This is a genomic window from Aeromicrobium sp. MLTX1 (genome assembly GCF_046452335.1).
Lineage (GTDB): Bacteria > Actinomycetota > Actinomycetes > Propionibacteriales > Nocardioidaceae > Aeromicrobium.
Window position 1 is genome coordinate 1,127,050 of record NZ_JBKFDN010000001.1, and the last position, 56,107, is coordinate 1,183,156.

Annotated in this window: 53 protein-coding genes and 1 tRNA gene (2 of these 54 running past the window's edge); 32 read left to right on the forward strand and 22 right to left on the reverse strand. The window is 72.0% G+C overall.

Annotated elements, in window-relative coordinates; genetic code table 11:
• Positions 1–1,316: the 3' portion of an alpha/beta hydrolase gene (locus tag ACK99Q_RS05270; protein ID WP_410185163.1), read on the forward strand. 205 nt of this gene lie to the left of the window's left edge; 1,316 of the gene's 1,521 nt are visible here — the last part of the coding sequence; the start codon falls outside the window, past its left edge; the stop codon is at positions 1,314–1,316.
• Positions 1,317–1,390: 74 nt separating this feature from the next.
• Here ACK99Q_RS05270 and ACK99Q_RS05275 read toward each other — a convergent pair whose 3' ends face one another.
• Together ACK99Q_RS05275 and ACK99Q_RS05280 are read right to left on the reverse strand one after the other, a co-directional pair.
• Positions 1,391–1,690, reverse strand: coding sequence for a chorismate mutase (locus tag ACK99Q_RS05275; RefSeq protein ID WP_410185164.1), 300 nt, complete (start codon positions 1,688–1,690; stop codon positions 1,391–1,393).
• Positions 1,687–2,442 carry an NADPH-dependent F420 reductase gene (locus ACK99Q_RS05280; RefSeq protein ID WP_410185165.1) on the reverse strand — a complete coding sequence of 252 codons (756 nt, stop codon included), beginning with the start codon at positions 2,440–2,442 and terminating at the stop codon, positions 1,687–1,689. The genes ACK99Q_RS05275 and ACK99Q_RS05280 overlap by 4 nt, the downstream gene beginning before the upstream one ends.
• A 47-nt stretch (positions 2,443–2,489) precedes the next feature.
• Between ACK99Q_RS05280 and ACK99Q_RS05285 the strand changes: the two genes are divergently transcribed.
• Positions 2,490–2,565 (forward strand) — tRNA-Thr (locus ACK99Q_RS05285).
• 69 nt (positions 2,566–2,634) lie between these two features.
• On the opposite strand, the gene ACK99Q_RS05290 is transcribed toward ACK99Q_RS05285, so the two are convergent.
• Both ACK99Q_RS05290 and ACK99Q_RS05295 read right to left on the reverse strand, forming a co-directional pair.
• A complete protein-coding gene (locus tag ACK99Q_RS05290) occupies positions 2,635–3,156 on the reverse strand; it encodes a DUF1990 family protein (protein ID WP_410185166.1) in 522 nt (173 codons plus the stop codon).
• A gap of 34 nt (positions 3,157–3,190) precedes the next feature.
• A complete protein-coding gene (locus tag ACK99Q_RS05295) occupies positions 3,191–3,937 on the reverse strand; it encodes an IclR family transcriptional regulator (protein WP_410185167.1) in 747 nt (248 codons plus the stop codon).
• 80 nt (positions 3,938–4,017) lie between these two features.
• On the opposite strand from ACK99Q_RS05295, the gene hutH reads away from it, so the two are divergent.
• From hutH to hutI, 5 genes are read left to right on the forward strand one after another with little or no spacing between them, the layout of a single operon-like run.
• On the forward strand, positions 4,018–5,553 hold the full coding sequence (gene hutH / locus ACK99Q_RS05300) for a histidine ammonia-lyase (RefSeq protein WP_410185168.1): 1,536 nt from the start codon (positions 4,018–4,020) through the stop codon (positions 5,551–5,553).
• On the forward strand, positions 5,550–7,211 hold the full coding sequence (hutU, locus tag ACK99Q_RS05305) for a urocanate hydratase (RefSeq protein WP_410185169.1): 1,662 nt from the start codon (positions 5,550–5,552) through the stop codon (positions 7,209–7,211). The genes hutH and hutU overlap by 4 nt, the downstream gene beginning before the upstream one ends.
• A complete protein-coding gene (locus ACK99Q_RS05310; RefSeq protein WP_410185170.1) occupies positions 7,211–8,380 on the forward strand; it encodes an allantoate amidohydrolase in 1,170 nt (389 codons plus the stop codon). Before hutU ends, ACK99Q_RS05310 begins: the two co-directional genes overlap by 1 nt.
• Positions 8,377–9,510 carry a formimidoylglutamate deiminase gene (locus ACK99Q_RS05315; RefSeq protein ID WP_410185171.1) on the forward strand — a complete coding sequence of 378 codons (1,134 nt, stop codon included), beginning with the start codon at positions 8,377–8,379 and terminating at the stop codon, positions 9,508–9,510. Before ACK99Q_RS05310 ends, ACK99Q_RS05315 begins: the two co-directional genes overlap by 4 nt.
• Positions 9,507–10,643, forward strand: a complete 1,137-nt coding sequence (hutI, locus tag ACK99Q_RS05320; protein WP_410185172.1) for an imidazolonepropionase — start codon at positions 9,507–9,509, stop codon at positions 10,641–10,643. Before ACK99Q_RS05315 ends, hutI begins: the two co-directional genes overlap by 4 nt.
• Positions 10,644–10,782: 139 nt before the next feature.
• On the opposite strand, the gene ACK99Q_RS05325 is transcribed toward hutI, so the two are convergent.
• Together ACK99Q_RS05325 and ACK99Q_RS05330 are read right to left on the reverse strand one after the other, a co-directional pair.
• Positions 10,783–12,834: a discoidin domain-containing protein gene (locus tag ACK99Q_RS05325; RefSeq protein ID WP_410185173.1), complete on the reverse strand. Its 2,052-nt coding sequence runs from the start codon at positions 12,832–12,834 to the stop codon at positions 10,783–10,785.
• An 81-nt stretch (positions 12,835–12,915) separates the two neighbouring features.
• Positions 12,916–14,085: a pyridoxal phosphate-dependent aminotransferase gene (locus ACK99Q_RS05330; RefSeq protein WP_410185174.1), complete on the reverse strand. Its 1,170-nt coding sequence runs from the start codon at positions 14,083–14,085 to the stop codon at positions 12,916–12,918.
• A gap of 231 nt (positions 14,086–14,316) precedes the next feature.
• Here ACK99Q_RS05330 and ACK99Q_RS05335 point away from each other — a divergent pair, with 231 nt between their 5' ends.
• From ACK99Q_RS05335 to ACK99Q_RS05360, 6 genes are all read left to right on the forward strand, one after another.
• Positions 14,317–14,964 (forward strand): sortase, encoded by a 648-nt coding sequence (locus ACK99Q_RS05335; RefSeq protein WP_410185175.1) that lies wholly within the window; start codon positions 14,317–14,319, stop codon positions 14,962–14,964.
• A 111-nt stretch (positions 14,965–15,075) separates the two neighbouring features.
• Positions 15,076–15,720, forward strand: coding sequence for an orotate phosphoribosyltransferase (gene pyrE, locus ACK99Q_RS05340; RefSeq protein WP_410185176.1), 645 nt, complete (start codon positions 15,076–15,078; stop codon positions 15,718–15,720).
• A complete protein-coding gene (locus ACK99Q_RS05345) occupies positions 15,717–16,325 on the forward strand; it encodes a TrmH family RNA methyltransferase (RefSeq protein ID WP_410185177.1) in 609 nt (202 codons plus the stop codon). Before pyrE ends, ACK99Q_RS05345 begins: the two co-directional genes overlap by 4 nt.
• A gap of 29 nt (positions 16,326–16,354) precedes the next feature.
• Positions 16,355–17,371: a class II fructose-bisphosphate aldolase gene (gene fbaA / locus ACK99Q_RS05350; protein ID WP_410185178.1), complete on the forward strand. Its 1,017-nt coding sequence runs from the start codon at positions 16,355–16,357 to the stop codon at positions 17,369–17,371.
• Between the two features lie 168 nt (positions 17,372–17,539).
• On the forward strand, positions 17,540–17,977 hold the full coding sequence (locus ACK99Q_RS05355) for a universal stress protein (protein ID WP_179427729.1): 438 nt from the start codon (positions 17,540–17,542) through the stop codon (positions 17,975–17,977).
• 31 nt (positions 17,978–18,008) lie between these two features.
• Positions 18,009–18,413: a DUF3151 domain-containing protein gene (locus ACK99Q_RS05360; protein ID WP_410185179.1), complete on the forward strand. Its 405-nt coding sequence runs from the start codon at positions 18,009–18,011 to the stop codon at positions 18,411–18,413.
• A gap of 1 nt (position 18,414) precedes the next feature.
• Here ACK99Q_RS05360 and ACK99Q_RS05365 read toward each other — a convergent pair whose 3' ends face one another.
• The 3 genes from ACK99Q_RS05365 to ACK99Q_RS05375 are packed head-to-tail and all read right to left on the reverse strand — an operon-like array spanning position 18,415 to position 22,089.
• On the reverse strand, positions 18,415–19,290 hold the full coding sequence (locus tag ACK99Q_RS05365) for a diacylglycerol/lipid kinase family protein (protein WP_410185180.1): 876 nt from the start codon (positions 19,288–19,290) through the stop codon (positions 18,415–18,417).
• A 10-nt stretch (positions 19,291–19,300) separates the two neighbouring features.
• Positions 19,301–20,701: a condensation domain-containing protein gene (locus tag ACK99Q_RS05370; RefSeq protein ID WP_410185181.1), complete on the reverse strand. Its 1,401-nt coding sequence runs from the start codon at positions 20,699–20,701 to the stop codon at positions 19,301–19,303.
• Positions 20,698–22,089 (reverse strand): condensation domain-containing protein, encoded by a 1,392-nt coding sequence (locus ACK99Q_RS05375; RefSeq protein WP_410185182.1) that lies wholly within the window; start codon positions 22,087–22,089, stop codon positions 20,698–20,700. Before ACK99Q_RS05375 ends, ACK99Q_RS05370 begins: the two co-directional genes overlap by 4 nt.
• A gap of 258 nt (positions 22,090–22,347) precedes the next feature.
• Here ACK99Q_RS05375 and ACK99Q_RS05380 point away from each other — a divergent pair, with 258 nt between their 5' ends.
• The 8 genes from ACK99Q_RS05380 to purB all read left to right on the forward strand — a co-directional run bounded on the left by ACK99Q_RS05380 (position 22,348) and on the right by purB (position 30,259).
• Complete coding sequence (locus ACK99Q_RS05380; protein WP_410185183.1) at positions 22,348–23,631, forward strand: adenylosuccinate synthase; 1,284 nt, start codon at positions 22,348–22,350, stop codon at positions 23,629–23,631.
• A gap of 31 nt (positions 23,632–23,662) precedes the next feature.
• Positions 23,663–24,190, forward strand: coding sequence for a hypothetical protein (locus ACK99Q_RS05385; RefSeq protein WP_410185184.1), 528 nt, complete (start codon positions 23,663–23,665; stop codon positions 24,188–24,190).
• Positions 24,187–25,143, forward strand: a complete 957-nt coding sequence (locus ACK99Q_RS05390; protein WP_410185185.1) for a hypothetical protein — start codon at positions 24,187–24,189, stop codon at positions 25,141–25,143. The genes ACK99Q_RS05385 and ACK99Q_RS05390 overlap by 4 nt, the downstream gene beginning before the upstream one ends.
• 1 nt (position 25,144) lies before the next feature.
• On the forward strand, positions 25,145–25,891 hold the full coding sequence (locus tag ACK99Q_RS05395) for a hypothetical protein (RefSeq protein WP_410185186.1): 747 nt from the start codon (positions 25,145–25,147) through the stop codon (positions 25,889–25,891).
• Complete coding sequence (locus ACK99Q_RS05400) at positions 25,884–26,423, forward strand: hypothetical protein (protein WP_410185187.1); 540 nt, start codon at positions 25,884–25,886, stop codon at positions 26,421–26,423. Before ACK99Q_RS05395 ends, ACK99Q_RS05400 begins: the two co-directional genes overlap by 8 nt.
• A gap of 41 nt (positions 26,424–26,464) precedes the next feature.
• Entirely contained in the window at positions 26,465–27,709 is a 1,245-nt protein-coding gene (gene purD, locus ACK99Q_RS05405; RefSeq protein ID WP_410185188.1) for a phosphoribosylamine--glycine ligase, read from the forward strand.
• A gap of 103 nt (positions 27,710–27,812) precedes the next feature.
• Complete coding sequence (locus tag ACK99Q_RS05410; RefSeq protein ID WP_410185189.1) at positions 27,813–28,814, forward strand: Lrp/AsnC family transcriptional regulator; 1,002 nt, start codon at positions 27,813–27,815, stop codon at positions 28,812–28,814.
• A gap of 23 nt (positions 28,815–28,837) precedes the next feature.
• Positions 28,838–30,259 carry an adenylosuccinate lyase gene (purB, locus tag ACK99Q_RS05415; protein ID WP_410185190.1) on the forward strand — a complete coding sequence of 474 codons (1,422 nt, stop codon included), beginning with the start codon at positions 28,838–28,840 and terminating at the stop codon, positions 30,257–30,259.
• Positions 30,260–30,382: 123 nt separating this feature from the next.
• Here the strand turns inward: purB and ACK99Q_RS05420 are convergent, their stop codons facing one another.
• Together ACK99Q_RS05420 and ACK99Q_RS05425 are read right to left on the reverse strand one after the other, a co-directional pair.
• Positions 30,383–30,931, reverse strand: coding sequence for a maltokinase N-terminal cap-like domain-containing protein (locus ACK99Q_RS05420; RefSeq protein WP_410185191.1), 549 nt, complete (start codon positions 30,929–30,931; stop codon positions 30,383–30,385).
• A gap of 4 nt (positions 30,932–30,935) precedes the next feature.
• The gene (locus tag ACK99Q_RS05425; RefSeq protein WP_410185192.1) at positions 30,936–32,123 is read right to left on the reverse strand and encodes an MFS transporter; all 1,188 of its coding nucleotides are present in this window, start codon (positions 32,121–32,123) and stop codon (positions 30,936–30,938) included.
• A 53-nt stretch (positions 32,124–32,176) separates the two neighbouring features.
• Here ACK99Q_RS05425 and ACK99Q_RS05430 point away from each other — a divergent pair, with 53 nt between their 5' ends.
• Together ACK99Q_RS05430 and ACK99Q_RS05435 are read left to right on the forward strand one after the other, a co-directional pair.
• Entirely contained in the window at positions 32,177–33,037 is an 861-nt protein-coding gene (locus tag ACK99Q_RS05430; RefSeq protein WP_410185193.1) for a phosphoribosylaminoimidazolesuccinocarboxamide synthase, read from the forward strand.
• An 85-nt stretch (positions 33,038–33,122) separates the two neighbouring features.
• Positions 33,123–34,685 carry a long-chain-fatty-acid--CoA ligase gene (locus ACK99Q_RS05435; RefSeq protein WP_410185194.1) on the forward strand — a complete coding sequence of 521 codons (1,563 nt, stop codon included), beginning with the start codon at positions 33,123–33,125 and terminating at the stop codon, positions 34,683–34,685.
• Positions 34,686–34,739: 54 nt separating this feature from the next.
• Here ACK99Q_RS05435 and ACK99Q_RS05440 read toward each other — a convergent pair whose 3' ends face one another.
• The gene (locus ACK99Q_RS05440) at positions 34,740–36,056 is read right to left on the reverse strand and encodes a UDP-glucose dehydrogenase family protein (protein ID WP_410185195.1); all 1,317 of its coding nucleotides are present in this window, start codon (positions 36,054–36,056) and stop codon (positions 34,740–34,742) included.
• Between the two features lie 112 nt (positions 36,057–36,168).
• Between ACK99Q_RS05440 and ACK99Q_RS05445 the strand changes: the two genes are divergently transcribed.
• Genes ACK99Q_RS05445 through ACK99Q_RS05455 form a run of 3 tightly spaced genes read left to right on the forward strand, consistent with a single transcriptional unit; the run spans position 36,169 to position 38,538 of the window.
• Positions 36,169–36,450: a GNAT family N-acetyltransferase gene (locus ACK99Q_RS05445; protein WP_410185196.1), complete on the forward strand. Its 282-nt coding sequence runs from the start codon at positions 36,169–36,171 to the stop codon at positions 36,448–36,450.
• On the forward strand, positions 36,447–37,661 hold the full coding sequence (locus ACK99Q_RS05450; protein WP_410185197.1) for an Nramp family divalent metal transporter: 1,215 nt from the start codon (positions 36,447–36,449) through the stop codon (positions 37,659–37,661). Before ACK99Q_RS05445 ends, ACK99Q_RS05450 begins: the two co-directional genes overlap by 4 nt.
• A 19-nt stretch (positions 37,662–37,680) precedes the next feature.
• Positions 37,681–38,538: an Fpg/Nei family DNA glycosylase gene (locus tag ACK99Q_RS05455; protein WP_410185198.1), complete on the forward strand. Its 858-nt coding sequence runs from the start codon at positions 37,681–37,683 to the stop codon at positions 38,536–38,538.
• Between the two features lie 63 nt (positions 38,539–38,601).
• On the opposite strand, the gene ACK99Q_RS05460 is transcribed toward ACK99Q_RS05455, so the two are convergent.
• Complete coding sequence (locus ACK99Q_RS05460; protein WP_410185199.1) at positions 38,602–39,519, reverse strand: DUF6801 domain-containing protein; 918 nt, start codon at positions 39,517–39,519, stop codon at positions 38,602–38,604.
• A 220-nt stretch (positions 39,520–39,739) separates the two neighbouring features.
• Here ACK99Q_RS05460 and ACK99Q_RS05465 point away from each other — a divergent pair, with 220 nt between their 5' ends.
• A complete protein-coding gene (locus tag ACK99Q_RS05465; protein WP_410185200.1) occupies positions 39,740–40,363 on the forward strand; it encodes a hypothetical protein in 624 nt (207 codons plus the stop codon).
• Between the two features lie 109 nt (positions 40,364–40,472).
• Here ACK99Q_RS05465 and ACK99Q_RS05470 read toward each other — a convergent pair whose 3' ends face one another.
• A complete protein-coding gene (locus ACK99Q_RS05470; RefSeq protein ID WP_410185201.1) occupies positions 40,473–41,198 on the reverse strand; it encodes an ABC transporter permease in 726 nt (241 codons plus the stop codon).
• Positions 41,195–41,911, reverse strand: a complete 717-nt coding sequence (locus ACK99Q_RS05475; RefSeq protein ID WP_410185202.1) for an ABC transporter ATP-binding protein — start codon at positions 41,909–41,911, stop codon at positions 41,195–41,197. Before ACK99Q_RS05475 ends, ACK99Q_RS05470 begins: the two co-directional genes overlap by 4 nt.
• 96 nt (positions 41,912–42,007) lie before the next feature.
• Here ACK99Q_RS05475 and purL point away from each other — a divergent pair, with 96 nt between their 5' ends.
• The 4 genes from purL to ACK99Q_RS05495 all read left to right on the forward strand — a co-directional run bounded on the left by purL (position 42,008) and on the right by ACK99Q_RS05495 (position 47,854).
• Entirely contained in the window at positions 42,008–45,862 is a 3,855-nt protein-coding gene (purL, locus tag ACK99Q_RS05480; RefSeq protein ID WP_410185203.1) for a phosphoribosylformylglycinamidine synthase, read from the forward strand.
• A gap of 92 nt (positions 45,863–45,954) precedes the next feature.
• Positions 45,955–46,134 carry a hypothetical protein gene (locus tag ACK99Q_RS05485; protein WP_179422414.1) on the forward strand — a complete coding sequence of 60 codons (180 nt, stop codon included), beginning with the start codon at positions 45,955–45,957 and terminating at the stop codon, positions 46,132–46,134.
• A 79-nt stretch (positions 46,135–46,213) separates the two neighbouring features.
• On the forward strand, positions 46,214–46,831 hold the full coding sequence (locus tag ACK99Q_RS05490) for a DUF47 domain-containing protein (RefSeq protein ID WP_410185204.1): 618 nt from the start codon (positions 46,214–46,216) through the stop codon (positions 46,829–46,831).
• Positions 46,832–47,854, forward strand: a complete 1,023-nt coding sequence (locus ACK99Q_RS05495; protein WP_410185205.1) for an inorganic phosphate transporter — start codon at positions 46,832–46,834, stop codon at positions 47,852–47,854. It begins immediately after the preceding gene.
• 14 nt (positions 47,855–47,868) lie between these two features.
• Here ACK99Q_RS05495 and pstB read toward each other — a convergent pair whose 3' ends face one another.
• The 7 genes from pstB to ACK99Q_RS05530 form a co-directional block, all read right to left on the reverse strand.
• Positions 47,869–48,648, reverse strand: a complete 780-nt coding sequence (pstB, locus tag ACK99Q_RS05500) for a phosphate ABC transporter ATP-binding protein PstB (RefSeq protein WP_179427788.1) — start codon at positions 48,646–48,648, stop codon at positions 47,869–47,871.
• A 20-nt stretch (positions 48,649–48,668) separates the two neighbouring features.
• Positions 48,669–49,730, reverse strand: coding sequence for a phosphate ABC transporter permease PstA (pstA, locus tag ACK99Q_RS05505; RefSeq protein WP_410185206.1), 1,062 nt, complete (start codon positions 49,728–49,730; stop codon positions 48,669–48,671).
• 1 nt (position 49,731) lies between these two features.
• Positions 49,732–50,664 (reverse strand): phosphate ABC transporter permease subunit PstC, encoded by a 933-nt coding sequence (gene pstC / locus ACK99Q_RS05510; RefSeq protein ID WP_410185207.1) that lies wholly within the window; start codon positions 50,662–50,664, stop codon positions 49,732–49,734.
• A 74-nt stretch (positions 50,665–50,738) separates the two neighbouring features.
• Complete coding sequence (pstS, locus tag ACK99Q_RS05515; protein ID WP_410185208.1) at positions 50,739–51,830, reverse strand: phosphate ABC transporter substrate-binding protein PstS; 1,092 nt, start codon at positions 51,828–51,830, stop codon at positions 50,739–50,741.
• Between the two features lie 148 nt (positions 51,831–51,978).
• Positions 51,979–52,851 (reverse strand): NUDIX hydrolase, encoded by an 873-nt coding sequence (locus ACK99Q_RS05520; RefSeq protein WP_410185209.1) that lies wholly within the window; start codon positions 52,849–52,851, stop codon positions 51,979–51,981.
• 17 nt (positions 52,852–52,868) lie between these two features.
• On the reverse strand, positions 52,869–55,001 hold the full coding sequence (locus ACK99Q_RS05525) for an RNA degradosome polyphosphate kinase (RefSeq protein WP_410185210.1): 2,133 nt from the start codon (positions 54,999–55,001) through the stop codon (positions 52,869–52,871).
• 39 nt (positions 55,002–55,040) lie between these two features.
• Positions 55,041–55,229 carry a hypothetical protein gene (locus ACK99Q_RS05530; protein ID WP_179427794.1) on the reverse strand — a complete coding sequence of 63 codons (189 nt, stop codon included), beginning with the start codon at positions 55,227–55,229 and terminating at the stop codon, positions 55,041–55,043.
• A gap of 119 nt (positions 55,230–55,348) precedes the next feature.
• Here ACK99Q_RS05530 and ACK99Q_RS05535 point away from each other — a divergent pair, with 119 nt between their 5' ends.
• A protein-coding gene (locus tag ACK99Q_RS05535) for an alpha/beta hydrolase (RefSeq protein ID WP_410185211.1) crosses the window boundary here: on the forward strand, positions 55,349–56,107 show its 5' portion. 273 nt of this gene lie beyond the right edge of the window; only the first 759 of its 1,032 coding nucleotides appear in the window; its start codon is at positions 55,349–55,351; its stop codon lies off the right edge, out of view.

Sequence of the window (56,107 nt, forward strand, 5' to 3'; positions counted from 1 at the left end):
TGCCGGTCGACTACGAGGATCCGGGCGGCGAGACCCTCGAGCTGGCCGTCCGCCGCGTCCCCGCCACGGGCAAGGGCGGGAAGGCGATCTTCGTCAACCCGGGCGGACCGGGCGGCTCCGCGGTCGGCTTCGTCGGCTACCTCGCGAGCGAGCTGCCCGACGACCTGCGCCGCACGCACGACGTGATCGGCATCGACCCGCGCGGCGTCGGCGAGAGCACGCCCCTGGAGTGCCTGTCCGACGAGCGCTTCGACGCGTTCATCGACACCGACCCCGATCCCGACGACGCGGACGGCGTCGCCGCGCTGACCCGCTCGGTGCAGGAGATGGGCACGGCCTGCCGCGAGAACTCCGGCGCCCTCGCCGAGCACGTCTCCACCGAGGAGGCCGCGCGCGACCACGACATCGCCCGCGCCGTCCTGGGCCAGGACGAGATGCGCTGGTTCGGCTTCTCCTACGGCACCCAGCTGGGCGCCACGTACGCCGACCTGTTCCCTGAGAAGGTCGACAAGATGGTGCTCGACGGCGCCGTCGACGTGACGCTCGACGCCGAGGGCCAGGGCCTCGGCCAGGCCACCGGCTTCCAGCAGGCGCTCGAGGCCTACCTCGCGTCGTGCATCGACGGCGACGAGTGCCCCGTGGGCGACTCGGTCCAGGAGGGGATGGACACGATCAACGCGCTCATGGCCAAGCTCAGCGACACCCCGCTCGAGGCGCCCGGTGGCCGCGAGCTCACCGAGGGCCGCGCGTTCTACGGCATCGCGGTGGCGCTCTACTCCGAGGAGTCCTGGCCGTACCTGACCACTGCGCTGCGCGGCCTCGTCAAGGGCGACCCCTCGGTGATGCTGGTGCTGAGCGACACGTACTTCGAGCGCAACCAGGACGGCTCGTTCGACAACAACTCCGGTCAGGTCATCTACGCGGTCAACTGCCTCGACTCCGACGGCGCGCCTGACGCCGCGCAGACGCAGGACCTCATCCCGAAGTTCCGCGCGGTGTCGCCCGTGTTCGGCGCCTCGCTGGGCTGGGGCGTCATGGCGTGCCACGACTGGCCGATCAAGGGCCAGCACCCGCAGGGCGACGTCACCGCCGAGGGCGCCCCGCCGATCCTCGTCGTGGGCACCACGCGCGACCCGGCCACGCCGTACGAGTGGTCCGAGGCGATGGCCGAGCAGCTCGAGTCCGGTGTCCTGCTCACCCGCGAGGGCGACGGCCACACGGCCTACACTTCGGGCAACGCCTGCATCCGCGAGGCCGTCGACGCCTACTTCGGCGACGGCACCGTGCCGAAGGACGGCACCGTCTGCCCGCAGTGACCCCCGGAAGCGCTGGGCGTGACGTTCGCGGGGCGAAATGCCGTGATCAAGCCCGCAAACGTCACTGCCAGCGCTCAGTCGCGGATGGCCTCGTGGTGCCGGATGACCTCGCTGATGATGAAGTTCAGGAACTTCTCCGCGAAGGCGGGGTCGAGGTCGGCCTCGAGCGCCTTCTCGCGCAGCCGCTCGATCTGGCGCGCCTCGCGGGCGGGATCGGCGGGCGGCAGGTCGTGCTCGGCCTTCAGCCGGCCGACCCGCTTGGTGCACTTGAAGCGCTCCGCCAGCAGGTGAACGAGCGCCGCGTCGATGTTGTCGATGCTGGCGCGGATGTCGTCGAGCTCTGCCTGGGTCGGTGCGTCCACGCGGCTGATCATACGGACCCGGTGCGGTGCCAGGAGTTGTGCGGCAGCTCGACGTCTCGCTCGGCGGACGCCAGCGCGGCTCGAAGGTCGGCTTCGTCGAGAGGGATGCAGTACGAGGGCTTGGCGCGCTCGAACCGCCAGCTGTCCGCCAGCGGTCCGGCATCGACGGTGTCGAGCCCGAAGTCGGCGTGGAGGTCGCGCACGACGGTGACGGCCTCGGGGTCGTCACCGGCGACCGGAAGTGCGCGCCGCGCGGCGGGCATGCCGAACGGCGGGACGAGGTCGGTCGCGAGGATCGCGTTGAACGCCTTGACCACGCGGGCGCCGTCGAAGTGCCGCTGGACGATCTCGCTCGTGGTCGAGCGGTGCTCGTCGAGCTCGGCGATCCGACCGTCCCGGGTCGGGTAGTAGTTGTTCGTGTCCACGAGGAGCCGGTCGACGAAGGGCGCGGGATCGATGTCGCCGATGCGCGTGAACGGGACGGTCACGACGGCCAGATCGGCGTGCGTCACCCCGTCCGCTGCCGCGGTGGCGACGACGTCCAGCTCGCGAGCGAGATCGGCGAGCGTCTCAGGCCCTCGTGAGTTGCTGATCGTCACCTCGTGCCCCGCGCTGCGCGCGAGACGGGCGAGCGCCTGCCCGATGTGACCCGCTCCGACGATCGCGATCTGCATGGCCTCCACTCTCCGCGACGAGGTGCTCGCCGCTCCCGCGCGGTCAGCGTACCGAGGACGCGCCCCGGGTTTTTCTTCGCGCGGTGGCACCCGGTATAGTTCACACTTGGTTCGGCGGGCGATCCTCGCCGAATCGCGCCGCCTTAGCTCAGTCGGTAGAGCATCTCACTCGTAATGAGAAGGTCGTCGGTTCGATTCCGACAGGCGGCTCCACCAGAAGTCCACCTCGGAGCGCGGAATCCTGCAGTCGCAGGAGCCGCGCTCTCGTCGTCTCCGGGCCGCTCAGGCCGCCCGGAGGTAGCGCTCGGTGATGCGGGACTGGGCGAAGGTGGTCACCGGTCCGCCGAGTCTGGCCACCAGTGTCGCGTGGCGGGAGAACGCCGTGATCGCCACGACCACGGCGCCGGCCTCGTCCAGCTCGACGACGAACGACTCCTCGCCGGACTCCGGGTGTCCCGGCAGGGTGCCGTAGGCGAAGCCCTGTCGGCGCGGCTCGTCGATCACCTGGACCACGCGCACCGGCGCGTCCATCCCGAATGGTCCCCATCCGACGCGCAGCACCGCGACCGCCCCCTCGAGGACCGTCGGGCTGGACGCGCGGACGCCGAGCCCCGCCCGGCGGTGCAGGTCCCAGCCGAGGAGCGTGCGCGCGGCCTCCTCGAAGCGCTCCCGGCCGCGGCCGATGACGCGCCGCCGCACCAAGGTCCGGTAGCCGTTGGGCAGGTCACCGCGGGTGGCGCCGACCTCCGGGTACGTGAGCGCGGACGCCGACAGCGCGCGGAGGTCCGACCGTTCGCGACGCACGGGGACAGGGTGGCACGGTCGAGCGCCTCGCGGGTCACGTGCCGCGGCGGAAGCGCCGCGCGAGCAGGTCGGCGGTGCGCTGGACGTGCTCGAGGGGGACGTCGGGGCGGCTGCCCGTCTCCCACGTGACCGCGACCGAGGCGTCGATGCCGGCGGCGATGATCGGGACGGCGATCGACGAGAAGCCGAGCGTCACCTCGCCCTCCTCGCGGGCGTGGCCGCGGCGTCGGGTCTCGGTCAGCACCCGACGGAGCTCGGTGGGCGACTGCGGGCCCAGGCCGGTGCGGGTCACGAACGACTCCCGCGACGGGTAGAGCGCCCGCAGCTGCTCCGGTGGCAGCCAGGCCAGGATCGCGCGGCCCGACGCGGTGAGGTGGGCCGGGAGTCGCACGCCGACGTCGGTCACCAGGCGGGGGCGCCCCTGCGCGCGCTCCTCGACGACGTAGAGCACGTCCGAGCCGTGCAGCATCGTCAGGTGGGCCGACTCGCCGACCGTGTCGACGAGCCGGGCCAGCGGCACGCGCGCGATCCGCGCCAGCGGCTCCTGCCGCGCGAACCCGTGGCCCACCTCCCACGCCGCCACGCCGATGCCCCAGGCCCGCTCGTCGACGTAGTGCACGACGAAGTCCTCGTCCTCCATCGCCGCCAGCAGGTGATAGGCCGACGACCGCGGCAGGCCCACGGCGGCGGCGATCCGCGTGGCCGAGACGGGCTCGGCCTGGGCGGACAGGAACTTCAACACCCGGAGGGCGCCGGTGGCCGCGGGGACCGGACGGGACATGGCACCAGTATCTCGTATCCGAGACATGCATTCGATTCTCCCTCTCGCGCCGCGATTCCCCGCAGGCGTCCAATGAGGTCATGACGATCTCCCTCGGGCGCCGCGCGCTCACCATCGACGAGGTGGTGGCGGTCGCGCGTCGCGGCGAGACGGTCGAGCTGGCGCCCGACGCGCTCGAGGCGATCGAGAAGTCGCGGATGTGGGTCGACGAGCTCGCCGCCGCCGACGTCGCCGTCTACGGGATCTCGACCGGGTTCGGCGCCCTCGCCACCCGGCACATCCCCTCCGACGCGCGCACCCGACTGCAGAAGAGCCTGATCCGCTCCCACGCCGCCGGCACCGGGCCCCGGGTCGAGACGGAGGTCGTGCGCGCGCTCATGCTGCTGCGCCTCTCCACCTTGGCGAAGGGCCACTCCGGCGTCAGGCCGGCCACGGCCGAGGCCTACGCGAACCTCCTCAACGCCGGCCTCACCCCGGTGGTGCGCGAGTACGGCAGCCTCGGCTGCTCGGGCGACCTCGCGCCCCTCGCGCACTGCGCGCTGGCGGTGATGGGCGAGGGCGAGGTCGTCGAGCGCGACGGGACGGTCCGGCCCGCGGCCGAGGCGCTCGCGGCGCACGGCCTGCGCCCGGTCGAGCTGGCCGAGAAGGAGGGCCTGGCCCTCATCAACGGCACCGACGGCATGCTCGGGATGCTCGCGCTCGCGATCACCGACCTCGACCGGCTGCTCGACACCGCAGACCTCGCGGCCGCGATGAGCATCGAGGGCCTGCTCGGCACCGATCGGGTCCTCGCCGCCGACCTGCAGGCGCTCCGGCCCCACCTCGGTCAGGCGACGGCCGCCCACCACATGGCGAGCCTGCTGGCCGGATCGCCGATCGTCGCGAGCCACCGCCACGGCGACGGTCGGGTGCAGGACGCCTACTCGCTGCGCTGCGCGCCGCAGGTGCACGGCGCCGCGCGCGACGCCGTCGACCACGCGGCCGCGGTCGCCGGCCGCGAGCTCGCCGCCTCGATCGACAACCCCTCGGTCCTGTCCGACGGCCGGATCGAGTCGCACGGCAACTTCCACGGCGCCCCGCTCGCGTACGTGCTCGACTTCCTCGCCATCCCCGTCGCCGACGTCGCGAGCATGAGCGAGCGCCGCACCGACCGCTTCCTCGACCCCGCCCGCAGCCAGGGCCTGCCGCCGTTCCTGGCCGACGACCCCGGTGTCGACTCGGGCCTCATGATCGCGCAGTACACGCAGGCCGCGATGGTGTCCGAGCTCAAGCGCCTCGCGGTCCCGGCCAGCGTGGACTCCATCCCCTCCAGCGCGATGCAGGAGGACCACGTCTCGATGGGGTGGTCGGCGGCGCGCAAGCTCCGGACGGCCGTCGACCTGCTGACCCGCGTCCTCGCCGTCGAGATCCTCACCGCCGCCCGCGGCATCGAGTTGCGCGCGCCGCTGCGCCCCGGCCCGGCCACCCGAGCCGCGATCGCCCTGCTGCGCGAGCGCGTCGCCGGGCCCGGGCCCGACCGCTTCCTCTCACCCGACCTGGAGGAGGTCGCCGCGCTCGTCCGCGACGGCTCCCTGCTCGCCGCCGCCGAGTCCACGACCCACGGAGATGCCTCATGAACCAGCCGACCCGTCCGACCGTGCGCGCCCCGCGCGGCTCGCAGCTGCGCGCCCGCTCGTGGCAGACCGAGGCGCCGCTGCGCATGCTGATGAACAACCTCGACCCCGAGGTCGCCGAGCGTCCCGAGGACCTCGTCGTCTACGGCGGCACGGGTCGCGCGGCCCGCAGCTGGGAGGCGTACGACGCGATCGTCCGCACGCTCGAGACACTCGAGGAGGACGAGACGCTGCTGGTGCAGTCGGGCAAGCCGGTCGGGGTGTTCCGCACCCACGCCTGGGCGCCGCGCGTGCTGATCGCGAACTCCCACCTCGTGGGCGACTGGGCGACGTGGCCGGAGTTCCGCCGGCTGGAGGCCGAGGGCCTGACGATGTACGGCCAGATGACCGCCGGGTCGTGGATCTACATCGGCACCCAGGGCATCCTGCAGGGCACGTACGAGACCTTCGGCGCCGTCGCCCGCAAGCGGTTCGGCGGCAGCCTGGCCGGCACCCTGACGCTCACCGGCGGCGCGGGCGGCATGGGCGGCGCCCAGCCGCTCGCGGTCACGATGAACGAGGGTTCCGTGCTGGTGGTCGACGTCGACGAGTCGCGCCTCGAGCGCCGTGTGAAGCACGGCTACCTGGACGAGTACTTCACCGACCTCGACACCGCCGTCGAGCGCGCCGTGGAGGCGAAGGAGCAGGGGCGCGCCCTGTCGGTCGGCGTCGTCGGCAACGCGGCCACGGTGTTCACCGAGCTGCTCGAGCGCGGCACGCCGATCGACATCGTCACCGACCAGACCAGCGCCCACGACCCGCTGAGCTACCTGCCCGAGGGGATCTCCGTCGCCGACTGGCACGCCGAGGCCGCACGGGACCCGGAGGGCTTCACGCAGCGCGCCCGCGCCTCGATGGCCAAGCACGTGACCGCCATGGTGGGCTTCCTCGACGCCGGTGCCGAGGTCTTCGACTACGGCAACTCGATCCGCGAGGAGGCGCGGCTCGGCGGCTGCGACCGCGCCTTCGCCTTCCCCGGCTTCGTGCCGGCCTACATCCGCCCGCTGTTCTGCGAGGGCAAGGGCCCGTTCCGCTGGGCCGCGCTGTCGGGCGACCCGGCCGACATCGCCGCGACCGACCGCGCGATCCTCGAGCTGTTCCCGCACGACGAGCACCTCGCCCGCTGGATCACGCAGGCGCAGGAGAAGGTGCACTTCGAGGGGCTGCCCGCCCGGATCTGCTGGCTCGGCTATCAGGAGCGTCACCTCGCCGGGCTGAGGTTCAACGAGATGGTCGCGTCCGGGGAGCTCAGCGCCCCCGTCGTGATCGGTCGCGACCACCTGGACTCCGGCTCGGTCGCGTCGCCCTACCGCGAGACCGAGGCGATGGCCGACGGTTCCGACGCGATCGCCGACTGGCCGCTGCTGAACGCGCTGCTCAACACCGCGTCCGGTGCCACGTGGGTGTCGCTGCACCACGGTGGCGGCGTGGGCATCGGCCGGTCGATCCACGCCGGCCAGGTCATCGTGGCCGACGGCACCGCGCTGGCCGCGGAGAAGATCGAGCGGGTGCTGGTCAACGACCCGGGCACGGGCGTCATGCGCCACGTGGACGCCGGGTACGAGCGGGCGGCCGAGGTCGCTGCCGAGCGCGGCCTGCGGATCCCGATGCAGGAGTGCTGATGCTCGAGGCGATCGCCGACATCGGCCGGGACCGGCGCGCCGGTGGCTACCGCCGCTTCGCCTGGAGCGACGCCGACCTGACGCTGCGGGAGTGGTTCGCCGCCGAGGCGGCGGGTCGCGGGATGGACGTGGTCGAGGACGGCAACGGCAACCAGCTCGCGTGGTGGGGAACCGGCGCCGACGCCGTGCTGGTCGGGTCGCACCTCGACTCGGTTCCCGACGGCGGAGCGTTCGACGGACCGCTGGGCGTCGTGTCGTCGTTCGCCGCGATCGACCGGCTGCGAGAGCAGGGAGTCACACCCTCGCGACCCGTGGTGGTGGGCAATTTCGCCGACGAGGAGGGCGCCCGCTTCGGCATCGCCTGCGCGGGCTCGCGGCTCGCCGCCGGCACGCTCGACGCCGACCGGGCCCTCGCGCTGACCGACCGTGACGGCCTGACGATGGCCGAGGCGATGACGAGGGCAGGCCGCGACCCGCGCGCGGCCGGACCGGCGGACTGGCTGGACGACATCGGCACGTTCGTCGAGCTGCACGTCGAGCAGGGTCGCTCGCTCGTGCACTCCGGCGACGCCGTCGGAGTCGCCACCGCGATCTGGCCGCACGGGCGCTGGCGGCTGGACTTCCACGGCGAGGCCAACCACGCGGGGGCCACGGTCATGGCCGACCGCCGCGACCCGATGCTGGCCTATGCCGCCACGGCGCTCGCCGCTCGCGGGATCGCCTCGGCGGCCGAGGCACGCGCGACCTTCGGCCGTCTGGCGGTGGAGCCGGGCGGCACCAACGCGATCGCCTCGCGGGTCACGGCCTGGCTGGACGCGCGCGCGGCCGACGAGGACGAGCTCACGGCGCTCGTCGACCAGATCGTCGGGGCCGCGCGCGAGGCGGCGCAGGCCGACGGCACCACGGTCGAGCTGGAGGCCGAGTCCGTGAGCCCCGCCGTGGCCTTCGACGTGCCGCTGCGGGACCGGTTGGCCACCGTCCTCGACGCGCCGCTGCTGCCGACGGCGGCGGGTCACGACGCGGGCGTCCTCAGCGCCCGGGTGCCGACGGCGATGCTGTTCGTCCGCAACCCGACCGGCGTCTCCCACTCGCCGGACGAGTGGGCCGACGACGCCGACTGCGAGGCCGGCGTCGAGGCGCTGGCCACGGTCCTCGAGGAGCTGACGTGACCGCCGACCTGACCGCCGTCCCGGCGTTCGCGAACTGCCACAGTCACGTCTTCCATCGGGCCCTGCGCGGCCGGGTCACCGGTGGCGACTCGTTCTGGACGTGGCGAGCGCGGATGTACGACCTCGCGGCCGTGCTCGACCCCGACCTGCTCTTCGAGCTGGCAGCGGCGACCTACGCCGAGATGCACCTCGCCGGGCTCCGCACGGTGGGGGAGTTCCACTACCTGCACCACGCCCCGGATGGCCGACCGTACGCCGATCCGCACGCGATGTCGGAGGCGCTCGTGGCGGCTGCGAGGGAGTCCGGGATGCGCCTCGCGCTGCTCGACACGTGCTACCTCGCGTCGGGGTTCGGGCGCCCGCCCGAGGGAGTCCAGGCGCGCTTCAGTGACGGGAATGCCGAGCGCTGGGCCGCCCGCGTCGAGTCCTTCGCCGCCCGGCACGCGGGGACCGCCGACGTGGTGGTCGGCGCCGCGATCCACTCGGTCCGGGCGGTGCCGCGGGACCAGCTCAAGCTCGTCGCCGCGGCGCGGCCCTCGGCGCCACTGCACGTGCACGTCTCCGAGCAGCCCGCCGAGAACGAGGCGTGCCTCGCCGCCACAGGCAGGACGCCCGTCGAGCTGCTCGACGAGGCCGGCGTCTGGACCGACCGGACCACCGCCGTGCACGCGACCCACCTGACGCCCCGCGACATCGCGACGATCGGCGCCGCGCGCTCGTTCGTCTGCCTCTGCCCGACGACGGAGGCGGAGCTGGCCGACGGGATCGGCCCGTCGGTGGCGCTGCGCGAGGCCGGCGCCCGGCTGACCCTCGGGTCCGACGGTCACACCGTGATCGACCCGTTCCTCGAGGCGCGCGCCGTGGAGATGCACGAGCGGCTGCGGTCGGGCGTGCGCGGCGCGTGGTCCGCCGAGCAGCTGTGGCACGCCGCGACCACCGAGGGGCACGCGTCCCTCGGGTTCGGCGACGCCGGGACCGTGCGGCTGCGCCGATCGATGCGCACCGCCGGGGCCCGCGAGCCGCTCTGGGCGGCGACCGCGGCCGACGTCGTTCCCGATCCCGGCCACGACCCGGACGAGATCGCGGCCCGGCTGGCCCGCGCGATCCACGAGTGCTGGGAGCGCCCATGACCTCCGTCGCCGTGAGCGGCATCGGCGAGCTCACCACCTGGGACGACGAGCGCCCGGTGCTCCACGACGCCGCCCTGGTGATCGAGGATGGCCGGGTCGTGTGGAGCGGACGCGCCGCCGAGGCGCCGCCTGCCGACGAGGCACGCGACGTCGGCGGCCGCGCCGTGATCCCGGGGTTCGTCGACTCCCACTCCCACCTCGTCTTCGACGGGGACCGGGCGGCCGAGTTCGAGGCCCGGATGGCCGGCGAGTCATACACGGCGGGCGGGATCCGCAGCACCGTGGCGGCGACGCGTGCCGCGTCGGACGAGCAGCTCCGGAGCACCGTGCGCCGGCTGACCGACGAGATGCGCCGGCAGGGCACGACGACGGTCGAGATCAAGAGCGGCTACGGGCTGACGGTGGCCGACGAGGCCCGGTCCCTCGCGGTGGCACGAGAGTTCACCGAGGAGACCACCTTCCTCGGCGCGCACGTCGTCCCGCCGGGCACCACCGCCGCCGACTACGTCGACCTCGTCACCGGCGAGATGCTCCGCGCCTGCGCGCCGCACGCGCGGTGGATCGACGTCTTCTGCGAGGACGGCGCGTTCGGCGTCGACGAGGCGCGCACGGTGCTGGACGCCGGGATCGCGGCGGGCCTCCAGCCCCGGATCCACGCCAACCAGCTGGGGTACGGACCCGGCGTGCGGCTCGCGGTCGAGCTCGGCGCCGCCGCGGCCGACCATTGCACCTTCCTGTCGGACGAGGACGTCGACGCGCTGGCCGCGTCCTCGACCGTGGCGGGCCTGCTGCCCGGCGTGGAGTTCTCCACGCGCCAGCCGTACCCGGACGCGCGCCGGCTGCTCGACGCCGGGGTCACCGTGGCGATCGCGACGGACTGCAACCCGGGCAGCTCCTACACGTCGTCGATGCCGTTCTGCCTCGCGGTGGCCGTGCGCGAGATGGGCATGACACCGCGCGAGGCGCTGTGGGCCGCGACGATGGGCGGCGCCCGATCGCTGCGACGCGACGACGTCGGTCACCTGCGCGTGGGGGCACGAGCCGACCACGTCGTGCTCGACGCCCCCTCCGCCGTGCACCTGGCCTATCGACCGGGCGTCCCATTGGTCCTGCCGGTCGAGCACCAAACATGAGACCCACCTCACGTTCGCTCGGGCAGGCCCTGTAGGTTGGGCACATCGCTTCGTGCGCTTCGGCCGAAGCGGTGGCCGGAGCAGCACCGGCCTCTCGCCGCCCCGGCCCCCATTCGGAGGGTTGGGGCGGTCCTCTGTCTCAGCTGAACGCGCCGAACTCCTTGATCGAGTAGCCGTAGCGCGTGGCCCGCTCCACGCCCTGCATCCGCACGAACCGGGCGGACTGGGGCTGCTGGAAGGTCACGGTGTCCAGGCCGCCGTTGCCGTTGCCGACGATCGCGACGTCGCGCCAGCGCTGGCCGTCGAGCGAGGTCTGCACGCGGTACTGGCGCGCGTAGGCGCTCTCCCACTCGATCGTCACCTTGCGGACCTGGCGCGGCGAGAGCAGCTCCACCTGGAACCAGGCGTCGTCCTGCCCGTACTTGCTGGCCCAGCGCGTGGACAGCTTGCCGTCGACCGCACGTCCGGGCTTGAGGTCGTTGAGCAGGCTCCACTCGGTGGAGCTCGCCGTGGCGATCGCGCCCGTGGCGAGGTTGGCGCCGGGGGCGAAGTCCTTCGTCGCGCCCCACGTGCGCAGGTACGACTCGGAGCCGGCGGCGAGGTCGTCGACGATCTCGGACCCGGCCAGCGTGCGCAGGCTCTCGATCCAGTCGGGCACGAGCCCGTAGTGCGGGACGCCCTCGTCGTTGTAGTCCCAGGTGCGCTCGCCGGTGACCTGACGGTCGAGGACCGTGCCGTCGCGGGCGGTGAACGGGTACTGGATCTTGCCCGACTCCTCCGGCGGGGCGGCGGTGCCGCCGAAGCCGTTCATGTCGGTGCCGTAGCCGTAGCCGACGCCGTACTTCTCGCGGACCGGCTTAGTCTCGCGCCACTGGGTGACGAACTCGCTGGCGGCGTGGCCGTACTGCGTGGCGAAGCCGCCCAGGGCGTACAGGCGGTCCATGTAGTCGGTGGACAGCCAGTCGTGCGTGGACAGCGCGCCCGGGTAGGCCTCGGCCTCGAGGATGTCGAGCGCGCGGCCCGCGGCCTTCGCGCTCATGTGGTCGAGCTCGACCATCATGTTGCGCTTGATCAGGCCGCGCAGGGCGTACTCGCCGAGCTCGGTCAGGCCGCGCGGGTTGCAGTGCGGGCCCTTCGGGTAGACCGGCAGCACGGCGGGCAGGCCCGGGACGCTCGCGATCTCGGGCGGCAGCACGCCGCCGATCACGGTGTTGTCGGCGACCTCGCCCTCCTTGCAGGTCTTGGGGTTCCACCACGTGCCCGTGGTCAGGAACTGGCCGGCGTTCACGAGCAGGCCGGCGGTCTCCTCGTCGTAGCGCACGCCGCACAGGGCGTTGTCGAACTTGTGGCACAGGAACATGCTCGAGACGCCCTTGGCCTTGAGCTCGTCGAGGCCCTTGTCGATGTCGGCCTTGGTGCACTGGGGCGCGCCCAGCACCTGCTTGCAGTTGAACGGCTCGGAGACCTCGACGCCGAGGACGACCGCGAGCTTGCCCTGGGCGACGACGTCGCGCGCCTGCTTCGGGCTGGTGACGACGCGGTACCAACCCTTGCCGGCGCCGCCGTACTGCTGGTCGATGAACGACTGGAGGTCGTAGGTCGCCTGGATCTGGCGGCGGACCGTGTCCATGTCGTTGCAGTTGTACTTGTTCGGCCCGGCGATCACGCCGAGGATCGGGCACAGGCCGGGGTTCGACACCATGTCGTTGACCATGATCCGCTGGCCACCGCGCCACGCCCGCTCGACCCACTTGTAGTACATCTGCTGGTGGGTGAACGACGAGTAGGTGGGCCAGTCCTTGAAGGTGGGCCAGCCGACGGTGTCGTGGGGGTCGAGGGGCCCGCGTCCGGCGCCGGAGTTCGTCAGGTTCTCCAGGAGCGAGACGCCGTGGCGGTCGCAGTCCTTGAGCGCGTCGGCGATGCCCTTCTCGCTGTACGTCGAGCCACAGACGGCGTTCCCGCCCATGCCGAGGTCCATGAACATGTGGGTGTGGGCGTCGATGTAGCCGGTGACCTCGCCGGCGGCGTTCGTGCCTCCCGACGGCTCTCCGGTGGCGTTGACCTGGGACTCGGGGCTCGGTGTCGAGGTGGCGACCCACCAGCCCGACTCGGCCGAGGCGCCGGCTCCCGCGGTGATCACCACCAGGGCGCCGAGCAGAGCCACCAGGATCGCCTTGAGCTGTCGTGACACGAGAGTCCCCCTCCGAGAGTGTCGTTGGCGTGACTCTAGGTGTGATCGGGGACACATGCAAACATGAGTTGCACCCGGGGATCAGCGGGATTGCAGGCGCGCGAGGCGCGTGACGGCCTCCTCGAGGACGGCCTCGCGCTTGCAGAAGGCCCACCGCACGAGGGTGCGTCCGGGGTTGGAGCCGTCGGGCCGGTCGTCGTGGAACACCTGGTGCGGCACCGCGACGACGCCCGCCCGGCGGGGCAGCTCGCGGCAGAACTCGAGCCCGTCCGCGAAGCCCAACGGCGCCACGTCGGTGGTGGCGAAGTAGGTGCCCTCGGGGACGAAGACGTCGAGGCCGAGGTCCGCGAGCCCGCCGCACAGCAGGTCGCGCTTGCGGCGCAGGTCGTCGCGCAGCTCGGTGTAGAACGCGTCCGGAAGGTCGAGCGCTGCGGCGACGGCGGGCTGGAACGGCGTGCCCGACGTGTAGGTCAGGAACTGCTTCGCGCCCATGAGCGCGTCGACGAGGTCGGCGGGTCCCGTGGCCCAGCCGACCTTCCACCCCGTGAAGGAGAAGGTCTTGCCCGCGCTGCTGATCGTGAGGGTGCGCTCGGCCATGCCGGGCAGCGTCGCGATCGGCACGTGCGGCGTGCCGAAGCTGAGGTGCTCGTAGACCTCGTCGGAGATGACGACGAGGTCGTGCTCGATCGCGACCTCCGCGACGGCGGTCAGCTCCTCGCGCGTGAGCACCGCCCCGGTCGGGTTGTGCGGCGTGTTGAGGACGATCGCGGTGGTGCGCGGCGTGACGGCGGCGCGCAGCTCGTCGATCGGCAGCCGGAAGTCGGGGGCGCGCAGCGTGACGGCGCGGTGGCGGGCGCCGACCATCTGGATCATCGCGCGGTAGGAGTCGTAGAAGGGCTCCAGCACGAGGACGTCGTCGCCGGGGTCCACCAGTCCGAGCAGCGCCGCCGCGACGGCCTCGGTCGCGCCGGTCGTCACGGCGACCTCGCGATCGGGGTCGACCTCGATGCCGTGGAAGCGCTGCTGGTGCCGCGCGATCGCCTCGCGCAGTGGCGGGATGCCGATGCCGGCGACGTACTGGTTGGGGCCGTCGGTGATCGCGGCGCGCGCGGCCTCCTTGACGACCTCGGGGCCGTCCTCGTCCGGGAAGCCCTGGCCGAGGTTGATCGCTCCGGTCTCGACGGCGAGCGCACTCATCTCCGCGAAGATCGTGGTGCCGATGCCGTCGAGTCGAGCGCTGCGCCTGCTCACGGCTCGACCCTAGCCGGGGACCGCGGGCGAAGGAGGGGGAGAAATAGGTCGGCCCGCCGTTCTCGGGGGGTGAAACGGCGGACCGACGGCAGATTCAGCGGCTCACGAGCTCCCCGAACCTGCTCCCTCAGAATACATGCGGCGACCTGACGGCGGTTGAAAATGAACAGATTCCTCATCGAGATCTCAGGCTCGTCGCGCGCGGCTCGGTCGACACCGGACAATGGGGGTGTGTCCGCCGCCCCGACCCGCTCGCTCGCCTCGCGCCTCATGCTCGTCGCGGGCGTGGTCCTGCTGCTCGCCGGCGTGGGCATCCTGGGCTGGGTGGGCTGGCAGTACTTCGGCACGAACGTCGTCGCCCAGCGCGAGCACGAGCGCATCCGCGGCGAGATCTCCGAAGCCTGGAAGGCGGAGGAGGACCCCGTCACCGGGGCCGGCCTGCTGCGGGTGCCGCGGTTCGGCGCCGACTTCGAGGTGCCGATCCTCGACGGCGACGACGACGCCACCCTCGCGAAGGGCGTCGGGCGCGACACCGACGGCTCGCTGCCCGGCGAGGTCGGCAACCTCGTGCTCTCGGGCCACCGCGTGACGCACGGCGAGCCGTTCCGCGACTTCCTCAAGCTGCGCGCCGGCGACGAGGTCGTCGTCGAGACCCGCACCCACGTCTTCACCTACGAGCTGCGTCAGGACGGCGACGAGATCCGCGTCCCCTTCACCACCTCGTGGCCGCTGTGGCCCGTGCCCGATCCCGAGGCCGGGGGCGAGGAGGCCACCGAGGCCGTCGTCACCCTCGTGACCTGCTCCGAGCTCTTCCGCACCGACAACCGCAACGTCGTCGTCGGCGACCTCGTCTCCTCCGAGCGCAAGCCCGGCGTGTGACGGTTTCCCCGGTTAAGTGGGGAAACTGTCACTTCACGAGGTTTGCAAACCTCGCTCAGTGACAGAAAACCCACTGAACCGGGGAAACTGCGGGCGCCTTACGCTGGGCGGATGCACGACTACCAGCGCCGGTTCATCGAGTTCGCCCTCGAGCACGAGGTGCTGCGGTTCGGGGAGTTCACCCTGAAGTCGGGGCGCACATCGCCGTACTTCTTCAACGCGGGCGCGTTCGACACCGGCGCGCGGCTGGCGGCGCTGGGCGGCTTCTACGCCGACGCGATCGCGGGCGCGGACCTGGAGTTCGACGTCCTGCTCGGCCCCGCCTACAAGGGCATCCCGCTCGCCGCCGCCACCGCGGTGCGGCTGGCCGACGCGCACGACCGCGACGTGCCCTGGTGCTTCAACCGCAAGGAGGCCAAGGACCACGGCGAGGGCGGCCTGTTCGTCGGCGCCGAGCCGCGCGGCCGCCTGCTGGTCATCGATGACGTCATCACCGCGGGCACCGCGATCCGCGAGGTCATCGCCCTGGTCGACCGCCTCGACGCCGAGGTCGCGGGCGTCATCGTCGCCGTCGACCGCCGTGAGCGCGGCACGGGCGAGCTCTCGGCCATCCAGGAGGTCGAGCGCGACCACGGCATCACCGTGACCTCCATCGTCAGCTTCGACGACATCATCGAGTACCTGGAGGAGTCCGGCCGGCACGCCGAGCACCTCCCCGCGGTGCGCGCGTACCGCGAGCAGTACGGGGTCGCGTGACCGTCGGCCCGTGGGTGGGGCCGTGGCCCGACGACCCGCGGCTGGATCCCGAGCTGCTGCGCGACGGCGACACCCGCAACGTCGTCGACCGCTACCGCTACTGGACCGTGGAGGCGATCGTCGCCGACCTCGACCTGCGGCGGCACCGGCTGCACGTGGCGATCGAGAACTGGCAGCACGACTTCAACATCGGCTCGATCGTGCGCACCGCGAACGCGTTCAACGTGGGCGGCGTCCACATCATCGGCAAGCGCCGCTGGAACCGCCGCGGCGCGATGGTCACCGACCGCTACGTGCACGTGTACCACCACGAGGACGTCCCGGCGTTCGTGGCGTGGGCGCGCGAGGCCGGGGTCGCGGTGGTGGGCGTCGACAACCTGCCCGGCGCCGTCCCGCTCGAGACCACGTCGCTGCCGCTGGACGCCGTCCTGGTCTTCGGCCAGGAGGGCCCGGGCCTCACCGCAGAGGCCGCGCAGGCGTGCGAGCGGATGGTCGCGATCGCCCAGTTCGGCTCGACGCGATCGATCAACGCGGGGGCCGCGGCGGCGATCACGATGCACGCCTGGATCCGTGAGCATGCCGACCTCGCGTCGGTGGAATACTGACCGCAACACGAGTTCCCACAGGAGGACCCATGCCCGTCGCCACTCCCGAGGTCTACGCCGAGATGCTGGACAAGGCGAAGAACGACTCCTTCGCGTACCCCGCGATCAACGTCTCGTCCTCCCAGACGCTGAACGCCGCCCTGGCCGGCTTCGCCGAGGCCGGCAGCGACGGCATCATCCAGGTCTCCACCGGCGGCGCCGAGTACTTCTCGGGCCCCACCGTGAAGAACATGGTGTCGGGCTCGCTGGCCTTCGCCGCGTTCGCGCAGGAGGTCGCCAAGAAGTACCCGATCAACGTCGCGCTGCACACCGACCACTGCCCCAAGGACAAGCTCGACGGCTTCGTCCGCCCGCTGCTCGACGCGTCCGCCGAGCGCGTGAAGGGCGGCGGTCTGCCGTACTTCCAGTCGCACATGTGGGACGGCTCGGCCGTGCCGCTGGCCGAGAACCTCGAGATCGCGCAGGAGCTGCTCGCCAAGGCGCACGCCGCGAACATCATCCTCGAGGTCGAGATCGGCGTCGTGGGCGGCGAGGAGGACGGCGTCGAGGCCGAGATCAACGACAAGCTCTACACCTCGCCCGAGGACGCGATCGCCACCGTCGAGGCCCTCGGCCTGGGCGAGAACGGCCGCTACCTCACGGCGCTCACCTTCGGCAACGTCCACGGCGTCTACAAGCCGGGCAACGTCAAGCTGCGCCCCGAGGTCCTCAAGGCCGCGCAGGAGGCCGTCGCCGCGAAGTTCGGCAAGGACCGCGCCTTCGACTTCGTGTTCCACGGCGGATCGGGCTCGCTGCCCGAGGAGATCAGCGCGGCCGTCGACTACGGCGTCGTGAAGATGAACGTCGACACCGACACGCAGTACGCGTTCACCCGCCCGGTCGTGGGGCACATGTTCCAGAACTACGACGGCGTCCTGAAGGTCGACGGCGAGGTCGGCAACAAGAAGGCCTACGACCCGCGCGCCTGGGGCAAGGCCGCCGAGGCCGGCATGGCGGCGCGCGTCGTCGAGGCCTGCCAGAACCTGCGCAGCGCCGGCACGCACTGACGCACCGAGCACCGACGGCGGGGACGAGCGATCGTCCCCGCCGTCGTCGCGTCCACGGGGTCTCGGTCACCGGGAACCGGACGTCCGGACCGGCTCCGGGAGCCCGACTCCCACTAGGGTCGAGGCAGGAGTCCGGGCGGCCCTCGCCCGCGTGACGAAGGGAAACCCATGGCCAAGATCGTCCTCACCGGCGTCGACAACACCGCTCCCGCGGCCGCAGCCGCCCGCAAGGCCGCCGAGCTGGCAGCCGGACTCGGTGCCCGCCTGCACGTCCTGTCGGCGTACGGCAAGAACTTCGAGGCCGAGCGCATCGAGGTCGGCTCCGAGGAGATCCTCATCACGAACGAGCAGACGGCCAAGGACGTCGCCGGCGACGTCTTCAGCCAGATCCGCAAGGACTTCCCGGGCCTCGAGGTCACGTACGGCGCCGGCGAGGGCAAGCCCGCCGACGCGCTCGTGCGCGCCGCCGAGGAGCTCGACGCCGACGTCATCGTCGTGGGCAACAAGCGCGTCCAGGGCCTGACCCGCGTGCTCGGCAGCATCGCGCGCGACGTCGCGGCGCACGCCCCGTGCGACGTGTACATCGCCCACACGCACCAGCGGTAGCGGTCGGACTGCCCGTCTAGGCTGGCTCACCATGACCAACCTTCTGGGAGAACCGCCCGAGACGCTGCTGCCCGAGGACCCGGGCACGGCCCTGCTGGCCGAGGGCGCCGAGGCCGACGAGGTCGCCTCGCGCCACCCCGACTCGGTCGCCGCGTGGGCCCGTCTGGCCGACGCCGCGCTCGCCGAGGGCCGCGATCTCGAGGGCTACGCCTTCGCGCGCACGGCCTACCACCGCTCCCTCGACTCGCTGCGCCGCAACGGCTGGCGCGGCCACGGGCCCGTGCCGTGGACGCACGAGGCGAACCGTGGCTTCCTGCACTCCCTGGCCGTCCTGGCCACCGCGAGCGAGCGGCTGGGCGACGACGCCGAGGCGCACCGCTGCCGTGAGTTCCTGCGCGAGTCCAGCCGCGAGGGCTACGAGGCGCTCGTCGGCTGACTCACGCCGGCAGCCGCATCGCAAGACCGTCGGCGAGCATCCGCCAGCCGTGCTCCGAGCGCGGATCGGTGAGCTCGCCGTCGGTCGTGCACCGCACGGGGTCGCCCGTCACCCGCACCGACGTCGCCCGCGTGTAGTGCACGAAGTCGGCGTTGGGGTGCGTGCCGCGACGCAGGTGCAGCGCGTAGGCGATCCGCTGCGGCAGTCGGGCCGCGAACGCCACGGCCACGTCCATCAGGCCGTCGTCCACCACGGCCTTCGGCAGCAGCTCGCCGCCGCCGCCGACGAAGCGACCGTTGCCCACGGCCACCTGCGCCACCCGCCCGCTGAGCGTGCGGTCGTCGATCGTCACGTGCACGTCGGCGCTGGGGGTGAAGAGGGTCGAGATCGCGCCCAGCACGTAGGCGAGGGGCCCGAGGGCGGGCTTCACCGGCTCGGCCCGCGCGGCGGCCTCGGCGCCGATCCCCACGTGCGCGGCGTTCACCACCACGGTGCCGGTCGAGTCGAGGACGAGGTCGATCGCGCGCACCGCGCCGGCCGCGAGGTCGCGTGCGGCGGCGACGGGATCCTCGGCCAGCTCCAGCGTGCGGGCGAAGTCGTTGCCCGTGCCCAGCGGCACCAGGCCCACGGGCGTGCCCGGCAGGCGGCCGGCGTCGTGCAGCGCCTGCACCACGGCGTGCAGGCTACCATCGCCGCCCATCGAGACGACGAGGTCGACGTCGGCGTGCTCCGCCAGCGTGCGAGCGAGGTGGTCGGGATCCTCGGTGGCGACGTGCTCCACCTCGGCGGCCTCGCGCAGGACCTCGAGGACCTCGGCGATCACCGCCTCGTCGGAGGATCCCGCGTGGGCATTGCTGACCGCCAGCCAGGAGTTCACGGGCTCGACGTTAGCGCGTGAGGGCCCCGCGCAGGATGGTCGAGGCGTACGTGAAGAACGCGTCGACGTTCTCGACGGCCGTGGGGGTCTGCGGGACGCTGCACATCACGTAGAGCTCGGTCGGCGTGCGGTTGATCCACACGTTGACGTTGTCGTCGTACCCCTGACCCGTCGTGCCGTGGAACCGGTCCTGCGCCCACTTCTCCTGGCCGGGGATCATCCGCCCGTCGAGGTAGGAGACGATCGCGGGCCGGTGGGTGTCCTCGAGCGAGAAGCCGAAGACCTCCTGGACGACCTCCATCACCCGCAGGGCGGGCACCGGCTCGCAGACCCGGGCGTCGCGGAACTTCTGGCGCACGTCGCGGGCGACGTCGAACAGCGTGGCCTCGGGGGCGACCGGGATGTGGATCGGCAGGACGTTGATCATCCAGCCCATCGTCGGGAGCGTCTCGGGGGTGTGGCGCGTCGCCACGGGGTTGAAGAAGCGGTAGGCGCTCGCGCCGGCGAGGTCGCGTGCGGCGAGCGCGAAGGCCGCGTAGACGACCGACGGGAACGTGGCCGACTCCTCCTTCGCGATCGCCTCGAGCCGGTCGCACTCGGCCGCCGTGAGGATGTCGTAGTCCATCGGAACGAGCCAGAACCGCTCGCCCTCGGCGATGCCCAGGTCCATGGGGAAGCCGTCCTTCGCGCCGGCGCCGTCCATCGCGTAGTCGGCCCAGAACTGCATCGACGGGTGGTCGATGCCGTACTGCTGCGCGTCGGCGCGCTCCTCCTGCGCGTAGGTCATGTAGCCCTTCACGGGAGGCATCTCGACCGGCTCGTCGCCGATCTCGTTGGCGTACAGCTGCGAGAGCTCCATGTACGCGAGCAGGACGCTGAAGCCGTCGCCGTAGCAGTGGTCGAACCCGCAGAAGATCGTGGACCGGTCCTCGCCCGACACCCCGGCGATCGCGTACCCGAAGTTGTCGATCGGGTCGACGGCGTCGCTGAAGTGCTTGAGCAGGACCTGGTTGACCTCGTCGCCCGCGTGCGTTCCGAGCGGCGTCATGGTGAGCGTCAGGTCCTCGGGCGCGATCGCGTGGCGCGTCAGCTCGCCGTCGGGATCGGCGGGGTCGTTCCTGAACGTGCCCCACATGACCTCGTGCCGGCGCACCCAGGCGGTGGCGGCGCGGTGCAGGGCATCGACATCGAGCGGGCCCCGGACGTCGAAGCACAGGCCCAGCCAGTTCGCGTCGGCCGAGCCCACCCGCTCCATGGCACGACGCAGCCGCAGGTGCTGGTCCTGCATGTAGGACGGCCGGTGCTCGTTCGCCGGGGCGGCGGCCAGCGCGGCCACGGACTCCTCGGACGGGCGGAGGAGGACGACGTCACCGTCGATGGTGTCGAGCTCCTCGATGCGGGTCATTCTCATGTCAGTGCCTCCATCGGGTCGTGGACCTCGCGCGTGACCGCCACCATCTGGTCGCGCATCCGGTTCATCACGCGGTCGAGCCATTCGGTGCAGGGCGGGGTGTCGGGGCTGCGGTGCAGCAGCTCGGTGCCGTAGGGCATCGAGTTGATCCACAGGTGCATCTCGTCGCTGGGCTCGACCTCGCCGAGGAACACGGTGGAGTCCATCTCCTCCCATTCGTCGCGGCCGGGGCAGTGGCGCGAGTCCAGGAAGGACACGACGGCGGCCGGTCGCATCGTGGTACCGAGCAGCTGGTTGGCCAGGGGCAGCGGGATCGACTCGGCGGTGCGACCGAGCCGCCACGCCTCGGCGGTGCGGCGGACGAGCTCGATCAGCGGGAGGTCGCGGCCCAGGTCCACCGTCATCGGCACGATGCCCGAGAACCAGCCGATGGCCTGGTGCCACTCGGGCCGGTTGCGGTTGTGCGTGGACATGAGCACCGTGAGTCGCTCGTCGTCCTCCTCCGCGACCATGGCGCGCAGCAGCACGGCGGTGAACGCCAGGGCGGGCGGCACGTCGTGCCGGTCGCACCAGCGGTGGAAGGCCCGGCTCAGCCGGGGGCCGGCGAAGGTGGGGTACCGCATCCGGTGCTGGATCCGGTCGCCGCGGCGGACGCCGGTGGCGCGTGGCAGGCCGGGCAGGTCGCCCGCGGCGTCGGCGGCCCGGCGCCACGGCTCGAGGGCCGGGCTGTCGGGGGTGATGGCGTCCTGGAGGGCGCGCTGCTCGACGGCGAAGTCGACGTAGCTGCCCACGGGGGCGGGCAGCGGCGCGTGGTTCAGCTCGGCCTCGAGGTGGTGCTTGAGCTCGCCCATCGTGAGGTAGGCGCTGTAGCCGTCGAAGGTCACGTGGTCGAAGGCGGCGAACACCGTGATGTCGCCGTTCGCGTCCGTGACGCTGACCACCGTGGCGGCGGGCCACGCGAGCGGTCCCGTGCGGTCGTCGAGCTCGGCCATGACGGCGTCGAACGCCTCGCCCGGGTCGGCGTGGTGACCGAGGTGGCGCGGCTGGAAGCCGATCAGCTCGGCGTCGATGATGCGTCGCTCGTAGCTGCCGTCGTCGCGCCGGACGAACATGCAGCGCAGGCTCTCGTGGCGGGCGCAGTAGCGGCGCAGCGTGCCGGCCAGGGAGGTGAGGTCGGCGCCGTGGAGGGTGGCGCGCAGGCCGATCCAGGGGTTGACCTCGTCGTCGACCGGGCGCGGGAGACCGGCGACGTCGAGGCGTCGCTGCTGGTCGGGCGTGACGGGGCGGGGGTCGGGCGCGGCGGTGGCGAACGCCCGCAGCGTGGAGGACCGGGGCACCCAGAGGTGGACGTCTCCCGCAGGGACGAGGGTCAGGCGATGGGGGTGCAAGAGGGTTCCTCCTTCGAGTGCCGCGGGCCCGGGGGAGTCCCAATGCAACTCACCGTTACACGTGCAGTTACAGGAAGGCTACGGCAGGTTCCAGTGATGTCCATCACTCCGGACGAACTGGTGCGAATGTCTCCTTTTCGCCGTGCTTCCGCGGTCCGCGGCGAGCGCCGGTGGCTCCCGCGCGGCGGGTTCTCGGTAGGATTGACGAGCACGAGCCCCCGTAGCGGGGCTTTCCGTCTGATGGAGGGGTGGCATTCCATGCCCGCAGTCGTGATCGTCGGAGCCCAGTGGGGTGACGAGGGCAAGGGCAAGGCGACCGACCTCCTGGGCAGCCGCGTCGACTACGTCGTCAAGTTCAACGGCGGCAACAACGCCGGTCACACTGTCGTCATCGGCGACGAGAAGTACGCCCTGCACCTGCTGCCCAGCGGCATCCTGACCCCCGGCTGCGTGCCGGTGATCGGCAACGGCGTCGTCATCGACCTCGACGTCCTGTTCCAGGAGATCGACGGCCTCAACGAGCGCGGGATCGACACCTCGCGCCTGCTGGTCAGCGCGAACGCACACCTCATCGCCGACTACAACCGCACGCTCGACAAGGTCAACGAGCGCTTCCTCGGCAGCCGCAAGATCGGCACCACCGGCCGCGGCATCGGCCCCACGTACGCCGACAAGATGAACCGCCTCGGCATCCGCGTGCAGGACCTCTTCGACGAGAAGATCCTCCAGGCCAAGGTCGAGGGCGCCCTCGACCTCAAGAACCAGATCCTCACCAAGGTCTACAACCGCCGCGCGGTCGACGCCGACGAGATCGTCGAGTCGCTGCTGGGCCACGTCGACCGCCTGCGTCCGTACGTCGCCGACACCGCGCTCGTGCTGCACGACGCGCTGCGCGAGGACAAGACCGTCCTGCTCGAGGCCGGCCAGGCCACGCTGCTCGACGTCGACCACGGCACCTACCCGTTCGTCACCAGCTCGTCGGCCACCACGGGCGGCGCGTGCACCGGCTCGGGCATCGCGCCCACCGAGATCACCCGCGTGATCGGCATCGTCAAGGCCTACGCCACCCGCGTGGGCGAGGGCCCGTTCCCCACCGAGCTGTTCGACGCCGACGGCGACCGCCTGCGCGAGAACGGCGGCGAGTTCGGCACCACGACCGGCCGCCCCCGCCGCTGCGGCTGGTACGACGCCCCCGTGGCCCGGTACGCCGCGCGCATCAACGGCGTCACCGACTTCGTCATGACCAAGCTCGACGTCCTCACCGGCTGGGAGCAGATCCCCGTGTGCGTCGCGTACGAGGTCGACGGCGAGCGCGTCGACGAGATGCCGATGACCCAGACCGGCTTCCACCACGCGAAGCCGATCTACGAGTTCTTCCCGGGCTGGACCGAGGACATCAGCGGTGCCCGCGAGCTCTCGGACCTGCCCGCGAACGCGCAGTCCTACGTGCGCGAGATCGAGGCGATGAGCGGCTCGCGCATCAGCGCCGTCGGCGTCGGTCCCGACCGCGAGGAGACGGTCGTCCTGCACGACCTGCTCTAGGATTTCGAAGCACATTCATGGGGGAGATGGTGTGAGCGACGAGCAACGGTACGAGTGGCGGGCCCACGCCCGGTCGTCCTGGGGTCCGGCGCGCCTGGTGCGGCGCACCGACGCGATCGAGGTCACGGTGGGCGACGCGACGGTCGGCCTCGACCTGACCGACCGCCGGACCGCCGCCGAGCGGCAGGCGAACCCGTTCCGCGACGCCTACGACGACGGCGTCCCGGTGACGCTGAACGGCGAGCGCGTCGCCACGATCACCACCGAGGGCCGGCGCAGCGGCCTCGGCCGGCGCCAGCGCCTCGCGGTCACGGGAGACGAGCGGTTCGTGCTCCCCGGGATGCGGCTCACCCACCGGGGCCTGCCGAAGCTGCTCACGCTGCGCAGCGACGCCGGAGTCCTCGTCGCCTCGCGCCGGTGGGCCTCGCCCCTCAACATGGCGGTGGTGGAGTGGTCGTTCGTGCGCGAGCACGACCTCGTCCCCCCGCGCGTGGCGGGCGGCACCCGGCCCGAGCACGTCGCGCTGTGGTTCGCGGTGAAGGAGGAGGTCACGCTATGACCGTCGAGATGGACTACGACAAGCTCACGCTGTCGGCCACCCGCGCGGAGGAGCTGGCGTCCAAGATCCGCACGAACGCCGCGTCGGCGCGCTCCGCCAGCCCGGTCGCGCTGCCGAGTCTGGAGAACATCGAGGCCAAGGCGACGTTCCTCGACGACGCGGCCGAGAAGCTCAACGGCCTGGCCGACATCGCGCTGCTGCTCGACGAGTCGGGCGAGGGCAAGGTCACGATGTCGCTCAGCGCCATCAACGACACCCTCAACGACCTGCTGGGGGAGTACCTCGGCGCCGAGTTCGGCAACATCTTCGGCAACGACGACGACTTCCCGCTCATCTCCGTCGCCTCGGCGCTGGGCAAGATGAAGAAGATGGCCACGGGCGTCGCGCCGATCTTTCAGACCGGCCTCGTCGGCCGCAACATGCTGACCCGCATGGCCAACGCCGGCGGCCGCACGGGCGAGTGGGCGCGCTGGATGCTCTCGGGCGGCGGACGCCACGCCGCCCCGCCCACGGCGCTGCTGAACAAGCTGCCCAAGTGGGCCGGACCCGGCACCCGCTTCCCCACGGCCGGCTGGGCCGACCCGCTGAGCCGCAACCCCGGCGGCCTGGGGCTCATGCGCGGCCTGGGCATCGTGGGCGGCGTCTACAGCACCGCGGTCGGCGTCAACAACCTGATCCAGCAGGGCAACCCGATCGACGCCTTCGAGCGCGAGGGCGCCGGCTACGTGGCCGACGTGGCCGAGACCGCCTTCAGCGCCTCCACCACGGCGTTCCTCATCGCGCCCAACCCGGTCACCGGCGCCATCGCCGTGGGCACCGGCCTGGTCTGGGCGGGTGCCGAGGTCGTCGACCACTGGGACGAGATCAGCGACGGCGCCTCGAAGGCCTGGGACACCGTCACCGACGGCGACACCTGGAAGGACGTCGGCGACAAGCTGACCTTCTGGGACTGACATGAACGACACCCCTGCGAACGCTGGAGCCACCGTGCCGAGACTCGACGAGACCTTCCTGCAGCTCACCGTCGGCTACGACGACCTCATCAAGCTGGCCGAGGTGCACGCCGGCCGCGTGGCCCCGGCCGACGCGCCCACCCGCCTGCGCCAGGAGGGCCTCGTAACCTCCACGGGCGTCCACCCCACGGCCGCGAGCCTGGTCGAGGTCGCAGTGGGCCCCGCCCGCAGCGTCGTCGTCGAGCGCTTCGACGGCGCCACGCTCTCGCCCCTGTTCATCGGCTGGATGCCCGACGGCCGCGCCACCACGAGCGCGCCCGACGCCGAGGGCGCCGTCGTCGTCACCGCCACCGAGCTGGGCCTGCTGCGCGACCAGCTGCGCCAGTGGCTCGCGATCTTCGACCGCGAGGTCCCGGCCGAGCGCCCCACGGTCACGACGAACACCACCGTGATCGACGCGGCGATGACGCTGGAGGGCGTCGACCCGAGCGGCGACGCCGACCTCGACCCGGTCCTCGAGGGCTGGCGGCTGGCCTGGCGCGCCACCGGCAACTGGGCCGAGCGCGACGTCGACGCCACCGTCACGGTCGTCGACGCCGGACCGCAGGGCTGGTACCGCGTCGAGCACGCCCCGCGCACGGGCACCGAGGAGGTCGCGGTCACCCTCGCGCCGCTGACGCTCGACGAGGTCGTCAGCGCCCTCGGCGACGTCGTCACGGGCCGCGGGTCCCGGGGGGCCGATGACTGACGTCCTTCCTCCGTCCGACCTCGTCTCGCGCCAGCAGGCGGCGCGCTTCACGCGGCTGCTGCGCGTGCTGGAGCGCCAGCACCGGCGTCCCGAGGCGATGGCGGGCTTCTTCGCGGCGATCGGCGCGGGCGGCGTCGTCTCGGCGCTGGCCACGATCGCGTTCGGCCCGCACCGCGAGGACATCACCGACTGGGACCGCCTGCCCGACCTGCTGCGCGACGGCCTGCACGCCGCCGCGTCGTGGCCCGAGTTCGACGCCGAGGGCTTCGGCGCCGACCTCGCCGAGCTGCTGCGCGAGGACGACGAGGCCCGGCGGGGCACGGTCTCGGCCGTCACGTCCTTCCTGCTCGCCTCGGGTCGCTACGACGAGCGCCTGCTCGCCGGGTGGACCCGGGCGTTCGACGACCTCGCGCTGCCGGCGCAGCCGCCGCTGACGTGGTCCTCGTTCCTCACCGGCACCGACGGCCCGCGCCCGTGGGACGCCCTCGTGGCCTTCGCGCGCGAGATCGCCGCCGACATCGCCCCCTCCTGATCGATGCGGGCGCCGGTGAGCACCGGCGATAGGCTCGACGGGTGAAGGTTCTCGTCATCGGCACCGGCGGCCGCGAGCACGCCCTGTCCCTGGCCCTCTCCCGCGACCCGCAGGTCACCGAGGTCCACGCCGCCCCGGGTAACCCGGGCATGGCCGACATCGCCACCCTGCACCCCGTCGATCCCCTCGACGGCGCCGCCGTGGCCGACCTCGCCGGTCGCATCGGCGCCGGGCTCGTCGTCGTCGGCCCCGAGGCCCCGCTCGTCGCGGGCGTCGCCGACGCCGTGCGCGAGGCCGGCATCGCCTGCTTCGGGCCGAGCGCGGCAGCCGCGCAGATCGAGGGCTCGAAGGCCTTCGCGAAGCAGGTCATGGCCGCCGCCGAGGTGCCCACCGCGATGGCGCGCGTGTGCGAGACGCCCGAGCAGGTCGCCGACGCGCTCGACACGTTCGGACCGCCCTACGTCGTCAAGGACGACGCCCTCGCGGCGGGCAAGGGCGTCGTCGTCACCGAGGACCGCCAGGCGGCCTACGACCACGGTGTCTCCTGCGAGCGCGTCGTGATCGAGGAGTACCTCGACGGTCCCGAGGTGTCGCTGTTCGCGATCACCGACGGCTCCACCGTGCTGCCGCTGCAGCCGGCCCAGGACTTCAAGCGCGCCCTCGACGGCGACGAGGGACCGAACACCGGCGGCATGGGCGCGTACACGCCGCTCGAGTGGGCGCCCGAGGACCTCGTGAGCGACGTGACCCAGCGGGTCCTGCTGCCCACCGTCAAGGAGATGGCCGCGCGCGGCACCCCGTTCCAGGGACTGCTCTACGCGGGCCTCGCGCTCACCAGTCGCGGCACCCGCGTGGTCGAGTTCAACGCCCGCTTCGGCGACCCCGAGACCCAGGCGCTGCTGTCGCTGCTGAGGACGCCGCTGTCGGCCCTCCTGCACGGCGCCGCCACCGGCACCCTCGCCGAGGTCGGCCTCCCGCAGTGGCGCGACGGCGCCGCGCTCACCGTGGTGATCGCCTCGGAGCACTACCCCGAGTCGCCCGTCACGGGCGACCGGATCGAGGGCCTCGACGAGGCCAACGCGGTCGAGGGCGTCGACGTGATCCACGCGGGCACGAAGGTCGACGAGGACGGCAACCTCGTCACGGCCGGCGGCCGGGTGCTGTCGGTGACGGCCGTGGGCGACGACCTCGACCAGGCCCGGGCCCGCGCGTACGAGGCCGTCGACCTCGTCCGGATCCGCGGCGCGCACCACCGTCGCGACATCGCGGCGCAGCTGCCCGGCTGAGTCCCGCCGACGACACAGCGCGGTTCCGTCAGTCGGAGGGTCTCCGACGGGCTGATCCGTCACCTGAGCGTGCGGTCGGACCGGCAACCCGTATTCTGGCCGCATGTACGCGTCGTCGCAGTCCCTGCCTGAGCTCCCCGAGGTCGACCTCGCGCTCGTGCACGCCCTGCAGGTCGCTCCTCGGGCCCCGTGGAGCGCCATCGGCCGCACGATCGGCGTCGATCCCGCCACCGCCGCCCGTCGCTGGGACCGTCTGGTCGCCGAGCGGCTGGCCTGGTTCGTGGTCCGTCCCAGCGCCGAGCAGCTGGCGCCCGACCGCGACGCCGTGGTCCTCAAGCTGACCTGCCGGCCCGGCGCCGACGTCCGGGTCGCCGAGCAGATCGCCCAGTCGGAGGAGGTCTACTCCGTCGACCTGCTGGCCGGCAAGGACGACGTCGCCATCATCCTCATCGGCCGTGGACTCTCCGCGATGCGCCAGGCCGTCGACGCGCTGGTCGGTGACGATCCCGACGTCGTCGGCACGCGGTCGACCTTCATCGCCGGCGTCCACCGCGAGGACGCGCAGTGGCGACTCGGCGCCCTCACCCCCGAGCAGGTCAGCGGGCTCGACCGCCGCGGCGACGGCAGGGTCACGCCGCCCGACGCCGAGGTGCTCGACCAGCTCACCGAGATCCTCATCGAGGACCCCCGCATGAGCGTGGCCGACATCGGCCGTCGGCTCGACCGTCCCGAGCCCACCGCGCGCCGCCTGCTGGAGCGGGCGCTGCGCTCGCGCGCGATCCGGTTGGGCTGCGACGTGGTGGCCTCCGCCGGCGGTGCGGGACGGGGCGTGATCCTCGAGGCCGTGGCGGACGACCCGCGGTCGGCGGGGGACGCGATCGGCAGCCTGCCCTGCGTGGTGCGGTGCGCAGCCGTGGTCGGCTCGTCGAACCTCGCGCTGGTCGTGCGGTTCAACGCCCTCGCCGAGCTGTTCGAGTTCGAGGCCACGGCGGCCGAGCGCGTGCCGGGCTGGCGCGTCACCGACCGCGCCACGATCGTGCGCAGCGTCAAGCGTCAGGGCAAGCTGCTCGACGACGAGGGCCGCGTCCTGCTCTCCACGCCCTGAGCGCGGACTGCGACAATGGGCCGGTGACCACTCCGAACGTCCTCGCCTCCCGCTACGCCTCCGCCGAGCTGGCCCGCATCTGGTCGCCCGAGCACAAGATCGTCCTCGAGCGGCAGCTGTGGATCGCGGTGCTGAAGGCCCAGCACGACCTCGGGGTGGAGACCCCCGACGGCGTCATCGAGGCGCACGAGGCCGTCGTCGACCAGGTCGACCTCGACTCGATCGCCGCGCGCGAGCGCGTCACGCGCCACGACGTCAAGGCCCGCATCGAGGAGTTCGCGTCGCTGGCCGGCAGCGAGCACATCCACAAGGGCATGACCTCGCGTGACCTCACCGAGAACGTCGAGCAGCTGCAGGTGCGTGCCTCGCTCGAGCTCGTGCGCGACCGCGCCATCGCCGCGCTGGCCCGCCTCGGTCGCCTCGCCGGTGAGCACGCCGAGCTCGTCATGGCTGGTCGCAGCCACAACGTCGCCGCCCAGGCCACCACGCTGGGCAAGCGCTTCGCCACCACCGCCGACGAGCTGCTGGTCGGCATCGAGCGCGTCGAGCAGCTCATCGCGCGCTACCCGCTGCGCGGCATCAAGGGCCCGGTCGGCACCGGCCAGGACATGCTCGACCTCCTCGGCGGCGACGAGGCGAAGCTCGCCGACCTCGAGCAGCGCGTGGCCGCCCACCTCGGCTTCGACCGCACGTTCACGAGCGTCGGCCAGGTCTACCCGCGGTCGCTGGACTTCGACGCCGTCAGTGCGCTCGTGCAGCTGGTCGCCGCGCCGTCGAGCCTGGCCCTCACGGTCCGCCTCATGGCGGGCAACGAGCTCGTCACGGAGGGCTTCAAGCCCGGCCAGGTCGGCTCGTCGGCGATGCCGCACAAGATGAACACCCGCTCGTGCGAGCGCGTCAACGGTCTCGCGGTCGTCCTGCGCGGCTACGCGTCGATGGTCGGCGAGCTGTCGGGCGACCAGTGGAACGAGGGCGACGTGTCGTGCTCGGTCGTGCGTCGCGTGGCGCTGCCCGACGCGTTCTACGCCGCCGACGGCCTGTTCGAGACCTTCCTGACCGTGCTCGACGAGTTCGGCGCCTTCCCGGCCGTCGTCCAGCGCGAGCTCGACCGCTACCTGCCGTTCCTGGCCACCACCAAGGTGCTCATGGCCGCGGTGCGCCACGGCGTCGGCCGCGAGTCGGCCCACGAGGCGATCAAGGAGCACGCGGTCGCCGTCGCGCTGGAGATGCGCGAGCAGGGCACGGCCGACAACGACCTGTTCGACCGCCTCGCCGCAGACGAGCGGCTCGGGCTCACGGCCGACGACCTGAAGCGCCTCGTCGCCGAGCCGCTGGCCTTCACCGGCGCGGCCGTCTCGCAGGTCGCGCAGGTGCTCACGCAGGTCGAGGCCGTCCTGCAGCGCCACCCCGACGCCGCGGCCTACGCACCCGGCGCCATCCTCTGAGTCCGGGGTCTCGATACGGCGCCTCGCTGCGCTCGTCAGCCACTCGACCGCCGGTGATCGAGTGCCCGCGAGGAACGAGCGGTGGGGGCACCTCCCGCTTGCGGGGGAGTATCGAGATCAGGCTCAGGCGAGCCAGGCCAGGACCGCGGGGCCCGGGTGCTCGGCCCACGTGGCCGTGAGGATGCCCGAGGCCTCGGCGGGGGCGTGGGCGTCGACGACCCGTGCGACGTGCAGCTCGCCGTGGCCCGAGCCGCTGCCGTGCACGGCGGCAGTGAACCGGCGACGCGGGATCGGCTCGCCCTCGGGCGTCAGCATCGTGACCTCGCCGCGACCCTCACGGATCACGGCGGCTGCCTCGGCGAGGTAGACCGGGTCGGTCGCGCCGTCGTAGACCCAGCGGCGACCCAGCGCCGAGTGGTCCATCTCGCCCACCAGCTCGGGGCCGTCGATCGGGGCCGCGCGGTAGGTCAGCGGCACGTGCACGATCTCGTCGCGCACGGGCAGCAGGAACGACTCGATGCCGACCTCGCCCTCGGGGTCGTCGAAGCGGAAGTTCGCCTGGAAGGCGGGCACCTCCGCACCCTGCGGCCACCAGTCGCGGCTCGGCAGCCACGCCTCCAGCAGCTCGGCCTTGGTGGGGTTCAGCTCGGATCCGGGATGCACGACGCCCATGGCGTCATCGTGCCACGGGACGGACCCGCGCGGCAGCCACGACGGCCGCCACCACCGACAGCAGCGCGGCACCGACGATCGGGGCGAGGTCGTTGAGGCCGTAGAGACCGGCGCCGAGGACGGGCCCGATCACGTAGGTGAGGCCCACGGTGGCGGACAGCTGACCGGCGACGGCGGCGTGCTCCGACGGCTCGACGACGAGCGTGGCGCCGGCGTTGTAGCCCGGGACGGCGAGCCCGAGTCCGGCCGCGATGACCATGAGTGCCGGCAGCAGCACGCCGAGCGTGGTGGCGACGATCGCCAGGGCGTACCCGCCCGCGGCGACGAGGCTGCCGATCACGATGAGCGCGCGCGGTCCGCCGGACACGCGCGGCGCGACGACGGCCTGGGTGAGCGCGAAGCCGATGCCGATCGCGACGCCCGCGACCGCGACGACGCCCGCGGTCTCGGTGTTCGTGAGGCCGAGACGGTCCTGCACGAGGAAGCCGAGGATGATCTCGACGAGGGCCAGGCCGAGGAAGAGCGCGGCACCCGCCGCGAGGTAGGGCAGCACGCGCGGGTCGCCGAAGCCGAGGCGCTCGCGCTCGGGACGCTCCTGCCGCTCCGGCGCCGGCAGCAGCCACACCGCGACGAGGGTCGCTCCGACGAGGACGGGCGCGAGGTGCACCGGGAGCAGCAGTCCGCCGATCGCCGCGAGGCCGCCGATCGCGGGACCCACGACGAGCGAGATGCCCTGCACCGCGCCGAACGCGCCCATCGCCTTCGTGCGCGCGGTCGCGCCGTCGCTCGTCGAGGCGAGGTAGGTCAGCGCCGCGACCGGGACCGCGGCGAAGCCGACGCCGTAGAGCACGCCCCGGGTCAGCGCGAAGGCCGTGAGCACGAGCCAGCGCGGCAGCTCCTGCCGGACGGCGACCTCGGTCATCGCGGCGAAGCCGGCGGCACCGATCGTGGCGACCAGCAGGCCGCGCACGAGGACCGCGTGGACGCCGACCCGGTCGACCTCGCGGCCCCACCACGGTCCGGTCAGCACGAGCATCGCGGCGGACAGCGTCATGACGGCGCCGAGGTCGACCTCGCCGAGCCCGACCAGCCGGGTGACGGGCGCCAGGACCGGGACGAGCATCCCCTGCGCGCTGTAGACCACGAGGGCCGACACGAGCAGCGTCGTGGTCGTGGTCCGGGTCGATGGCACCGGCACAGCCTGCCACGGAAACGCCCGGACGGGCAGGCCACTAGCCTGATCCCATGCCGCTGGAGATTCCCGGAGCCACCCACCTGCACTCGGGCAAGGTCCGCGACCTGTACACGTACGGCGACCACCTGCTGATGGTCGCGTCGGACCGGGTCAGCGCCTACGACTTCCTGCTCGAGCCGGGGATCCCCGACAAGGGCGAGATCCTCACCCGGATGAGCCTGTGGTGGTTCGACCAGCTGGCCGACCTCGTGCCCCACCACGTCGTCAGCACCGACGTCCCGCCGGAGGTGGCCGGCCGTGCGCTCGTCGTCGAGCGGCTCGACATGTTCCCGGTCGAGTGCGTCGCCCGCGGCTACCTCACCGGCTCGGGCCTGGCCGACTACCGCGAGACCGGCGCGGTGTGCGGCATCCCGCTGCCTGACGGCCTCGTCGACGGCTCGCGCCTGGACACCCCGATCTTCACGCCGGCCACGAAGGCCGACCTCGGCGACCACGACGAGAACGTCTCGTTCGAGGCGGTCGTGGAGACCGTCGGCGCCGAGATGGCCGAGCGGCTCCGCGACCTCACCCTGGCCGTCTACGGCCGCGCCGAGGAGATCGCCCGCGAGCGCGGCATCATCCTGGCCGACACGAAGCTCGAGTTCGGCGCCCGTCCCGACGGCACGATCGTGCTCGCCGACGAGGTGCTCACGCCCGACTCGTCGCGCTTCTGGCCCGCCGACCGCTACGTGCCCGGACAGGCGCAGCCCAGCTACGACAAGCAGTTCGTGCGCGACTGGCTCACGTCGGAGGAGTCCGGCTGGGACCGCGCCTCCGACACGCCTCCGCCGCGGCTGCCCGACGAGATCGTCGAGCGCACGCGCGAGCGCTACATCGAGGCCTACGAGCGACTCACCGGCCTCACCTGGTGAAGCGGTGGGCACGGTGTTCTCGCGGTGCGGCGCCTCGATTACAGTGACGATGTAACTGAGGCCACACCCCCGGAAAGAAGGCACCGTGACCAACCTCGCCGCGATCCTCGACGACACGACCGCGAAGTACCCCGAGCGCACCGCCATCGTCTTCGGCGACACCCGCCTGAACTACGCGCAGGTCAACGGCGCCGCCAACCAGGTCGCCAACCTGCTCGTCTCGCGGGGGATCAAGCCCGGCGACAAGGTCGCGATCTCGATCCCGAACCTGCCGTACTTCACGATCGCCTACTTCGGCATCCTCAAGGCCGGCGCCTCGGTGGTGCCGCTGAACGTCCTGCTGTCCGAGCGCGAGGTCGCGTACCACCTCGACGACTCCGGCGCCGTCGCCTTCATCGCCTTCGAGGGCACCCCCGACCTGCCGATCGGCGACCGCGCCTGGGCCGGCTTCAACGAGGTCGAGGCCTGCCGCGAGTTCTTCCTCATCAAGCTCGACTCGGCCGCGCCCGAGCCCATGGAGCCGCCGGAGTTCTACGGCCCGCTCGTGGCCCAGCAGTCGCCCGAGTTCACCACGGTCGAGCGCGACGACGACGACACCGCCGTCATCCTCTACACGTCCGGCACCACCGGCCAGCCCAAGGGCGCCGAGCTGATGCACCGCAACCTGCGCGCCAACGCCGCCCTCGGCACGTCGCTGTTCGGCGCCGACGAGAACGACCCCGACACGTATCTCGCGGTGCTGCCGCTGTTCCACATCTTCGGCCAGACCGTGATCCAGAACGGCGCCTTCCTCTACGGCGGCACGGTCGTCTACCTGCCCCGGTTCGAGCCCGAGGCCGCCTTGGCGCTGCTGCTCAAGGAGAAGATCACGTTCTTCGCCGGCGTGCCCACGATGTACTGGGGCCTGCTGCAGGCGCTCGCCGCGTCCGACGGCAGCATCGACGTCGAGGCGATCGCGAAGAGCATCCGCACCGCGGCCGCCGGCGGTGCCGCCCTCCCGGCCGACATCCACCGTCAGTTCCAGGAGAAGTTCGGCATCGTCATCCAGGAGGGCTACGGCCTCTCCGAGACGTCGCCCGTCGCCTCGTTCGGCGTCCGCGGCGAGGAGGTCCGCGTGGGCTCCATCGGCCGCCCGGTCGAGGGCGTCGAGATGAAGCTCATCAACGACGACTGGAGCGACGTGCCGCACGACCCCGAGGCGATCGGCGAGATCGCGATCAAGGGTCACGGCATCATGAAGGGCTACTACAACCGCCCCGCCGCCACGGCCGAGGCGATCCAGGGCGAGTGGTTCCGCACCGGTGACCTCGCCCGCAAGGACGACGACGGCTACTACTACATCGTCGATCGCAGCAAGGACATGATCATCCGCGGCGGCTACAACGTGTACCCGCGCGAGCTCGAGGAGGTGCTGATGACGCACCCGGCGGTCTCGCTGGTCGCCGTCATCGGCGTCCCGCACGAGTCGCACGGCGAGGAGATCAAGGCGGTCGTGGTCAAGAACGCCGACGATCCCACCACCGAGGCCGAGCTGCGCGAGTGGGCCAAGGGCCAGTTCGCCCAGTACAAGTACCCGCGCATCGTGGAGTTCCGCGACGCGCTGCCGATGACCGCGACGGGCAAGATCCTCAAGCGCGAGATCGACTGAGACCGACACGAGAGGGGGCCCGCAGCCGATGGCTGCGGGCCCCCTGTCGTGGGTTCAGGCCCGGCGGCCCAGGGCGCGGTAGGTCCAGCCGGCGGCGCGCCAGCGGTCGGGGTCGACCGCGTTGCGCCCGTCGAGCAGGGCCCGGCGACGCACCAGCGCGCCGACGGCCTCGGGATCGAGCTCGCGGTACTCGCGCCACTCGGTGAGCAGCAGCACGAGGTCGGCGCCGGTGAGCGCCTCCTCGGTGTCCTCCACGTAGAGCAGGTTCGGGTAGGACGACTTCGCGTTGCCCAGCGCGGCCGGGTCGGTGACGCGCACGTTCGCACCCTGCAGCCGCAGCTGCTCGGCCACGTTGAGGGCGGGCGAGTCGCGGATGTCGTCGCTGTCGGGCTTGAACGAGGCGCCCAGCACGGCGACCGTGCGGCCCATGAGCGAGCCGCCGCACTCCTCGCGGGCGAGGTCGACCATGCGCACCCGGCGGCGGGTGTTGATCGCGTCGACCTCGGCCAGGAAGCTCAGCGTCTGGTCGGCGCCGAGCTCGCCGGCGCGCGCCATGAACGCGCGGATGTCCTTGGGCAGGCAGCCGCCGCCGAAGCCGAGGCCGGCGTTGAGGAACTTGCGGCCGATGCGGTCGTCGAGGCCGATCGCGTCGGCCAGGGCGGTGACGTCGGCGTCCGTGCGCTCGCACAGCTCGGCCATCGCGTTGATGAACGAGATCTTCGTGGCCAGGAACGAGTTCGCGGCGACCTTGACCAGCTGGGCGGTGGCCGGGTCCATCGTGAGGCGCGGCGTGCCCTCGGCGAGGATCGCGGCGTAGACCTCGTCGAGCAGCGCGGTGGCGCGCTCGCCGGCCTCGCCGTCGGGGACGCCGTAGACCAGGCGGTCGGGGTGCAGCGTGTCCTTCACCGCGAAGCCCTCGCGCAGGAACTCGGGGTTCCACACGAGCATCGCGTCGGGCCGGACCTCGGCCAGCTGGGCGGCGAGGCGCTCGGCCGTGCCGACGGGCACGGTGGACTTGCCGGCGACGAGCGCGCCCGGCGCGATGACCTCCAGCAGGCTCGTGAACGCGCCGTCGACGTAGGCCAGGTCGGCCGCGTACTCGCCGCGCTTCTGCGGGGTGCCGACGCACAGGAAGTGCACCTGCGCGTCGGCGACGTCGGCGAAGTCGGTGGTGAACGACAGCCGGCCGCTGGCCAGGGTGCGCTCGAGCAGCTCGGGCAGGTTCGGCTCGAAGAACGGGGCCCGCCCGGCGGACAGGCTCTCGATCTTCGCCAGGTCGGTGTCGACGCCGACGACCTCGTGGCCCAGCTCCGCCATGCTCGCGGCGTGGACGGCGCCGAGGTAGCCACAGCCGATGACGCTGATCTTCATACCCGACACCGTAGCGACTGAGCGGCGGGACCGGGCCCGAAGAGACGAACGTCGCGGCCGGCCGGGCACGCATGGTGCGCAAGGGAAAACCGAGTGTGGGAGGGTCGTTCCCATGACGGTCGACATCACCCACAACGCAGCGGAGCAGCGGTACGAGATCGCGGTCGACGGCGAGCGCGCCGGCTTCACCGAGGCTCGCGAGGAGGGCGACGTCGTCGTCTTCCCGCACACGATCATCGACGAGCGCTTCGAGGGCCAGGGCCTGGCCAGCCAGCTCGTGACCTTCGCGCTCGACGACGTGCGGGCGCGCGGCAAGAAGGCCCGCATCCACTGCAGCTACATCAAGCGATTCGTCGAGAAGCACACCGAGTACCAGGACCTGCGGGTCGAGTGACCCAGGTCCTGCGGCGCCGGCTCACGCTGCTGGGGCCGGCGTTCATCGCTGCGATCGCGTACGTCGATCCCGGCAACGTCGCCACGAACCTCACCGCCGGCGCCCAGTTCGGCTACACCCTCGTCTGGGTGATCGTGCTGGCCAACCTCATGGCCGTGCTCATCCAGTACCTCTCGGCCAAGCTCGGCCTGGTCACCCGGCGCTCGCTGGCGGGCCAGGTGGGCGACCGCGTCGGCGTCCGCACGCGCTTCGCGTACTGGCTCCAGGCCGAGGGGATCGCGATCGCCACCGACCTGGCCGAGGTCATCGGCGGCGCGATCGCGTTCCACCTGCTGTTCGGCGTGCCGCTGCCGCTGGGCGCCGTGCTGACGGCCCTCGTCGCGATGCTGGTGCTCGCGATCGGCGACCGCCGTGGCCAGGGCGCGCTCGAGCGGGTCATCGTCGGCTTCCTGCTGCTGATCGCGGTGGGCTTCCTCGCCGGACTCGTCGTCGGTCCGCCCGTCGCGGCCGAGGTCGCACAGGGACTCGTGCCGCGCTTCGACGGTGCCGAGAGCGTGCTGCTGGCCTCGGGCATCGTCGGCGCCACCGTCATGCCGCACGCCGTCTACCTGCACTCGAGCCTGACGGCCGACCGCCTCGGCGCGCGCGGGGAGAGCTCGTCGGTGCGCGACCTCCTGGCCGCCACCCGGATCGACGTCGTGCTGGCACTCATCCTCGCGGGCATGCTCAACCTCGGCCTGCTGCTCATGGCCGCGGCGAACCTGCAGGGACTCCCGGGCACCGACACGATCGCCGGCGCGCACGAGCTCATCACCAGCGAGATCGGCGCGGGTGTCGCGCTGCTGTTCGCGGTCGCGCTGCTGGGCTCGGGCATCTCGTCGACCTCGGTCGGCAGTGCCGCGGGCGCCGAGGTCATGCGCGCGCTGACGCCGTGGTCGCTCAAGCCCGTCACCCGGCGCCTCGTCACGCTCGTCCCCGCCGTGATCGTGCTGCTGCTGGGCATCGACCCCACGCGGGCCCTCGTGGTGTCGCAGGTCGTGCTGTCGATGGGCATCCCGTTCGCGGTGGTGCCGCTGGTCTGGCTGACCTCGCGGCGATCGATCATGGGCGAGTTCGTCAACCGGCGCGCCACCACGGTGCTCGCCGCCCTCGCGGCCGGGGCGATCGTGGCGCTGAACCTGGTGCTGCTGTGGCTGACGTTCGTCGGCTGATCCTCGTACGCTGACGTCTATGCCCGAGATGCCCGAGGTGGAGGCCCTCGTCCACTGGCTGCAGGCCCAGCTCGACGGCGCGGTCGTGGTCGAGATCGAGCCGGCGTCGTTCGCCGTGCTCAAGACCTACGACCCTCCGGTCTCGTCGTTCGCCGGGCTCACCGTCACCGGGGTCACGCGGCACGGCAAGTTCATCGACATCGACGTGGACGGGCTGCACCTCGTGATCCACCTGGCCAAGGCGGGCTGGCTGCGCTGGTCCGACCACTTCGGCGACAGCCGGGTCAAGATGGGCGGGCCGCTCGCGCTGCGGTTCCGTGTCGACCGGGGCTCAGGACCGCACGAGGGGTTCGACCTCACCGAGGCCGGCACCCGCAAGGGCCTCGCCGTCTACGCCGTGCGCGACCCGCACGAGGTGCCCGGCATCGAGCGGCTCGGCCCCGACCCGCTCGCGCCGGGCTTCGAGCTGCGCCCGCTGCTGCAGCGCCGGATGCAGGTCAAGCGGCTGCTGCGCGACCAGAGCGTGGTGGCCGGCATCGGCAACGCCTACAGCGACGAGATCCTGCACGCCGCGCGGCTCTCGCCCTTCGCGATCGCCGAGAAGCTCGACGACGAGGAGATCGGCCGGCTGGAGGAGGCCGTCACCTCGGTCCTCACCGAGGCCGTCGCGGCGGCCGACGGCAAGCCCGCGGCCGACCTGAAGGATGCCAAGCGCGAGCGGATGCGCGTGCACGGCCGCGCGGGGCAGAAGTGCGAGGTCTGCGGCGACACCGTGGCCGAGGTGGTCTTCGCCGACTCCTCGCTGCAGTACTGCCCCACGTGCCAGACCGGCGGCACGATCCTCAAGGACCGCTCCACCTCGAAGTTCCTGAAGTAGCCCGGACAGGCGAAGGGGCGAGAGCCTCGCGGCCCTCGCCCCTGCGTCATGCTGCGGGTGGCGTCACTTCTTGACGGTGACGACGACCTTCGTCTTGGCGCTGCCGCCGTAGCCGTCGCGGACGGTCACGTAGAACGCCGTCTTGCCCTTGAAGCCCTTCTTCGGGACGAACTTGAACTTCGGGCCCTTGCCGCTGACCTTGCCGGCCTTCTTGCTGACCTTGCCGACCTTGTAGGTCAGGCGGTCGCCGTCGGCGTCACGGGCGCGCAGGATGAAGGCCTTGGCCTTCTTCTGCTTCGTGACGACCTTGACCGTCTTCTTGCTGACGACCGGTGCCCGGTTGGGGACCTTGATCGAGCCGAGGGCCAGGTTGGACGGGCCGGTGCACGTGAGGCTCGACGGGACCGTGCTCTCGTCGGCGCGGTAGATCGTGGCGGCGATCGTGAACGACTTCGGCACGCCGAGCGCGACGGTGTGCTTGGTGTTCGCGGGCGCCTTGATCGCCGGGACGGTGCCGGTGGCGGGGATGGTCCACTTGTCGCCGACGTTCTGCGGGACCGGGGTCCGCGGGGCGGCCAGGCTCGGGATGCGCACCGCGGTGCTGCGGCCGCCCGTGGTCAGGGTGAGGGAGGCGTCGGTGCTGGCTCCGGCGGCCTCGCGGCCCTGGAGGAGGCCGGCCGTGGCGGCGCGGAGGTCCTCGGGGAGCGTCAGCGTGATGTTCACGGGTCGAGCCGGGATCGTCTGGCCGGCGCGGACCGACGTGGGCACGGTCGTGGAGATGGCCACGCCGAGGTCGTGCCGGCCGAGGTCGAGCGGGCCCGCGGTGACGCCGCAGTTGTACGTGAAGGTCTTCGACAGTCGGACGTCGGCGGCGTTCGCCGTGCCGGCGCCGGCCATCGTCAGCGCGCCGGCCATGCCGGCGATCAGCGTGGCGGAGAGGGGCACGGCCAGACGGCGCGCCACAGCAGGAGTACGGGTCACGATGAGCCTTTCGAAAGGACGAGCTCCGTGCGGGTGGGAGTGCACGGAACGGAACGGTGGTGCGTCATCGTAACAAGGTTTTAACTGTGAGTTAAGCCACTAGTTCGTCCGGTCTGCCGCCCACTCGAGATTTGCTCCGATTTCGACGTTTCAGACGGCTTGAAAGGTCGAGAATGGAGTAAATCTCGGGGCGCGCGGGGGTCCTCCCTAGGCTGGAGGCATGGGCATCGGCAGGACGGGACGACGGGTGAACGCGGCGGTCGGCGGCTTCACGGCGCGGGTGGACGGCCAGACCGAGGTCGCGGCGGAGCGTGCGGCGCAGGCGCTGCGGCTCGGCGTGCGGCTGCTGCGCTGGCCCAGCCTCGCGATCATGGTCGTGTCGTGGCCGTTCCTCGCGGGCCTGGCGATCATCAGCCTCCTCGCCGAGGACACCTGGCTGGTCGTGCTGGCGGGTCTCATCGCGGGGGTCGGAGCCCTCGCGTCCGGGGCGTTCGCCTGGCGACGCTCGCGGATCATCGCGGCCGTGGAGGACGAGCAGCAGCTCGCCACCGAGCTCGGCATCGCGGTGGCGATGAGCGACGACGTGGGCGAGGCGCGCCTCGTGCTGGGCCAGCTGGCCGGCACCGCCGGCGGTCCGCGCGTGTTCTCCCGGCTCAAGGCGCTGTGGCGCGGCTTCGGGCTCGGTCCGGGGGTCCTCCAGGACGCGGCCGACCTGCCCCGCGCCCGCTGGTTCTTCCCGCCGAAGGTCGGCACGACCGTGACCCTCTTCTTCGGCGTGCTGTGGCTCGTGCCCGCCTCGTTCGTCGGCTGCCTGCTGCTCGGCATCGCGCTCGCCGCCCGCTGAACACCGCCGCGCCCGTCCCCCTCTCCGCGAGTGGCGCATTTCCGCCCGCCACTCGACGAGTGGCGGGCGTTTCTGCGCCACTCGCGACCCCGGTTCGCGCCACTCGGCGTCAGGGGGTGCGGCGGCGCAGGGTGAGGGAGGCCAGCGCGATCGAGCCGACCGCGAACCCGATCAGCACGACGAGGTCGGTCACCCGCTCCGAGGCGGCCTCGCCGGCCGCAAGGGACGAGAAGGCGTCGGTCGCGTAGGTCAGCGGCATGACGACGGACAGCCACTGCAGCACCTCGGGCATCGCGTCCACCGGCACGAGCAGTCCGCACACGAGGATCTGCGGGATGATCACGAGCGGCATGAACTGCACGGCCTGGAACTCGGTGCGCGCGAACGCCGACGCCAAGAGGCCCAGCGCCGTGCCGACCACCGAGCCGAGGATCGCGAAGACCAGCGCCTCCCACGGCCGGTCGAGACCGAGGTCGAGCAGCCACTGCGCCACCACAAGGCTGATCGCCGACTGCGCCAGCGCCACCATCCCGAACGCGACGCCGTAGCCGCCGATCAGCTCGCCGCGCCGCAGCGGCGTCGTCAGCAGCCGCTCGAGCGTGCCGGAGATCCGCTCGCGCACCATCGTCACGCTCGTGATGAGGAACATCAGGATGAAGGGGAACAGGGCCAGCATCTGCGGACCGACCCGCGCGAACACCTGCGGCTGCTGGTCGAACACGTAGCGGAACAGCGCCAGCAGGATCGACGGCAGGAACAGCAGCATGACGATGCTGCGGGGATCGTGCCGCAGCTGCGCCAGCACCCGCTGGGCCGTCGCGGTCGCGCCCCTCACGCGGCTCCTCCCTCGGCCAGGGCGAGGAAGGCCGACTCGATGTCGGCCGTCCCGGTCGCCGCACGCAGGCCGGCGGGGGAGTCCTGCGCGATCATCGCGCCCTCGCGCATGAGCAGCACGACGTCGCACCGGTCGGCCTCGTCCATCACGTGGCTCGAGACCAGCAGGGTCACGCCCGACTCGGCCAGGCCGGCGAACAGCCGCCACAGGTCGCGCCGCAGCACGGGGTCGAGGCCCACCGTGGGCTCGTCGAGCAGGCACACCTCGGGCTCGGCGATGAGCGCCGCCGCCAGCGAGACGCGCGCCCGCTGCCCGCCCGAGAGCTCGCGGGTCAGACTGCCGCGCTGCGTGCCGAGGTCGACGGCGGACAGCACGGCCTGGACACGGTCGCGCCCCACCGAGGACAGCGCCGCGAAGTAGGCGAGGTTCTGCTCGACGGTGAGGTCGGGATAGACCGAGCTCGCCTGGGTCATGTAGGCCACGCGGCGCCGGTTCACGGCCGAGCCCGCCGGCTCGCCCAGCACCGTGACCGAGCCGGAGGACACCACCTGGACGCCTGCGATCGACCGGATGAGCGTGGACTTGCCGCAGCCGCTCGGCCCCAGCAGCCCCGTGACGCGGCCTCGAGGGATCTCGAGGTCGAGGCCGTCCAGCACGGTGCGGCCGCCGCGCTCGACGACGAGTCCGCTCACCTCCACCGCCGGTGTGGTCATGCTCCGACGATGGCACCGGACCGCGCCGCGCACCAGCACCCACGCGGACCGATGCGCCCGGCAGGCCGGGTAGGACGGGCCGATAGGCTGGGTCGCGTGTCGCGCGACGTCGAACTCACCGTGGTCGAGGGCGGCAACGCCCTCTCCGCCTTCCGAGCCCAGGCCCTGCTGATCCGTCTGCAGGAGGTGGCCCCCGGACTGACCGGCGTCCGCGCCCGGCACGTGCACTGGGTGGCCAGCGAGCGTCCGCTCGACGCCGCCACCACCGACACCGTCACGCGCATCCTCGACTACGGCGATCCGGTGCAGGACGGCCCCGACGGCACGCTCGTGGTGGTCGGCCCGCGCCTCGGCACGATCTCGCCGTGGTCGAGCAAGGCCACCGACATCGTCCACAACTGCGGGCTCGACGTCCGCCGTGTCGAGCGGGTCACCGAGTACACGCTCGAGGGCGGCCGGCCCACGCCCGAGCAGCTCGCCGCGTGCGCCGACGTGCTGCACGACCGGATGACCGAGACCGCCCTGTACTCCCGCGAGGCCGCGGCCGAGCTCTTCGACGAGCGCGAGGCCGAGCCGATGCAGCGGATCGACGTGCTCGGTGGCGGCCGCGAGGCGCTCGAGCGCGCCGACGCCGAGTTCGGCCTGGCCCTGTCGCCCGACGAGATCGACTACCTCGTCGACGCGTTCGTCGGCCTCGACCGCAACCCCACCGACGTCGAGCTGATGATGTTCGCGCAGGCGAACTCCGAGCACTGCCGCCACAAGATCTTCAACGCCGACTTCGTGGTCGACGGCGAGCCGCAGGACCGCTCGCTGTTCGCGATGATCCGCCACACCGAGGCGCTCCACGGCGACGGCACGATCGTGGCCTACAAGGACAACGCCTCGATCATGCAGGGCGGCCCGGCCACGCGCTGGCTCCCCGAGTCGGCCGACCGCCCCAGCCGCTACGCGCCGCGCGACGGCGACGTACACGTGCTGATGAAGGTCGAGACCCACAACCACCCGACCGCGATCTCGCCGTTCCCGGGTGCCGCGACGGGCGCCGGCGGCGAGATCCGCGACGAGGGGGCCACGGGCCGCGGATCGCAGCCGAAGGCCGGCCTCACCGGCTTCGTCGTGTCGAACCTCCACCTGCCCGGCACGGACGAGCCGTGGGAGACCGAGGAGTTCGGCCGCCCCGCGCACATCGCGAGCCCGCTCGACATCATGACCGAGGGCCCGATCGGCGCCGCCGCGTTCAACAACGAGTTCGGTCGTCCGGGCCTCGGCGGCTTCTTCCGCGTCTACGAGCAGACCGTCGACGGCGTCCGCCGCGGCTACCACAAGCCGATCATGAGCGCGGGCGGCCTCGGCTCGATCAGCGCCGAGATGACCGAGAAGATCCAGTTCCCGGCCGGCACCCTGCTGGTGCAGCTGGGCGGTCCCGGCATGCGGATCGGCATGGGCGGCGGCGCGGCCTCCTCCAAGGCCGCGGGCGCGAACGCCGCCGAGCTGGACTTCGACTCGGTCCAGCGCGGCAACCCCGAGATCGAGCGACGCGCGCAGGAGGTCATCAACCACTGCTGGTCGCTCGGCGAGGAGAACCCGATCCTGTCGATCCACGACGTGGGCGCAGGCGGCCTGTCCAACGCGTTCCCCGAGCTCGTCGACGACGCGGGCGTCGGCGCCACCTTCGAGCTGGGCTCCGTGCCGCTCGAGGAGAGTGGCCTGGCGCCCAAGGAGGCGTGGTGCAACGAGAGCCAGGAGCGCTACGTCCTGGCGATCGCGCCCGAGTCCCTCGAGCGGTTCGCCGCCCTCGCCGACCGTGAGCGGTGCCCGTTCGCCGTCGTGGGCGTGGCCCGCGACGACGCCCAGCTGGTGCTGGCACCGGTCGACCCCGAGGACGAGGTTCCGATCGACATGCCGCTCGAGGTGCTCCTCGGCAAGCCGCCGAAGATGACGCGCGACGTCACCCGCGTGGCGCGCGCCTCCGAGGGGCTCGACCTCGCCGACCTCGACGCGCGCGAGGTCGCCTACGACGTGCTGCGCCACCCGTCGGTGGCCTCGAAGCGCTTCCTCGTCACGATCGGCGACCGCACGGTCGGCGGCCTGACGCACCGCGACCAGATGGTCGGTCCGTGGCAGGTGCCCGTCGCCGACGTCGCGGTCACACTGTCGGACCACGTCGGCTTCGCCGGCGAGGCGATGGCCAGCGGCGAGCGCACGCCGCTGGCGTCGGTCGACGCCCCGGCCTCGGGCCGGATGGCCGTGGGCGAGGCGATCACCAACCTGCTGGCCGCGCCGATCCACCTGCCGGGCGTCAAGCTCTCCTGCAACTGGATGGCCGCGTGCGGCGAGGACGGCGAGGACGCCGCCCTCTACGACACCGTGCACGCCGTGGCGATGGAGCTGTGCCCCGCGCTGGGCATCTCCGTCCCGGTCGGCAAGGACTCGCTGTCGATGCGCACGCGCTGGACCGAGGAGGACGGCACCGAGAAGCAGGTCATCGCGCCGGTCTCGCTCGTCGTCACCGCGTTCGCCGCGCTGCCCGACGTGCGCGGCACCGCGACCCCCGAGCTGCCCGCCGGCGCGGCGCTGCTGCTCGCCGACCTCGGCGCCGGGTCGAACCGCCTCGGCGGCTCGATGCTCGCCCAGGTCCGAGGCGAGTTCGGCGGCACCGTCCCCGACCTCGACGACCCGACCCGCCTCGTGGCGCTGGTCGACGGCGTCAACGCGCTGCGCGACGCCGGCCTGCTGCTGGCGTACCACGACCGCTCCGACGGCGGCCTGTGGGCGGCCGTGTGCGAGATGGCGTTCGCGGGCGGCGTGGGCGCCGACCTCGACGTCGCCGACCTCGCCGCGCTGTTCACCGAGGAGCTCGGCGCGGTGCTGGCCGTGCCCGCCGACCGTGCCGACGAGGCGATTGCGCTGCTCGCCGAGCACGGCCTCGCCGACCTCGTGCGCCGCGTCGGCACGTCCACCGCGGACCGCCACGTGCGCGTCCCGGCCCTCGGCCTCGACGAGCCCCTGCAGGGTCTGGCCCAGGCGTGGGACGAGGTCTCCTGGCGGATCTCCCGCCGGCGCGACAACCCCGAGTGCGCCGACGCCGAGCACGCCGCGGTCGGCGCCGAGGTCCCCGTCCTCACGGTCGCGCCCACGTTCGACCCCACCGACGACGTCGCCGCGCCCTACCTCGTCGGCCGGGCCCGCCCGAAGGTCGCGATCCTGCGCGAGCAGGGCGTGAACTCGCACGTCGAGACCGCGTTCGGCTTCGACCGCGCCGGCTTCGAGACCTACGACGTGCACATGACCGACCTGCAGTCCGGTCGCTTCGACCTCGCCGACGTGGTCGGCCTGGCCGCGTGCGGCGGGTTCTCCTACGGCGACACGCTCGGCGCCGGTGAGGGCTGGGCGCGCTCCGTGCTGTTCAACCCGGCGCTGACCGACGCGTTCGCCTCGTTCTTCGCCCGGCCCGACACCTTCGGCATCGGCATCTGCAACGGCTGCCAGATGTTCGCGTCGCTGGCCGACATCATCCCCGGCGCCGACGCCTGGCCGCGGTTCACCCGCAACGCCTCCGAGCAGTACGAGGCGCGCCTGTCGCTCGTCGAGGTGCTCGACTCGCCGTCGATCTTCTTCTCCGGCATGGCCGGCTCGAAGGTGCCGATCGCGGTGGCGCACGGCGAGGGCTACGCGAACTTCTCCGCCCGCGGCGACGCCGCCGCCGTGCACCGCGCGGCACGCTTCGTCGACGTGGACGGGCAGGTCGCGAGCGCGTACCCGGCCAACCCGAACGGCTCCCCGGACGGCCTCACGGCGGTCACGACGCCCGACGGCCGGTTCACCGCGATGATGCCGCACGCCGAGCGCGTCCAGCGCAACGTGCAGCTGTCCTGGACCTCGGGCGACGTGTCCGCCGAGAGCCCGTGGCTGCGCATGTTCCGCAACGCGCGCGTCTGGGTGGACTGACCCCCCGGAAACCGGGGTGCGGGCGTAGTCCGAACGGGCGGTTTTCCGTCCGGGACTTCGGTTACCGGCGCGTACCCGCGTACTCTCGGTATGTGGCCCTGTACCCCCCCGGCGAGCGCACGAGCGAGCCGCTCGACGATCGGCTGCGCGACGACGCCGCGCTGGCCGAGATCGAGCTGACCTCGCGGCTCATGATCGCCGCGTCGGGTGCCACCTCGCCACTGACCCAGTCGGAGATCGACGGCCTCCTGGGCGTCGACCCCGAAGCCTGACTGCCCTCGGTTGGCGGCGGCACTCGCCCAGCACCTACCATGGGCAGAGTCTGCCCGCCACATGCCGAGGAGTACCCGCGTGCGTTTTCGCATCCGACCGGTCGAGGCTTCGTTCTACGACCTCTTCACCGAGATGGCCAACCATTTGGTCACCGGCGCCGGGATCGTCGCCAGGGTCCTGGACCCCGAGGCCGACAAGACCGCCCTCGCCGCGCAGATGAACGACGCCGAGCATGCCGCGGACGACACCACGCACGCGATCATCAAGCTCGTGAACAGCACGTTCATCACGCCGTTCGACCGTGAGGACATCTACGCGCTGGCCAGCGGCCTCGACGACGTCATGGACTACATGGAGGAGGTCGTCGACAGCACGGCCCTCTACGGCATCACGGAGTTCCCCGACGCCTTCGCCGCGCAGGTCCAGGTGCTCCAGCGCGCCTCGAACCTCACCGCCGAGGCCATGCCGCGGCTGCGCACGATGAAGGACCTCGACGAGTTCTGGATCGAGATCAACCGCCTCGAGAACGAGGGCGACCGCAACCACCGCCGTCTCCTCGCCGACCTGTTCGACGGCAACTACAAGGCCATGCAGGTGCTGAAGCTCAAGGACATCGTCGAGGCCGTCGAGGCCGCGATCGACGCCCTCGAGTCGGTCGCCAACACGGTCGAGCAGATCGCCGTCAAGGAGTCCTGAGTGGACCTGGTCACGGTCATGGTGGTCACGGTCGTCGTGATCGCCCTCGTGTTCGACTACACGAACGGCTTCCACGACGCCGCCAACGCGATCGCCACCTCGGTGTCGACGCGGGCGCTGACCCCGCGGGTCGCGCTGGCCATGGCCGCCGTCCTGAACTTCGTCGGGGCCTGGCTGGGCGTCGAGGTCGCCAAGACGATCCAGGGGATCATCGACATCGACGGGGTCACCAGCCTCACCGACGCCGACCGGGCGCATGCGCTGACGATCGTGCTGGCCGCCCTGATCGGCGCCATCACCTGGAACCTCATCACGTGGTACTTCGGCATTCCGTCGTCGTCCTCGCACGCCCTCATCGGCGGCATCGTCGGCGCCGGCATCGCCTCGTCCACCGTGGTCCACTGGGACACGCTGGTCGACAAGGTCGCGATCCCCATGGTGCTGAGCCCCGCGCTGGGCTTCTTCCTGGCGTTCGGCCTGATGACCGCGATCATGTGGATCTTCCGCCATGCCAAGCCCACCCGGGTCAACCGCGGCTTCCGCCACGCGCAGACCGTCTCGGCCGCCGGCATGGCGCTCGGTCACGGTCTGCAGGACGCCCAGAAGACGATGGGCATCATCGTGCTGGCGCTCGTCGCGGGCGGCTTCCACACCGGTGACGACGTCCCGCTCTGGGTCATCGTCGCGGCAGCCAGCGCGATCGCCGCGGGCACCTACTCGGGAGGCTGGCGCATCATGCGCACGCTCGGCCGCCGCATCATCGAGCTGGACCCGCCGAAGGGCTTCGCCGCCGAGGCCACCGCGGCCAGCGTCCTCTACGTGATGGCGATCGGACTGCACGCGCCGGTCTCGACCACCCACACGATCACCTCGGCGATCATGGGCTCGGGTGCCACCAAGCGCTTCAGTGCCGTCCGCTGGGGTGTCGCGAAGAACATCGTCGTGGCCTGGGTCGTCACCATGCCCGCCGCGGCCGCCGTCGCCGCCGCGTTCTACTTCCTCGCGCGCCCCTTCCTGCCGTAAGGACCGGTCTTCGCTCAGCCGAAGCGGCCCTGGATGTAGGCCTCGGTGGCGGGGTCGTCGGGGTTGGCGAACATCTTCTCGGTCGGGCCGAGCTCGACGAGGCGGCCGGGCTGGCCGACGCCCGCGAGGTTGAAGAAGGCCGTCTGGTCCGAGACGCGCGCGGCCTGCTGCATGTTGTGCGTGACGATCACGATCGTGTAGTCGTTCTTGAGCTCGTGGATCAGGTCCTCGATGACGCTCGTCGAGATCGGGTCGAGCGCCGAGCAGGGCTCGTCCATGAGCAGCACCTCGGGCTCCACCGCCACGGCGCGCGCGATGCACAGGCGCTGCTGCTGGCCGCCGGACAGACCCGAGCCGGGACGGTCGAGGCGGTCCTTGACCTCGGCCCACAGGCCGGCGCGGCGCAGCGAGCGCTCCACGATGTCGTCGGCCTCGGACTTCTTCATCCGCTTGCTGTTGAGCCGCTGGCCCGCGAGCACGTTCTCCGAGATCGACATCGTCGGGAACGGGTTGGGCCGCTGGAACACCATGCCGATCTTGCGGCGGACGTTCACCGGGTCCATGTCCGAGGCGTACAGGTCCTGGCCGTCGACCAGCACCTTGCCCTCCACGCGGGCGCCGCGGATGACCTCGTGCATGCGGTTCAGCGACCGCAGGAACGTGGACTTGCCGCAGCCCGAGGGGCCGATGAACGCGGTGACCGCGCGGGCGGGGACGGCGATGTTCACGCCCTCGACGGCGAGGAAGTCGCCGTAGTAGATGTTCAGGTCCGAGACGTCGATGCTCTTGGCCATGGGGTTTCCTTCCGGGTGGTTCAGCGCTCGCCCTTGGGCGAGAAGAAGTGGGAGACGAGGCGGGCGACGAGGTTCAGCAGCATCACGATGATCAGCAGCACGAGCGCGGCGCCCCAGGCCCGCGCGATGCTCGGCTCCGGCGGCACGCCGGGCTGCATGATGGACGAGTAGGTGAAGACGGGCAGGGTCGCCATGCGCCCGTCGAACAGGTTGAAGTTGACCGAGTCGGTCGCGCCGGCGATCACCAGCAGGGGAGCGGTCTCGCCGATCACGCGGGCGATGGCCAGCGTGATGCCGGTGACGATGCCGGCCAGGGAGGTGGGCAGCACGACCTTGACGATCGTGCGCCACTTCGGCACGCCCAGCGCGTAGGAGGCCTCGCGCAGCTCGTTCGGGACGAGCTTGAGCATCTCCTCGCAGGAGCGGACCACGACCGGGATCATCAGCACCGACAGGGCGACCGCGCCGCCGATGCCCATGCGCACGCCGTCGCCGAAGAACACCACGAACAGCGCGTAGGCGAACAGGCCGGCGACGATCGAGGGGATGCCCGTCATGACGTCGACGAGGAAGCGGATCCACGTCGAGAGGCGGCTGTCCTCGCCGTACTCGATGAGGTAGATCGCCGTGAACAGGCCGATCGGGACCGAGATGACGGTGGCGCCCGCGGTGATCAGCAGCGTGCCGACGATCGCGTGGTAGATGCCGCCGCCCTCGCCGACCACGTTGCGCATCGAGTAGGTGAAGAACTCCGAGCTGAGGACCGGCAGGCCCTTCTCGAGGACGCTCCACATGATGCTGCCGAGCGGGATGAGCGCCAGGCCGAAGGCCGACGCCACGAGCAGGGTCACGACGCGGTCGGTGGCCTTGCGGCCGCCCTCGACGAGGCGCGACCACAGCGGGACGACCCAGGCGAGCGCGTAGCCCAGGACGGCCAGGCGCAGGTCGGTGAAGATGCCGGCGACGACGAGGACGACGGCGAGCGCGTGGATGACCCGCGGCGCGGCGGTCGGGAGGCTGCGCGTGCGCAGCGAGTCCGCGAGGTCGTCCTGCTGCGGGGGCGGGGTGAGGGTCGTGGTCATGTCAGTTCGCTCCGGAGAATTCCTTGTTGCGGGCGACGATGGCGCGGGCGGCGAAGTTGACCGCGAAGGTGATGAGGAACAGCACCAGGCCCGTGGCGATCAGCGCGTTGACCGTGAGGCCGCTGGCCTCGGGGAACGACTGCGCGATGTTCGCGGCGATCGTGTTCGGGTTGCCCGAGCTGATGACGTTGAAGGTGACGACGCCCGAGGCGCTCAGCACCATCGCGACGGCCATCGTCTCGCCGAGCGCGCGGCCCAGGGCCAGCATCGCCGCGGAGACCATGCCCGAGCGGGCGTAGGGGAAGACGGCCATCTTCGTCATCTCCCAGCGCGTGGCGCCGAGGGCGAGCGCGGCCTCCTCGTGCAGGCGCGGGGTCTGCAGGAAGATCTCGCGGCAGATCGCGGTCATGATCGGCAGCACCATGATCGCGAGCACCAGGGCGGCGGTCAGGATCGTGCGGCCGGTGGCCGAGGCGGGCCCGGCGAACAGCGGGATGAAGCCCAGGTTCTCCTCGAGCCACACGTACAGCGGCTGGATCGCCGACGACAGCGTGATGATGCCCCACGTGCCGTAGACGACGCTGGGCACGGCGGCCAGCAGGTCGATGACGTAGCCGATCGGCTGGGCCAGCCGGCGCGGCGCGTAGTGGGAGATGAACAGCGCGACGCCGATCGCGACGGGCGTCGCGATGACGAGCGCGATCGCGGCCGCCCACAGCGTGCCGAACACGAGCGGTCCGACGTACTGCAGGAAGCTCTCGCCGCTCTTGACCTCGTCGGGGGAGGCGGTGATGCCGGGGATGCCCTCGGCGGTCAGGAAGATCGCCACGCCGGCGAGCGTCGCCAGGATGACGACGGCCGCCCCGAGGGAGATGCCGCGGAAGATGCGGTCCCCGGGGCGGGTGGCCGCTCGCGGTTCGGTGGAAGTGCTCACGTGTGTCCTTGCTGGAGTTCGTCTGCTGCGCATGACCCGGGCGAGGGGTGCGGCCCTCGCCCGGACCAAGCGCATCAGCCGATCGTGTCGATGGCCGTCTTGACCTTGGCGGCGAAGTCGTCCGAGAGCGGGGCCGAGCCGGCGGCCTCGGCGGAGGCGTTCTGGCCCTCCGAGCCGGCGACGTAGGTCAGCCACTCCTTGACGAGCTCGGCCTCCGTGGCGTCCTCGTACTTCTGGCAGGCGATCTGGTACGAGACCAGGACGATCGGGTAGACACCCGCGGCCTCGGTCTTGCGGTCGATCTCCAGGGCGAGGTCGGTGGCGGCGCGGCCCTCGACCTGCGTGGCGGCGTCGAGCACCTTGGCGGCGGCCTCGGGGGTCGGCGCGACGAACTCCTCGCCGACCTTGACGGCGACCGTGCTCAGCTCGCCGGCCTGGCTGGCGTCGGCGTAGCCGATCGTGCCCTGGCCGCCGGAGACGGCCTGGATCACGCCGGAGGTCTGCTGGGCGGCCTCGCCACCCTTGACCGGCCACTCCTCGACCTCACCGTGCGACCAGGAGCCCTCGGAGGCGGCGTCCAGGTAGGCGGTGAAGTTCTCGGTGGTGCCCGAGGCGTCGCCGCGGTGGACGGGCGTGATGGTGGAGTCGGGCAGCTCGGCGTCCGGGTTGTCCGCCGCGATGGCGTCGTCGTTCCACTTCGTGACGTCGCCGGCGAAGATCGCGCCGATGGTCTGCGGCGAGAGCTGCAGGTCGTCGACGCCGTCCAGGTTGTAGACGACCGCGACCGGGCTGACGTAGACCGGGACGGTCACGACGTCGGAGCCGCAGCGATCCTTGGCGGCCGCCACCTCCTCGTCGTCGAGGAAGGCGTCGGAGCCGGCGAACGAGACGCCGCCCGCGATGAACTGCTCACGACCGCCGCCGGAGCCGATGGCGTCGTAGTTGACGGTGACGTCCGCGTTGGCGGTCTGGAAGCCCTGCTTCCACGCGTTGACGGCGGACTGCTGCGAGCTCGCGCCGGCGCCGTTGAGGGTGCCGCTGAGCGAGCTCTCGGAGGAGTCGTCGGCCGAGGCGCTCTCGTTGGCGGCGCCGCAGGCGGACAGGCTGAACAACAGCGCGGAACCCGCCGCGGTGGCGGCCAGGGTGCGCATGGACTTGCGGTTCACTGTGTTCCCTCTCGTGGAGCGTGTGTGTGAGGCGATCGCCTCGAACACCGCCACGCTAGGAATCGCAGGTGTATCGAACCTGCGGCGAGGGTGAACGACAGGTGAACTCAGGCGGAAGGCTGGGTGCGCGCGCGGCCGTTCCGGCCCGTCACACCAGCTCGGAGGCCAGCACCCGCCCCTTGCGGTGGTGGATCACCAGGGCGTGCCCGGGCGACAGCACGGGACCGTCGATGCCCAGGGCCGCGTAGACGTCGCGCAGCGTCGGACGGTGCGTGCACGCGACGGTGGGGCGCTTCGTGCCGAGGAGTCCCTCGACGGCCCGCTCGACCTTCGCGGCCGAGGCGCCCTCGAGGAGACGGTCGTCGAGCTCGAGCAGCTCGTCGGTGGCGCCGACGTAGGGGTCCACGGTCTGCACCGTGCGGGTGGCGGGGCTGCTGACGATGCGCCGGGCGCCGAACGCGGTGAGCACCGGGACGAGCTCCTTGGCGCGGTCGTGACCGGCGGGGGCCAGCGGCCGGTCGAGGTCGCCGCCGTCCCACGCGTCGCGCCCCACGGCCTTCGCGTGCCGCAGCACCACGAGCGTGCGCGCCTTGTGGGACTTGCGCGCCGCGAGGTCCTCGAAGGCCTCCAGCAGGCGGCGGTCGTGCTCGTAGGTCAGCTTCTTGCGCGCGGCGCGGGGCGAGAGCCAGCGCACCTGGTCGACCTCGCGGTTGGGGCGGAAGTCGGTCTCGTCCTCGACGGGGCGGGCGATCCAGTACGCCACCTGCTTGAGGCCGCCGCGGACGCGGTAGGTCACCTCGGGCAGCGGGTGGACGAGGCGGACCCGGTAGCCGGTCTCCTCGGCGATCTCGCGCACGGCCGTGACGGGCAGCGGCTCGTCGGGATCGGTCTTGCCCTTGGGGAAGGTCCAGTCGTCGTAGCCGGGGCGGTGCACGAGCAGCACCTCGAGCCCTCCGGACCCCTTCGGGCCGGCCTTGCGCCACACGATGCCGCCCGCGGCGGTGATGACCTTGCTCGCCATGGTGACAGTGTGCGCCCTCAGGCCCGCGACCGACGAGAGCGTGCCCGGTCGATGAGCATCTCCTGGACGTTCGCCCCGGGCACGCGCGTCCACGCGCCGTCGGGACCCAGGTGCCACGAGAGCGTCTCGTCGGACGACATGGTGTCGAGGAGGTCGGCCAGCTGGTCGACGTGCGCGGCCGACGGCACCCGCACGAGCACCTCGACGCGGCGGTCGAGGTTGCGGTGCATGAGGTCGGACGAGCCGATCCACACCTCGCGGTCGTCGCCGGCGCCGAAGACGAACACCCGGCTGTGCTCGAGGAAGCGGCCCAGGATGCTGCGCACCCGGATGTTCTCGGACAGGCCGGGCACGCCGGGACGCAGGGCGCAGATGCCGCGGATGATGAGGTCGACCCCGACACCCGCGCGAGACGCCTCGTAGAGCTTGTCGATGATCGCCTCGTCGACGAGCGAGTTCAGCTTGATCGCGATGTGCGCCGGCTTGTCCGCGCGCTGCTTGTCGATCTCGCCGTCGATCCGCTCGATGAGGCCCGAGCGCAGCTCGCGCGGGGCGACCAGCAGCGAGTCGTAGTCGCTGGAGACCGCGAAGCCCGAGAGGCTGTTGAAGAGCTCGGTGAGGTCGTGCGTGATCTCGCGGTTCGAGGTCAGCAGGCCGAAGTCCTCGTAGTGTCGTGCGGTCTTCGGGTTGTAGTTGCCGGTGCCGATGTGCGCGTAGCGGCGCAGGCCGTCGGGCTCGTCGCGGATCACGAGCGCCAGCTTGCAGTGGGTCTTGAGGCCGACGAGGCCGTAGACGACGTGGCAGCCGGCGCGCTCGAGCTTGCGGGCCCAGCGGATGTTGGCCTGCTCGTCGAAGCGCGCCTTGATCTCCACGAGGACCAGCACCTGCTTGCCCGAGCGGGCGGCGTCGACGAGCGAGTCGATGATCGGGGAGTCGCCCGACGTGCGGTAGAGCGTCTGCTTGATCGCGAGGACGTGCGGGTCGGCCGCCGCCTGCTCGATGAAGCGCTGCACGCTCGTGGCGAACGAGTCGTAGGGGTGGTGCACCAGCACGTCGCGCTTGCGCAGCGCGCTGAACATGTCGGCGGGGCTCGCGGTCTCGACCTCGGCCAGGTGCTCGTGGGTGCCGGGCACGAACGGCGGGAACTTGAGGTCGGGCCGGTCGTTGTCGGCGATCTCGTTGAGGCTGCGCAGGTCGAGCGGACCCCGCAGGCGGAAGACCTCCTCGTCCGAGACGCCCAGCTCGCTGACCAGCAGCTCGAGCACGGCGTCGGACATGGTCTCGTCGACCTCGAGCCGCACGGGCGGGCCGAAGCGGCGCCGCAGCAGCTCCTTCTCGAGCGCCTTCAGCAGGTTCTCGGCGTCGTCCTCCTCGACCTCGAGGTCCTCGTTGCGGGTGACGCGGAACGTGTGCTGGTCGATGATCTCCATGCCCGGGAAGAGGCTGTCGAGGTTCGCCGCGATGACGTCCTCGAGGGCGACGTACCGGCCGTCGGAGGCCTTGACCCAGCGCTGGATCACCGGCGGCACCTTCACGCGGGCGAAGTGCTCCTTGCCGGTGCGGGGGTTGCGCATGACGAGCGCGATGTTCAGCGAGAGGCCGGAGATGTAGGGGAACGGGTGGGCCGGGTCGACCGCCAGCGGCGTCAGGACCGGGAACACGCGGTGGTGGTAGAACTCGGTGATCCGGCCGCGCTCCTCGTCGGTGAGCTCGTGCCAGCGCAGCAGGCAGATCCCCTCGTCGGTGAGCGCGGGCATGATCGCGTCGTGCAGGAGGTTGGCCTGGCGCTCCATCAGCACGCGGCTGGCCTGGAGGCTCGAGCTGAGCACGTCGCGCGGGTTGAGGCCGCTGGCCGAGGGCACCGCCACGCCGGCGGCGATGCGCCGCTTCAGGCCGGCGATGCGCACCATGAAGAACTCGTCGAGGTTGCTGCCGAAGATGGCCAGGAACCGGGCGCGCTCGAGCAGCGGGAGCGTGTCGACCTCGGCGAGCTCCAGCACGCGCGCGTTGAACGCGATCCACGACAGCTCGCGGTCGAGGAAGCGGTCGTCGGGCAGCGCGCCGTCGGTGGCGTCGTAGGGCGGATCGACGTCGAACTCGTCGGGGGACGAGACGAGGGGCTCAGGGACCGTCAGGTCGGTGGTCTCCATGGACTCACCCTGCCACGGTCAGGTGAAGAGCAGGTGAACTCAGCCGAGCGCCCGCACCACCAGGTAGGCGCCACCGGCGAGGAGCGCCCACAGGGGGATCGAGAGCAGGACGAGCAGGGACATGGAGCGGCGGAACCCGGGGCGTGCCACCGGGGTCTCGCCCAGGGGCGCGGCCAGGTTGGGCTGAGGCTCGCTCTGGTCGACCTTGAACGCTTTCGCAGTGCCCATCGACTTTCCTCTCGTCGTGTACGAGACGTGGTGTCGTCCTCTCCATGATGCGCCATCTGGCAAGTCATTGCTCGCTTTGTGTCACAGAAGTGACGCGTGAGGCTGCTACGTTCGCGTCCATGAGCGTGTCAGGACGGGTTCGCAGGGCCGCCGTCGCCGCCGTCGGCGCGGCTCCCCGACCCGTGAAGCGGGCCATGTTCGGGGCGCCACGGCGCCACGGCGACCAGGTGCTGCACCCCGACATGCAGGCGCTGCTGGCGCTCATGCGGCTGGAGGCCCCCGACCCGGCCTCGACGCCCATCAGCCGCCAGCGTCGCGACCTCGCCCGCGCCGACCGCCTGCTCGGCGGCACCCAGCCGATCGGCGCCGTGACCGAGCGCCAGATCGCCGGTCCCGCCGGCCCGATCCGGCTGCGGTTCTACACGCCACGCGACCTGGTCGGCCCGTCGCCGGCCCTCGTCTGGCTGCACGGCGGCGGCTTCACGCTCGGCGACCTCGAGAGCCACGACGCCCTGTGCCGGTTCGTGGCGGAGCATGCGATGGTGCGCGTCGTCGCGGTCGACTACCGGCTGGCGCCCGAGCATCCGTTCCCGTCGGCGGTCCAGGACTGCGTCGCCGCGTGGACCTGGGTGTGCGAGAACGCCTCCGCGCTGGCGATCGACGCCGACCGGATCGCGGTGGGCGGCGACAGCGCCGGCGGCAACCTCGCCACCGTGGTGGCGCAGGAGATGGTGCGCTCCGGCGGACCCGTGCCGCGCTTCCAGCTGCTGGTCTACCCCGTCACCGACTTCACGACGATCCGCCAGAGCCGGCGCGACTTCGGCCGTGGCTACTTCCTGACCGAGGACCTCATGGAGGAGTTCACCGGCGCGTACCTC

Excerpts from the sequence above, each read along its gene's own strand:
- ACK99Q_RS05380 (WP_410185183.1), top strand. The coding sequence starts at position 22,348 with ATGCCCGCAGTCGTGATCGTCGGAGCCCAGTGGGGTGACGAGGGCAAG.
- ACK99Q_RS05445 (WP_410185196.1), top strand. The coding sequence starts at position 36,169 with ATGACGGTCGACATCACCCACAACGCAGCGGAGCAGCGGTACGAGATC.
- ACK99Q_RS05310 (WP_410185170.1), top strand. The coding sequence starts at position 7,211 with ATGCTCGAGGCGATCGCCGACATCGGCCGGGACCGGCGCGCCGGTGGC.
- fbaA (WP_410185178.1), top strand. The coding sequence starts at position 16,355 with ATGCCCGTCGCCACTCCCGAGGTCTACGCCGAGATGCTGGACAAGGCG.
- pyrE (WP_410185176.1), top strand. The coding sequence starts at position 15,076 with ATGCACGACTACCAGCGCCGGTTCATCGAGTTCGCCCTCGAGCACGAG.
- ACK99Q_RS05530 (WP_179427794.1), bottom strand. The coding sequence starts at position 55,229 with ATGGGCACTGCGAAAGCGTTCAAGGTCGACCAGAGCGAGCCTCAGCCC.
- ACK99Q_RS05395 (WP_410185186.1), top strand. The coding sequence starts at position 25,145 with ATGAACGACACCCCTGCGAACGCTGGAGCCACCGTGCCGAGACTCGAC.
- ACK99Q_RS05370 (WP_410185181.1), bottom strand. The coding sequence starts at position 20,701 with ATGAGAATGACCCGCATCGAGGAGCTCGACACCATCGACGGTGACGTC.
- ACK99Q_RS05400 (WP_410185187.1), top strand. The coding sequence starts at position 25,884 with ATGACTGACGTCCTTCCTCCGTCCGACCTCGTCTCGCGCCAGCAGGCG.
- ACK99Q_RS05525 (WP_410185210.1), bottom strand. The coding sequence starts at position 55,001 with ATGGAGACCACCGACCTGACGGTCCCTGAGCCCCTCGTCTCGTCCCCC.
- ACK99Q_RS05410 (WP_410185189.1), top strand. The coding sequence starts at position 27,813 with ATGTACGCGTCGTCGCAGTCCCTGCCTGAGCTCCCCGAGGTCGACCTC.
- ACK99Q_RS05520 (WP_410185209.1), bottom strand. The coding sequence starts at position 52,851 with ATGGCGAGCAAGGTCATCACCGCCGCGGGCGGCATCGTGTGGCGCAAG.
- ACK99Q_RS05430 (WP_410185193.1), top strand. The coding sequence starts at position 32,177 with ATGCCGCTGGAGATTCCCGGAGCCACCCACCTGCACTCGGGCAAGGTC.
- ACK99Q_RS05420 (WP_410185191.1), bottom strand. The coding sequence starts at position 30,931 with ATGGGCGTCGTGCATCCCGGATCCGAGCTGAACCCCACCAAGGCCGAG.
- ACK99Q_RS05465 (WP_410185200.1), top strand. The coding sequence starts at position 39,740 with ATGGGCATCGGCAGGACGGGACGACGGGTGAACGCGGCGGTCGGCGGC.
- pstB (WP_179427788.1), bottom strand. The coding sequence starts at position 48,648 with ATGGCCAAGAGCATCGACGTCTCGGACCTGAACATCTACTACGGCGAC.
- hutI (WP_410185172.1), top strand. The coding sequence starts at position 9,507 with ATGACCTCCGTCGCCGTGAGCGGCATCGGCGAGCTCACCACCTGGGAC.
- ACK99Q_RS05360 (WP_410185179.1), top strand. The coding sequence starts at position 18,009 with ATGACCAACCTTCTGGGAGAACCGCCCGAGACGCTGCTGCCCGAGGAC.
- ACK99Q_RS05390 (WP_410185185.1), top strand. The coding sequence starts at position 24,187 with ATGACCGTCGAGATGGACTACGACAAGCTCACGCTGTCGGCCACCCGC.
- ACK99Q_RS05355 (WP_179427729.1), top strand. The coding sequence starts at position 17,540 with ATGGCCAAGATCGTCCTCACCGGCGTCGACAACACCGCTCCCGCGGCC.
- ACK99Q_RS05455 (WP_410185198.1), top strand. The coding sequence starts at position 37,681 with ATGCCCGAGATGCCCGAGGTGGAGGCCCTCGTCCACTGGCTGCAGGCC.
- hutH (WP_410185168.1), top strand. The coding sequence starts at position 4,018 with ATGACGATCTCCCTCGGGCGCCGCGCGCTCACCATCGACGAGGTGGTG.
- hutU (WP_410185169.1), top strand. The coding sequence starts at position 5,550 with ATGAACCAGCCGACCCGTCCGACCGTGCGCGCCCCGCGCGGCTCGCAG.
- ACK99Q_RS05295 (WP_410185167.1), bottom strand. The coding sequence starts at position 3,937 with ATGTCCCGTCCGGTCCCCGCGGCCACCGGCGCCCTCCGGGTGTTGAAG.
- ACK99Q_RS05275 (WP_410185164.1), bottom strand. The coding sequence starts at position 1,690 with ATGATCAGCCGCGTGGACGCACCGACCCAGGCAGAGCTCGACGACATC.
- ACK99Q_RS05475 (WP_410185202.1), bottom strand. The coding sequence starts at position 41,911 with ATGACCACACCGGCGGTGGAGGTGAGCGGACTCGTCGTCGAGCGCGGC.
- ACK99Q_RS05440 (WP_410185195.1), bottom strand. The coding sequence starts at position 36,056 with ATGAAGATCAGCGTCATCGGCTGTGGCTACCTCGGCGCCGTCCACGCC.
- pstA (WP_410185206.1), bottom strand. The coding sequence starts at position 49,730 with ATGACCACGACCCTCACCCCGCCCCCGCAGCAGGACGACCTCGCGGAC.